This is a genomic window from Nocardiopsis sp. N85, assembly GCF_028882275.1.
Taxonomy (GTDB): Bacteria; Actinomycetota; Actinomycetes; order Streptosporangiales; family Streptosporangiaceae; genus Nocardiopsis; species Nocardiopsis lambiniae.
The window spans coordinates 1-57227 of sequence record NZ_JARBUT010000013.1; the positions used below are offsets into that span (position 1 = coordinate 1).

The following is a 57227-nucleotide window of genomic DNA, read 5'->3' on the forward strand; positions in this document are numbered from 1 at the left end:
CCCGGACCTCGAAGGTCCGCTCGTGCTCTTCCGTGGAAGACGTTTGCGTTTCCGCTTTGTTGTGTCCTCACTTTATCAGCGTTTCCGTGTCCCGCCAAATCGGCGTTTTCCGGAACCTTCTGAAGTGTGAAGGGTTTTGCTCCTTTTCGGAGCGACCCGACCGAGTTTACATGGTCGAAGCGGTGCTTCGAACCGGTGAACTTCGGAAGGGAGGTGGCCGCTGATCCCGGTCCGGTTCCGAGTCGGTCCCTCTGCGGGGCCCGCTCGCCGTCCCGTGGCGACTCGGAGAACATTACCCCCCTGCCGGGGCTCCGGCAAACCAGTGCGCCTGTGTCGCCACTCACAGATCGCCGCCCATGCCCCGCCTTCCCCGTTCGGCCCTCCCGAGGGCCCGCTCGTCCCTGGGCCGCCGCTTCCGTGGCCACCCGCGCCACGAGGGAACCCCGTGTCGGACCGCCACCTCACGCGCTCCATGGCCGGGACACGGTGCAAGGAATGGACGCCCCTCTTCTTTCTCCTCGTCGCCGCACGTCAAAGCATGTTCGGGATCATTCACCCGGAATCCGGGAAAGTTCTGGGGGTCGCTCGTGGAATCCCTTTCATCCCATCTCCACGAGATGCGGCGGTACCGGAGGCGGCTCCGAGAGGGACCCGTCACCAGGGTTCCGCGGCGAGTGCCCGTGTCCGGGGAGCGGCGGACGGGGCGTGTGGCCGCACGTGTTCGCGTCCGCGACCGCGTGCGGGCCCGGCCGTACACGAGCCCTACCTCCCCGACGGGGCTCCCGCCTTCCGAGAGCCGCACCGGCTGGACGTGCCCGGAGCCGTTCTTCATCGCCGGGGGCCTCGCCACGTCGTGCACGGTCTCCGGTCGGGTCTCCGCCGAGCGCACGGTGAGGGTTCCGTCCGCTGCGTCGACCCGGCCGGACCGGATCGGCGAGGCCGTTCCCCTCGCGGTCTTCTTCATGCGCGGAACGGAGATCGTCGGCCCGTGCGGGCGGGGTTCGCCGCCCCGTCCAGTGATCGACGCCGATGTCCCGCCCGTCCCGATCACCGTGACGGGCCGACGATCACCCCGGCCCCGTCGCCGCCGGGAGGAGGCGACGGGGACCGTTCGGGTTCTCCGAGGGGACCGGTCGGGTCCCCTCGACGGGACCCGTCACATGTCGTCGTCCATGGACTCCTCGGACATGTCGTCCTCCATCGAGTCCTCCTCCATGGAGTCCTCTTCCATGGAGTCCTCTTCCATGGAGTCCTCGGACTCCCCCATCTCCTCGTCCATGGGCTCCTCGGACATGTCGTCCTCCATGGGCTCCTCGGACATCTCCTCCGAGTCCACCGTCCCCTCTCCCGGGCCGGCCGTGTTCTCACAGGCGGCCAGGCCGAGAACGGCGGTGAGGCTGATCGCCCCGGCGGCGAGCAGTCTGCGGCTCCGGTGCAAGGTCATGGACATGACTTCTCCTTCTCGTTCTCTCTCCGGCCCGCGGTTCGGGCCGGGTGTTCCCGGGGACGGTCAGGCCACGGTGACGGTCACGTGGTGGTGGCCCGTCGCACCATCGGGTGCGGGCTCCGCCCGGTCGGGGGTCTGTGTGCGTCCTTCGCGGTCGGTGGCGCGGACGGTGAGGAGGTGCTCTCCCGGTTCCGCGTCCCACTCCAGGACCCATTGACGCCAGGTGTCCGCGCTCCCCTCCGCGGCGAGTTCGGCGTCGGTCCAAGGGCCGTCGTCGATCCGGACCTCCACCCGGTCGACGCCGGTGTGCTGTGCCCAGGCCACGCCCGCGACCACGACCCGTCCCGGTTCGAGGTCGGCCCCCTCGCGCGGGGTGTCGATGCGCGACTGGGTCTTGACCGGGCCGCGTGCCGCCCATCCCCGGGGGACCCAGTAGGCGTCGAAGGCGTCGAAGGTGGTCAGCTCGATGTCGACGATCCACTTGCAGGCCGACACGTAGCCGTAGAGGCCGGGTACCACCATGCGGACGGGGAACCCGTGGTCGTGGGGGAGGGGTCGGCCGTTCATCCCGACGGCGAGGAGGGCGTCCCGGCCGTCCATGACGTCGGCGACCGGTGTGCCGATGGTCATTCCGTCGTCGGAGCGGGACACCAGTTGGTCGGCGGGACCGCCCTCGGCGGGCGAGCGCACCCCGGCCTCGGCGAGCAGGGAGGCGAGGGGGACCCCGACCCAGCGGGCGTTACCGAGGTAGTCGCCGCCCACCGGGTTGGACACGCAGGTGAGGGTGATGTCGCGTTCGCTCAGTTCGGGGTGGCGGAGCAGGTCGTCGTAGGTGAGGACCAGCTCGCGGCGCACGCCCGTGCCGTGGATGCGCAAGGACCATGTGGAGGCGTCGATGCGGGGGACGGAGAGGGCCGTGTCGATGCGGTAGAAATCGGTGTTGGGGGTGAAGTACGGGGACAGACCGTCGAGTTCCAGGTCGACCCCGTCGGGGAGCGTCGCGGCCCGGTTCACGGGGACGGGCAGGCGGACGTCCGCGGGGGAGAGCCCGCCACCGGTCGGGGCGGCGGACAGCAGCCGGGCCCCGGTGCCGATGCCGGCGGAGGCGGCGGCGACCGTCCCGGCCAAGAGCACGAAACGTCGTCGGTCGAAGCCGTCGGCGGGGGTGTCCGGTTCAGCGCCCCGGACCCGTGGGAACCGGATCGACAGGACGAGGACTCCGATGAAGGCCACGGCACCCGCCAGCGTGGGCAGGGCGTCGAGCGGGCCGGCGTCGGGGCGGGTGAGGGCGGCGGTGAGGCCGATGGTGATGAACAGTGCCGTGCCCACCGCGCCGAAAAGACGGCCGCGAGTGGCGGCGACACCGATGAGGGCGGCGGCACCGGCCAAGAGGATCGCGATGCCGCCGATCAGCACGATCTTGTCGGCCGTACCGAAGACGTCGACGGCGAACTGTTTGAGCGGCAGGGGGGTCAGGTCGATGACGCCCGCCCCGACGGCCTGGACCGGTGTGGCGGTGGGACGGGCGAGAAGTGCTCCGACGACCTCGGCCGCGCCCAGGGCGGCGGCCGCGGACACGAGTCCGGCGATGGCGGCGGGGCCCGTGGGGATGCGTCGTGGTGTGTCGGTCATGCCCTTCGTTCGGTGCCGGGCCCGGTAGGGCGACCGCACATTAGATAACGAGTAGGTCACGAAGTCGATGTGAAGGTCTCCTCGGGCCCCTCTGAACCGAATCCCGAAGGAGTCGAGGTGGGAAGGCCGGTGGTCCGGTGAGGTGGGTGAGGGCGCAGGTCGCCGGGTCCGGGGGTTTCCCGGACCGGGAGGAGACGCGCGAGAACGGTGGGGACTTCGCGGAGGCGGACCCGTTGGACGGGTTGCTGCGCGACGTCGCCGTCGGTGACCTGTCGGCCTTCGAGGCGGTCTACCGGGAGTTGTCGGGGGCGGTGTTCGGGGTGGCGCGGCGGGTGCTGGTGGATACGGCCCAGGCCGAGGAGGTCTGTCAGGAGGTGTTCCTGGAGGTCTGGCGGACGAGTGCGCGCCATGATCCCTCCCGGGGGAGCGTGTCCGCGTGGGTGACGACCATCGCCCATCGCCGGGCGGTGGACCGGGTCCGCTCCGAGCAGGCGGCGTCGAACCGGTTGTCCGCCCTCGGTCGGTTGGAGTCCGAGGCGACACCGCACGACACGGTCCCCGAACAGGTGGAGCACCGCTTGGAGCGGGAGAAGGTGCGCCGTTGCCTGCGGCGGCTGACCGAGCAGCAGAGAGAGGTCGTTCGGCTCACCTACTACACCGGGTACACGCAGCGGCAGGCCGCGGACCTGTTGCGGGTGCCGTTGACCACGGTCAAGGGCAGACTGCGCGATGGGCTGATCAAGTTGAGGGATTGCCTGGGGGTGATGGTGTGAGAGGGCCCGGAGAACACGGCCTGACCGCGGGCTACGCCGTCGACGCCCTGGAACCCGACGAGGTACGGGCGGCGGAGCGGCATCTCGCGGAGTGCGAGGACTGTCGGCGGGACCTCGCGGAGTTCCGGGAGACGACCGTGCGGTTGGCGCGGGGGGAGGCCACCGAGCCGAGGGAACAGGTCTGGGAATCGATCCTGGTCGAGGCCCGCGGAACACGACAGTTGCCGCCGGTGCGGTCCCGGCCGGCGGGTCGGTCTCCGCGTTCCCCCTCGGCGGGCCGGTGGTTGCCGTGGAGCCTGGCGGCGGTTCTCGCACTGTTCTCCGTCGTGCTGACGGGCACCCTGGTGTCCGTCCAGGAGCGACTGGCCGTCCAGGAGGCGCAGAACGCGGAGATGGAGACCCTGCTGGCGGCGGCGGACACCGACAGGTTGGACGCCTCCGTGGGGGAGGGGCGGGCGACCCTCTTCGCCTCCTATGACGAGGACGCGGCGATCCTGCTGGTGGAGGGTCTGCCCGAGGCTCCCGCGGACATGACCTATCGCATGTGGTGGGTGGACGGGAACGAGGTTAGGCCGGCCGGGATGCTCAAGCCCTCGGGCGAGGGCCGCTACATGGGCATGGCCGGGGAGATGGGCTCTCCCGAACAGTTGTGGATCTCCCTGGAGCCGCTGGGGGAGGCGGCGGAGCCGAGCGGGGAGGAGTACGTCATCGACATGTGAGGGTCCGGTGCGCGGTCGTCTCACACGTGTCGAGGAGTCGACAACGCGTCGAAGTGACAATGACCGGCGGGTAACCGCTCACCCCGGTTCCAAGAAACGACGGCGGTCGGTCGCCTACGGTCGCAGTACTTCCGGGTGGTCACGTGGCGAAGGCCGTCCGGTGAGGCGCGGAAGGCTTCGCCCGTCCCCGTACTCCTCGGAGACAGCATGGCTACCGATGGTCCGTCCCGTGTCCGGCACACATTGGAGGTGGCCCGGGTCCTGGTGCGCGCCGGTGTCCTCGCACCGGGTCGCCCCGACCGGATCGCCCGGCAACTCCGCGCCCTGCGCACCTGGGGCGCGACGATCGCCGGTGGTTACGCGGCCGCCCAGGAGCGGGTGCCGAACGATGTGGCGGTGGTCGACGAGCGGGGGGAGTCCACCTTCGCGGAGATGAACCTGCGCGGCCGGGTGCTGGCCAGGACCCTGCGCGGGTCGGGCGTCGGTCCCGGTGTCAAGGTGGGTCTGCTGTGTCGCAACCACAGCGGGTTCGTGCAGACGATGATCGCGTGCGGTCGGCTGGGCGCGGACACGGTGCTGCTGAACACGGGTCTGTCCGCGCCCCAGTTGGCCGACGTGACGGCGGCGAACGGCATCTCGCTGCTGGTGGCGGACGAGGAGTTCGCCGATCTGTGTGCGGGGGTCCCGGCGGGCATCCCCCGGTTGAGGGCGTGGGGCGACCCCTCCGACCTGTCGTGGGGGAGCGTGTCCCCGGGGCCGGAGTCGGAGGACCCGGCGCCGCCGGAGCGGCCGGGCCGGTTGATCGTCCTGACGTCGGGGACGACGGGCACGCCCAAGGGCGCGCGGCGGCCCACGCCGAGGGGTCCGCAGGACGCCGCGTCGGTGTTGTCGCGGATCCCCCTGCGCTCCTCGGATCGGATCCTGGTGTCGGCGCCGGTGTTCCACACCTGGGGGCTGGCGGGTGTGCAGCTGGGCATGTCCATGCGGGCGACGTTGGTGATGCGGCGGGTGTTCGAGCCGGAGGACGTGCTGCGGACCGTGCAGGAGCAGCGGTGCACCGCGCTGTTCGCGGTGCCGGTGATGCTGCGGCGGATCATGGATCTGCCCAGGTCGACGCGGGACTCCTATGACACGTCGTCGTTGCGGATCGTGGCGTGCAGCGGTTCGGCGATGAGTCCGAAACTGATCACCGACTTCATGGACGGGTTCGGGGACGTGCTCTACAACCTGTACGGGTCCACGGAGGTGTCGTGGGCGACCATCGCGACACCGGAGGACATGCGCAGGTCGCCGACGACGGCGGGGCGACCGCCCCTGGGGACACGGGTGGCGGTGGTGGACGCCGAGGGGGTGGAGTTGCCGCCCGGAAACGAGGGGTCGATCTTCGTCGGCAACGAGATGTTGTTCGACGGGTACACGAACGGCCGGGGCAAGCGGATCGCCAACGGCCTCATGGAGACGGGGGACCGGGGGCACCTCGACGCGGACGGGCTCTTGCACGTGGCGGGCCGGGACGACGACATGATCGTGTCCGGCGGGGAGAACGTGTTCCCCAGGCCGGTGGAGGAGGCGATCATCGCGCTCCCGGGAGTGCGCGAGGTCGTGGTGGCGGGGGTGCCGGACGAGGAGTTCGGTCAGCGCTTCGCGGCGTTCGTGGTGCCGCGTCAGGGTGCGTCGTTGGACCCGAACGAGATCCGGATGCGGGTGCGCGAGGCGTTGGGCCGGTTCTCGGTGCCGAGGGACGTGGTCTTCCTGGAGGAGCTGCCGCGCAACGCCACCGGGAAGGTGGTCAAGCGCGGGCTTCCGTTCGACGCTCCGCGTCGGTGACGGGAGGTGGGGGCGCCGTCACCGCTCGGGCGGTGACGGCGCCCCGTTCCGCACGGAGGGGGTCCTTTTCCCCGTGAAATGACTGGAATTCCGACCCTTGAGGAATTGAGTCTCTTTTTGCCTTGCGTGCAAGACAATTGTGTGCTTTGACATCGGGTACGGGGTTACTACCATGTTGCCGATGCCCGACCGATTCCCAGCCCCCACGGGCGATTTCTCCCTTCCTGCCGTCGATGAGCAGATGTGCTTCGCTCTCTACGCGGCGTCCCGTGCCATCACGAACCTGTACCGGCCGCTCCTCGATCCCCTGGGGCTCACCTATCCCCAATATCTCGTGATGATGTTGTTGTGGGAGCGGGGCGAGTGCTCGGTCAAAGAGGTGTGCTCCGCGCTCCAGTTGGACTACGGCACGCTGACGCCCCTGTTGAAGCGGTTGGAGGCGCGCGACCTGCTCCACCGGAAGCGGGATACGCGCGACGAACGATCCGTGCTGATCACGCCGACCGAGGCGGGGGCGGCCCTGCGGGAGCTGGTCGAGGGCGTCCCGGAGGCGATCCGGGAGGTCATCGACCTCCCGGAGGAGGAGTTCGAGGCGGCCAGGCTGGCCCTGCGGCGGTTGACCGCGAGCGTGCTGGACGGGAAGGCCCGGGTGCCGGAGCGGATCGCGGCGCTGACCGCGAACGGCGCGGTGCCGCCGCGGGGCGGGCCGGGGCCGGAGGTCGAGGACCAGAGGGGTTCATCTCCGTCGTCGTGTCCGTGACGGGCACGGTGGCGGGTGGGCCGGGCGCCGCGGGGGTCGTGCCCGGCCCCGGGGGCGGGCGGGTCGGGGGTTCCCGGCCCGCCCGCTCCCGTTCCGTCGGCGGTCAGCAGGCGCCGGGGGTGTGGTTCCAGTACCCGGGTGAGGTCTCGGTGATCGAGGTCGTCACGAAGACGTTCCACAGGCCGAGCGGGTCGTCGGAGCCGACCGCGTGGGTCTGGCCGAGACGATGGACGGCGCGGCCCGCTCCGACATGGGCGTGATTGGTGGCGCGCACGCACTCGCCGGGCCCCTCGGTGGGCTCCTCCGTCGGGGCCCCGGTGGGCTCGTCCGTGGGCTGCGGGTCGGGGTCGCCGCCCTCGCCGCCCAGTCCCCAGAAGTCGACGGTGTACCCGGTGGAGCAGATCGCCGTGAGGAAGTAGGCGCCCGCCGCGCCACAGCCGGCGGCCGGGTCGACGGGGGTACCGTGTCCCATTCCGGAGACCGTGTAGTGGGCGACCTTCGCGGTGGTGGCGCCGGTTCCGCCGTGATAGGCGGCGGTGGTGGACCCCGGCAGGGACTCGGTGGCGGTGGGGGTGGCGGAGATCCCGTGCGCGTTCGTCCACTGGCGGACGCTCCCCGTGCCGTTGGCGGGGACGACGGTGGTGTCGGAGGCGCCGTGCCAGACGGCGACGCGGGGCCAGGGTCCGGACCAGCCGGGGTTCTTGGCCCGCACCTTGTCTCCCCACTGCTGCGGGGTCCGGTTCTTGCCGGGGTTCATGCAGGTGAAGGCGTCCACCATGCTCGTGGCGCAGCCGGTGGGGACGCCCGCGACGATGGCGCCGCCGGCGAACAGGTCGGGGTAGGCCGACAGCACCTCGCTCACCATGGCGCCACCGGCGGACAGCCCGGAGGCGTACACGCGGTCGGCGTCGAGACCGTGGGTGCTCACCGCGTACTCGACCATGGAGCGGACCGATCGGGCCTCGCCGGAGTCGCGGCGCACGTCGGCGGCCTCGAACCAGTTGAAGCAGCGGGTGGCGTTGTTGGCGGTCCTCTGTTCGGCGTAGACCAGGGCGAATCCGCCCGCGTCGGCGGCCCCCGCCCAGCCGGAGTGTCCGTGATAGGCGGTGGCGTCCTGGGCGCAGCCGTGGAAGAGCACCACCAGGGGCGCGCCGGCGGGCAACCCGTCGGGGACGTAGGTGTACATCGACAGGTTGCCGGGGTTGGTCCCGAACGAGGCGACGGGGGCGAGGGTGGCGGCGTGGGCGCGTGGTGCCGGAGCGGCCAGGAGTGCGGCGGCCAGGGCGGCGACGGTGGCCAGGGCGATGATGAGGGGGACCCGTGTTCGGGGCGGGGCGGCGGAGTCCATGGGGGTTGCCTCCAGGCGATCCAGGTGAGCGGGGGGTTCGGCCGAGCCGTTGCCAGGACGGTAACGTCGATGTGACGCACACGACATGTAGTCGAGACCCCGATCACACACCTCCGTCCCGTGCGAACCCCACAGGGGCGGCGCGGACATGGTCGAGATCCACATGCCCGAGCCCAACGGTGTGTCCGTGCGTCCTATCCCCCGTTCGCGCGGGCGGGCCTACGTTGCTGCCATGACGACGCACGAGTTCCCGGCGGGTACGGCGCACCACGCCCCCCGGCCCCCCTCCCCCCGCCTCGGCGAACACACCACCCGGGTCGACCTGACCGGCAGGAGCGCCTTCGTCTCCGGTGCCGCGAGCGGTATCGGCCGGGCCTGCGCCCTGCGGTTGGCCGACGCCGGTGCCGCCGTTCGCCTGGTCGACGTGGACGCCGTGGCCCTCGCGGAACTCGCCGACCAGGGGGTGGGCGAGGCCGTCGTGCTGGATCTGACCGATCTGGACGCCGCTGAGGAGGCGGCCCGGGGCGCCGACATCGTCGTGAACAACGCGGGAGTGCAGACGGTCGCGCCCGTGCAGGACTTCCCTCCCGAGCGTTTCTCCCTCATCCTTCGTCTCATGGTCGAGTCGCCGTTCCGGGTGGTGCGCGGCGCCCTGCCCCACATGTACGAACGGGGATGGGGGCGGGTCGTCAACATCTCCTCCGTGCACGGGCTGCGCGCCTCGGCCTACAAGTCGGCGTACGTGACGGCCAAGCACGGGCTGGAGGGGTTCTCGAAGGTGGTGGCCCTGGAGGGCGCCGCACACGGGGTCACCTCCAACTGTGTGAACCCCGGCTATGTGCGCACGGCCCTGGTGGAGAAGCAGATCGCCGACCAGGCGGCGGCGCACGGCATCCCCGAGGAGCGGGTGGTGTCGGAGGTGCTGCTGGCGCGGACCCCGCTGAAGCGTTTGATCGAACCCGAGGAGGTGGCCGAACTGGTCGCCTACCTGTGCGGTGACGACGCGTCGTTCGTCAACGGCGCGTCGTTGCCTATGGACGGAGCATGGAGCGCGAGCTGAACACGACCCCTTCCCGCCCCGAGGACGACCCCACGGGCGTCGCCGGTCAGGCCCTGTTCCTGGACCTGTTGCTGCGCGACGCCCCGGCGGTGGAGTACGAACGCCCGGTGTTGCGGGCGCGGGCCGAGGGCGCGGACCCGGAGACGGTGGCCGCGTTGGAGGCGGCCAAGCTGACGGCGTTGCGGGTGAGGTCGGTGATGCGCGACCGCAGGCGCCGGGAGTCGGAGTTGAGCGCGCTCTTCGAGACCGCCAACGATCTGGCGGGGATGCGCAGCCTGGACCGCGTGCTGCGGGCGATCGTGGAACGGGCGCGCAACCTGTTGGGTACCGACGTCGCCTACCTGACGTTGAGCGATCCGGAGGCGGGCGGCACCGTGATGCGGGTGACGTCGGGATCGGTGTCGGCGTCGTTCCAGCAGTTGCGGTTGGGGCCGGGCAAGGGCCTGGGCGGGCTGGTGGCCAAGACGGCGTTGCCGTACGTCACCTCGAACTACTTCGCCGATCCCCGGTTCGCGCACGCGGAGAACATCGATCACGCGGTGCGCGAGGAGGGCCTGGTGGCCATCCTGGGCGTGCCGTTGAAGATGAACGGCCGTGACGTGGGGGTGCTGTTCGCGGCGAACCGGCGCGAGCGTCCCTTCGCGCATTCGGAGGTGGCGTTGTTGTCGTCGCTCGCGACGCACGCGGCGATCGCGATCGACAGCGCCAACCTCATCGACGACACCCGGCGGGCCCTGGACGAGCTGCACACGGTCAACGAGCGGTTGCAGCGGCACACGGCCTCGGTGGAGCGCTCGGCGGCGGCCCACGACCGCTTGACGGATCTGGTGCTGCGCGGCGGCGGGGTGCGGGAGGTCGCGGCGGCGGTCGCCGAGGTGCTGGGCGGTTCGGTCACGGTGCACGACGTGACCACCGACGTGACGATCACGGCGACGCCCGAGGGGGCGGTGACCGGACGGGCGCATCCGCGGGATCGGGACGAGGCGGTCGAGGAGGCGGTGGGGGAGGCGCTGACGAGCGGCCGCGCGGCGCGCGCGGGGGACGCCTGGGTGGCGTCCGCGGCGGCCGGGAGCGAGCCGCTCGGAACGCTGGTGCTGCGCGGCGTGGAACTCGACGAGACCGATCAGCGGGTGCTGGAGCGGGCGGCGATGGTGACCGCCCTGCTGCTGTTGATCCGGCGGTCGGTGAGCGAGACCGAGCACCGGGTGCGCGGTGACCTGCTCAACGAGCTGTTGGAGACGCCGGCCCGCGAGCCGGGTTCCCTGCGGGAGCGGGCGGCGTTGCTGCACGCCGATCTGGACGCCCCGCACGTGCTGGTGGTGGCCGAGGCGCCGGGCGCCGACCCGGGCCGGTTGCGGTCGGCGGCCACGCACGTGGCGGAGACGACGGGCGGGTTGGCGGGGAGCCGGGCGGGCCGGCTGGTGCTGGCGTTGCCGGGGACCGATCCGAAGCGGGTGGGGCGGCGGGTGGCCGAGGAACTGGCCCTGGCCGCCGGGGGCGTGCCGGTGACGGTGGGTCTGGCCGGACCGACGGGTGGACCGGAGCAGTTCCGGTCGGCTTTCTCGGAGGGGACCCGGTGCGTGCAGACGTTGCGGGCGCTGGGGCGGGAGGGCGACCTGGCGACGGCCGAGGACCTGGGGTTCTCGGGGTTGCTGCTGGGCCGGGACCGGGACGTCCCGGGGTTCGTGCGGGTCGCCCTGGGTCCGTTGCTGGAGTACGACGAACGGCGCGGAACGCTGCTGGTGGAGACGCTGCGCGCCTATTTCGCGGCCGGGGGCAACCTGTCCAGGGCCCGGACGGCGCTGCACATCCACGTGAACACGGTGGCGCAGCGCCTGGAGCGGATCGGTCAGCTCATCGGGGAGGACTGGCAGCGCCCCGACCGCGCGCTGGAGCTACAGCTGGCCCTGCACCTGCACGGTCTCCTGGACAAGGGTGTGGATCTGCTCGGCGACCAGCACGGCGGTTGAGGAGAACAGCGGCGTGTAGTGGTTGTCGTCGGGGAGTTCGAGGGCGGACACGGAGGCGGGCAGGCCGGCGAGGCGTTCGGGCGTGTACAGTCCGGGCGCCTCGTCCATGAGTCCGCGCGCCGCCCACAGCAGGAGGGCGGGGACCGGCAGGCGGTGGACGGCCCCGAGGGTCTCCTCGTCGGCGAGGACCTGTGCGCCGTCGACGCGCACCGCCGCCTCGTCACAGGAGGAGCGCAGGCCGGGGGCCTCGCCCGTGAGGTCGCGCATGACGTGGCCGTCGGCCCAGGCGTTCCACCGGCCGGCGAACGCGGGGTGGCGTCGCCAGAAGGCGCGGTAGTCGTCGGGGGAGTCGAAGGTCATCCGCAGGCGGGCCATGGCGGGGCCGAGCACGGTGTCGATGTCGGTGCCGGGAGGGACCGGCAGTCCGTGTCCGCCGTCGACGAGCAGCAGCCCGGCGATCCGGTCGGGGTGGCGGACGGCGGCCAGGCAGGAGACGAAGGCGCCCATGGAGTGGCCGACCAGGACGGTGCGCTCCACTCCGAGGTGGTCCAGGACGGCGATGAGGTCGTCGACGTGGACGGCCAGTCCGTGCGGTCCGGGCAGGCCGCCGCTGGCCCCGCGTCCGCGCAGGTCGGGGGCGTGCAGGGCGGGACCGCCGCGGACCGCGAGCGCGGCCGCGACGCGGGCGAAGGAGTGGCCGTTGGCGGTGATGCCGTGGACGGCCAGCACGGGGGCGCCGGGGCCGTCACCCCACCGGGTGACGGCCAGACCGCCCCCGGCGACGGGGACGGTGTACTCGTCCGCGTCGACCGGGGTGATGTCGTTCATGTGGATTCCGCTCTCACTCTCGTGTGGCCCGCCGGTCGCGCAGTGCCGACCGGACGCGCTCGGGCAGGGCCACCAGACCGCCGGGGAAGAAGAAGACCATGAGGACGAACAACGTGCCGAGGATGAACAGGGGCTGGGACAGGGGGGCGGCGATCCAGTCGGGCAGGGCGGAGAAGGAGTCGCCGCCCAGTTGGCGCAGCCGGTGTTCGGCGTAGGTGTACAGGCCCGCGCCGAGCAGGGCGCCCCAGCGGCTGCCCGCACCGCCCAGGGCCACCATCACCAGCAGGGTGAGGGTGAACTCGGCGGTGGTGATGGTGGGGGTGACGCCACCGGTGACCAGAAGGTAGACGACTCCGCCGAGGGAGGCCAGGCCGCCGCCGACGGTGAACGCCGCCAGTTTGTAGGGGTAGGGGTCGACGCCGAGCACCGCGACGCGCTGCTCGTTGGCGCGGATGCCCTGCCACACCCGGCCGACGGGGGAGGCGGACAGCCACCACACGACGACGGTGGCGAACGCGGCGTAGGCGACGGCCACCCAGTACAGGTTGACGGTGTTCATCACGCCCACGAGCGTGTCGGGGACCATGGCGGTGTTGAGGGACAGGCCCTCCTCCCCGCCGGTCGCCCTCCCCGGGTCGCGGGCGACCAGGATGGATCCGGTCTGGGCGAAGGCGAGGGTGACCATGGCCATCGCGATGCCGTTGACGCGCAGTGCCACCGCGCCCAGGAGCAGCGACAGCAGGGTCCCGGCGAGGACGGAGACCAGGGCCGCCCACACCAGGGGCAGTTCCAGGATCCGCATGAGGAGGGCGGCGACGTAGGCGCCGCACGCGAAGTACAGGGCGTGCCCGAAGGACAGCAGGCCCACCCGCCCGTACAGCAGGTCGTAGCTGGTGGCCAGGCCGCCGAACACCAGGCAGAACGCCAGGAGGTGGAGGGTGGCCGGGCTGTTGAGGGCGCCGTGGAACAGGCCCGGGACGGTGATGGTGGAGAAGGGCAGGGTGAGCAGGATCGCCAGGACGGCGACCGGGCCCGCCCAGCGGGGAAGGCGGCGGGGGCGCGGGGTGCGCCCACCGGCGGCGGCCTCGGTGGTGGGTGCCTGGGGTTCGGTCTCGGTGATCATGCGACCCTCTCCGCGGACTTCTTGGCGGCCAGTCCGCCCTGCCGGGTGAGCAGTACGACGGCGAGGACGATGACCACCGCGATGTCGCCGAGCCCGGCGACGGTGTAGTAGTTGGCGAACTGCTGGACGAGGGCGACCGTGACGGAGGCGATCGCGCAGCCGGTGAGCGAGGTGGTGCCGCCGATGACCACCACGATGAACGCGAAGATCAGCAGCGACATCCCCTGGGTGGGGGTGACCACGCCGTAGTAGAGGCCGCCGAGCGCGCCCGCCAGGGCCGCCGCGGCTCCGCCGATGGCGAACACCAGGGTGAAGGACCTGCGGACGTCGATGCCCAGGGCGGTGACCATGGCCCGGTCCTGGACGCCGGCGCGGACGATGAGCCCGTACCGGGTGCGGGAGTTGAACAGCCACAGGGCGGTGAACAGCGCGACCGCCACGAGGATGAGCAGGACCCGGTCCTTGGGGATGTGCGCGCCGAGCAGGTCGACGGTGCCGCGCACCGCCCGGGGCTTGGGGAAGGTCAGCGGGTCGGCGCCCCAGATCGCCTGGAGGAGCGCCGGGACCGCCAGGCTGAGGCCGACGGTGGCGAGGATCTGCTCGCGGTGCCTGCCGTAGAGCGGGCGGATGACGCACAGTTCGACGAGGGTGGCGGCCAGGGTGCCCGCGGCGACGCCGAACGTCAGGGCCAGCAGGAAGCCGGGCCCGTCGGGTCCGGCTCCGGGTAGGAAGCCCGCCGCCCACCAGGTGCCGTAGGCGCCGATCGCGAGGAAGGCCCCGTGCGCGAAGTTGAGCACGTCCATGAGGCCGAAGATCAGCGACAGGCCGGAGGCGATGAGGAAGTAGAGGGCGCCCAGGCCGAGCCCGGTGACGATGAGGAGGACCACGGTGCTCACGCGGTCGACCTCCCTTTGGTGTCGGCGGCGGGGGCGGGCGCCGCGCGGGCGACGCCGAGGAGTTCGCGGACGCGGTCGGCGTCGTCGAGGAGTGCGGGGGCGGGTCCGGTGTGGACGACCCGACCGGCGTCCAGGACGACGGCGTCGCCGGCGACCCGGCGGACCAGGGACAGGTTCTGTTCGACGAGCAGGACCGGCACCTCTTCGGCGGCGCGGGCGACGGCGTCGGCGACCTCGCGGACGATCCGCGGGGCCAGGCCCTTGGTGGGTTCGTCGACGATGAGGAGTCGGTTGTCGTTGAGCAGGGCGCGGCCGATGGCGAGCATCTGCTGTTGGCCGCCGGACAGGGTGCCGGCGGGCTGGGCGCGGCGCCGGTCCAGCTCGGGGAAGAGCTCGTGGATCAGGTCGTAGCGGTGGGGCCCGGGTCTGCGCTCCGCGATGCGCAGGTTCTCGGCGACGGTGAGGGCGGAGAAGATCCCGCGTTCCTCGGGGACGTAGCCGATGCCCCTGGTGACGATGGCGTGGGTGGGTTCGGCGGTGATGTCGGCACCGTCGAAGACGACCCTGCCGGTGCGGGGCACGAGACCGAGGAGGGCCTTGACCGTGGTGGTCTTGCCGACGCCGTTGCGGCCCAGCAGGGAGGTGACACCGCGTTCGGGCATCGTGAAGGTGACGCCCTGGAGGATGTGGGAGCCCTCGATCCACACGTTGAGGTCGGCCGCCTCCAGGAGCGGCCCGCCGCCGGTCACGCCCCGTCCCCGAGGTAGGCGGCCTGCACGTCGGGGTCGGCCATGGCCGAGTCGGGGTCGGTGAAGGCGAGCAGGGCGCCGTGGTGCATCACGGCCAACCGGTCTGCCATGTCGAGGAGCACCTCCATGTGGTGTTCGACCATGAGGACCGTGCATCCCTGTTCGCGGTGCACGTCCCGGATGACGGTGCTGAGTTCGCCGATCTCGCCGGCGCCGACGCCGGCCATGGGCTCGTCCAGAAGGATGAGCCGAGGGCGGCGGGCCAGCAGGAGGGCGAGTTCGAGCTTGCGCTTGTCGCCGTGGGAGAGGTCGCCGGCCATGGCGTCGGCGCGGTGGGAGAGACGGACCAGTTCCAGCGCGGCGGCGGCCTCGGGGCCGCCGTCGGCGCCGGCGCGCTTCCAGAACCGGCGGGACTCGCCGGTGCGGGCCTGGACCGCCAGGCCGACGTTGGCGCCGACGGTGAGGTCGGCGAAGACGCTGGAGGTCTGGAAGGTGCGGCCCATGCCCAGGCGGGCCCGCTTGTGGGGGGCGTGGCGGGTGATGTCGACGCCGCCGAGGGTGACGGCGCCCGCGGTGGGCCGGGTGAGGCCGGAGACCAGGTTGAACAGGGAGGTCTTGCCGGCGCCGTTGGGTCCGATGAGGGCGACGAACTCGCCCTCGGTGACGTGCATGGTGACGTCGTCGACGATGACGGCGCCGCCGACCGACCAGCTCAGGTGATCGAGGGCCAACGAGGTGACGGGCGGGGTGTCCCGGGCGGAGACGGCGGGAGAGGCCGCGCCCGTTGCGTTGTCGGTGGTCATCCCTGCTCCGCGGCGACGGGCTCGACGTCGGCGGCGGGGATCTCCGCGACCAGCTTCGGCTCGGCGTCGGCGCCCTCGCCGACCAGCTCCACCTGGTACATGGGCTGGATGAGGGCGTGGTCCTCGGCGCGGATGGTGAGTTCGCCCTTGACGCCGTCGAAGGTCCAGCCCTCCAGCGCGGCGACGCGGTCGGCGGTGGTGTCGCCCTCGGTGGCGGCGTGCACGATCATCTGGGCGGCGGTGAAACCGTCGGGGGTGAAGAGGTCGACGCCGCCGCCGGCCGCCTCGACCTTCTCGCGCATGATCCGGGCGACTTCGGTGTCGGAGGCGCCGTCGAAGTAGTGGGACAGGAACGAGATGCCCTCGCCCGCCTCGCCGAAGATCGGGTAGGAGGCCTTGATGTCGAGTCCGGTGACGACCTCGGTGGAGTCGAGGATGCCCTGCTGGTCGAGGGACTGCCACATGGCGGAGGCGGTCTCGCCGGCCCAGGCGACGAACACCAGGTCGGGGTCGGCCCGCCCGACCTGCTCGGCGAAGGGGGTGAGGTCGGTGGTGTCCGGCGGGGCCAGGACGCCGTCCACCTCGGCGCCCTCGTCGCCCAGGACCGCGGTGACGGCGTCGACGTTGTCCTGGCCGAAGGCGTTCTGCTGCGCGAACACGACGACCTTGGAGCCCTCGGGGTCGTCCATGAAGGTGCCCGCGGTGAGGATGTCCTGGTAGGTCTGGCGGCCGGAGCGGAAGGTGTTGCCGTTGATGCCGGTGATGGCGTCGGTGGCGGCGGGACCGGAGATGAAGAGGACGTCGTCCTGTTCGGCGAGGGGGGCGACCTGGACGGCGATACCGGAGGCGGTGGAACCGGCGATGATGTCGTGGCCGGTGCCGATGAGTTCGCGGGCCGCGGAGACCGCGGCCGTGGGGTCGCCGCCGTCGTCCATGTACTCGACCTCGACGGGGCGGCCGTCGATCTCCAGGGTGCCGCCCGTGGCGTGGTCGAGGCCGGCCTCGAAGCCCTGCTTGTACTGCTCGCCGTAGGTGGCCAGGGGGCCGGTGGCGGAGTAGACGATGCCGATCCTGAGGGGACCGTCCTCGCCCCCGCCCGCGGCCTCGCCGGGGCTGCCGCAGGCGGTGAGGGCGAGGACGACCGCGCACGAGGCGGCGGTCATGGGGGTCTTGCGCATTTCTCTTCCTCCAGTCGGCACCGCCCGTTGGTCGCCATGGCCCGTGCTCGGGGGGATAGGGGTGCCAACCCGAAGGTAGAGCCGGGGTGATCCGTTTCACATGTACCCGTGACATACATTCGGCCGCGAACCGATGTAGGGGGAAGCCACACGGGTTCGGTGGCGAGCGGGTGGGGCCCGCGCCCGGCGGCCCCGCCACCCGTGCGCGGTGTTCGTGCGCGCGACCCCGACGGGTGACGCGGGGCGCGCCGATCTCCTCGGTTCGGTGGCGAGCGGGCGGGGCGCAGCGGCGGACCCCCGCCCGCGCCCCGGAGCGATCGCAGGGGGAGTGCGCGGCCATCGGCGACATTGACCTCAACTTCTGTTGAGGAACCATGCTGGGTCCGACGGGCCGGACGATCCGGCCGCGTGACCGAGAGGGGAACGACCATGGGACGACCCGTGCTGGTGACAGGGGCGACGGGCAACACCGGACGGCATGTGGTGGCCGGGTTGCTGACCGAGGGCGTGCCCGTGCGCGCCCTGGTGCGCCGTGAGGACCACGGCCTGCCGGACGGGGTGGACGTGGTGATCGGGGACGTCACCGATCCGGGGTCGGTGGCGGACGCGGCTCGGGGCGCCCGCGCCGCCTACCTGGTGTGGCCCCGCTTGACCGCCGACGGAGCGGGTCCGGTGGTGGAGGCCCTGGGCCGGCACGTGGACCGGATCGTGCACCTGTCCGCCGATGGCGCCGACGCGGACGACCCGGAGGACCGGGGTGTGTGGGGCGCCGTCGAGGACGCCGTTCGCGAATCCGGGGCCGAGGGGACGTTCCTCCGGGTGACCGGCCTGGCGACGAACACACTGATCTGGCGGGACCGGGTGCGCACCGGTGTGGTCCGGGCGGTGCACGGGGAGGCCCGTCGTTCCCTGGTGCACGAACGCGACGTGGCCGCCGTGGCGGTACGGGCGCTGGTCGACGACGGACACGCGGGGCGCGCCCACCTGATGACCGGCCCCGCGTCGGTGAGCCAGACCGATCAGGTGCGGATCCTCGGCGAGGCGATCGGTGTCGACGCGCGCTGGGAGGAGCAGCCGGAGGAGGAGGCGCGGGAGGAGCTCACCGCCGTGTTCGGCGATCCGGGGTTCGCGCACGCGGCCGTGGCGCACTGGGCGGAGATGATCGAGCGGCCCGAGGCGGTCTCGCGGGACGTCGAGCGGGTGCTCGGACGCCCCGCGCTGACCTTCGAGGAGTGGGCGCGCGACCACGCCGACGACTTCCGGTAGCGCGCGCCCCGGCGGGTGATCAGCAGCGGCCGAGGTCGGACCACGGCCCCCAGACCGCGTCGGGGTCGGGCGGGCTGTCCCGGTTCCACCAACGGGCCTCGTATTCGCGCCCCCGGTGGCTCACGCGGTCCCCGGCGTCATAGGTGGTGCCGGGGCCCCAGGACGGAGCGGAACAGGAATCCCCTTGTCCGCCACCGCCGCCACCGGAACCTCCCCCGCCGTGGCCGTCGTCGCGGCCGTCGTCCCGATCGTCATCGCCGGACTCGTCGACCTGTTCGTCGGACGGGGTCTCCGAGGGGGACTCGGAGGGTTCCTCTTCCTCTTCCTCTTCCTCCTCCTCTTCCTCTTCCTCCGCCTCGGGGTCGGGGCCGAGCGAGAGGGTCACCGTGACCCGACCCTCTTCGGGCAGGATCGACCCGGGTTCGGGGTCCTGGCCGCTGACATCGCCGTCTTGGACGGTCTCGTGGTACTCCTCGACGGTCACCGGGGTGAGCCCGACCTCGACGAGGGTGTCGGCGGCCTCGTCGCCGGTCATGCCGTCCAGGGAGGGGACGATGATCCCCTCGCTGACGTGGACGACGACCTCCTCCTCGCGGTCGCCCTCGGCCCCCGGCTCGGGTTCGGTGGCCAGGACCGTGCCGGGCAACCGCTCGGACGAATGCTCCTGCACGACCTCGATGCGGGTGAACCCGGCCTCGCGCAGGGTGTCGCGGGCCTCGTTCTCGTTACCGTCGATCACGTCCGGGACCGGGGCGAACCTGGGGCCGATGGACAGCGACAGCAGGACCTCGTCGCCGGAGGAGACGACGCTGCCCGGACCGGGATCGCTCCCGGCGATCCCACCGGGGTCGATGGTGTCGTGGTAGTCGTCCCGGTAGCCGATCGCCAGGTTCAGGCCGAGGGCCTCCAAGCGCGCCTCGGCCTCGTCGGCGGTGACGCCCGTGACGTCGGGCAGGGTCGCCTCCGCCTCGGCCGGGACCAGCGCCCACCCGGCCGCGAACAGGGCGACGACCAGCACCCCGGCGCCGACCAGGACCGGGACGCGCCGCCAGAAGGGGACCCGGTCGGGTGCGATGACGGCGACGGTGCCCGCGGACGGGACCGCGAGGGCGTTCGACACGGCGATCGGGATGGGTCGGGTGTCGTCGGCCCCGGACCGGGCCGACGAGCGGTCCAGGGCCCGCAGCACCTGTTCGACCAGGGTGAGGTACTGGCCGGCGTCGCGGGGGCGGTAGCGGGGGTTGGGGTCGGTCGCGTTGGCGACCAGCATGTCCAGGTCGGGGGTCAGGGCTTCGACCACCGCCGAAGGGCGCAGCGGGCGCGCGTCGTCGTAGGCGACGCGTTCGCCGGTGATGAGCATGTACAGGAGCAGGCCCACCGCGCGCACGTCGGTCCGGGTGTCGGGGCCCTCGTCCTCGGCGTCGTCGAAGAGCAGCGGGAAACCGGTGAGGCGGGCGCCGCCCTGGCCGTCGACGACGACCCGTTCGGGGATGAGTCCGCCGTGGACGAGTCCCTGGGCGTGGGCGGCGTCGAGCGCGGCCAGCACGGAGGCCACGATCTTCAACGCGGCGTGGGGGGCGTAGCGCAGACCGCCGCCGCCCAGGGCGTGCCCGAGGGTCTCACCCGGGAGGTACTCGTTGACCGCGTAGACGCGGTCGCCGTCGCGGCCGTGACCGAGGAAACGGGCCAGGTCGGGGTGGGAGACGGCGCCCAGGTTCTGGGCACGCCCCTCGAAGGCGTGCACCGCGGCCTGGTCCCCGACCAGCCATGAGTGCATGACGGTGACCACGACGGTGTGCTCGGTGGCGCGATCGTGGGCCAGGTAGGCGCTCCCCGAGGCGTCACTGCGAAGGCGTTCACCGAGGACGTAGCGTTCGTCCAGAACGATGCCGGAGTGGGGATCGGGGGTGGGGGTCTCCATGAGTCGGAATTGTACGGGCCGAAACCCGGGTTTTCTGTCTTCAATGGGGCCGAATGAGGCCGGCGAACCGCGGTTCCCATGGGTTCCGAAGCGGTAATGTCGGCCCCGTTCCCCCTTCTTTCCCCGGGTATTGCGAGGCCGCCGTGCGAACCCCACCGACCGGAAGCATCGAGGATCGCGCCGTGGGCGCCCTGGTGGGCGCCGCGTGCGGGGACGCGCTGGGCGTGCCCTACGAGTTCGGACCGCCCCTGCCGGAGCGACGGGTACCGGAGATGATCGGCGGCGGGCTGGGCCCGTACGCGCCGGGGGAGTACTCCGACGACACCCAGATGGCCGTGTGCATCGCCCACGCCGTGCGCGACCACGACGATCCGCTGTCGGCCGAGGCGTTGCGACGGACCGCCGACGGTTTCCTGGAGTGGGCGAACGGCGGGGCCTCCGACATCGGCAACCAGACCCGCGACGTGATGCGGGGCGCCGGGCACGCCTTCCGGCGGCCGGAGGTCGCCGAGGTGATGACGGCCTACTCCGCCGGCCTGTTCGCGCAGGGGGTGCCGAGCGCGGGCAACGGGTCCCTGATGCGCACCGGACCGTTGGCGCTGGCCTACCCGCACGACCCCGAGGGGCTGGCCCGGGCCGCCGACGCCTACAGCCGCTTGACGCACGCGGATCCGCTGGCGTCGGAGGCCTGCGTGCTGTGGTGCGAGGGGGTGCGCCGGGCCGTGCTGGACGGGACCCTGGACGGGGTCCGCGACGGGCTGGAACTGTTGCCCGCCGACGCCCGGGGACGGTGGAAGACCTGGCTGGACGAGGCGGAGGGGGCGCCGCCGCGCACGTTCGAGAACAACGGGTTCGTGGTGAGCGCGCTCCAGGCGGCGTGGTCGGCGGTCACCCGGCACCCGGAGGGGTTCGTGGCCGCCGTACACGCCGCCGTGCGCGCGGGCAACGACACCGACACGGTGGCGGCGATCGCGGGGGCCCTGGCGGGCGCCCGCTGGGGGGTGTCGGGGATCCCCGCGGGGCACCTGGAGGCGGTGCACGGGTGGCCGGGATACCGGGCGGACGATCTGGCCGGACTGGCCCTGGACATCGTGCGACGGCACTCGGTTCCCTAGGTCGGACGGCGAAGAGCAGAGAAGAGGAGCGTGTCGATGTCCGTAACGTTGAACTGGGCGAACGCCGACGAGCAGCCGCGGTTGATGGCCGATCCGGTCCGCGAGGCGGTCCGAGGACTGTCGGAGGTCCGGGTCGCGCCGATCGATCCGGAGCTGGCCGACACCGCGGCGTTCTGCGCCCACTACGGGATGACGCTGGAGACCAGCGCGAACTGCGTGGTGGTGGCCGCCAAGCGGGGCGGTGAGGTGACCTACGCGGCGTGCATGGTCCTGGCCACCGACCGGGCGGACGTCAACGGTGTGGTGCGTCGCCACCTGGGGGCGCGCAAGACGTCGTTCGCGGCCATGGCCGAGGCGACCGGGTCGACGGGGATGGAGTACGGGGGGATCACCCCGTTCGGGCTGCCGGAGGGGTGGCCGATCCTGGTGGACGAGGCGGTGGCGGCCACCCCGAACGTGGTGGTGGGCAGCGGTCTGCGCCGGTCGAAGCTGTGGGTGCCGGGCAAGCTGGTGGCGTCCCTGCCGGGCGCGGAGGTCATCGCCCTGGCCCAGCGCTGACCCCGCGCCGGATCCGGACCGGGAGAGCGGTCAGGCCTTGTCGGTCTTGCGTCGCTTGGGCGTGGCCTTGGCACCGAACCGGGGGTCGACCAGGATCGAGCCGAACGCGATGACGACGCCCGTCGTCATCAGCGCCCAAGCCCAGGGGACGTGCTGGGAGCGGATCTCGGTGCACCCGTCGTCCTCGTTGGGGTACCGGGCGAAGGAGGACGCGCAGTCGATGCCCCGGTGGTTGACGGGGACCGAGCCGAGGGCGAGTCCGCCCAAGGCGAGCGCGAGTCCGATGACCACGAGGATCTTCGTCACGTGGGCCATGGTCTCTCCCGGAGATGCGGTCGGCTTGGGAGGCACACGGTAACAACAGGCCCGCTCGTCCCGGCAGGGGAGGGGCGTTGTCTCGTCCACAGGCTGTGGACGAGACCACGCCATGCGCGACCACCCGGGCCGGGGCCGGTCCTCGACCTCCGCCGCCCGGGCCGACTCCACCGGCACCGCGTAGTGGTCGACCCTCGGGGGTCGCACCCCTTCGGGCTGCTCCGTATCCGATTCCACCGTGACGATCCCGTGGTGGAGCGGTATGCCCGTGTCGGCGTCGTGGCACAGGGCGAGGAACCGCGCGCACTCCCCCGGGGTCTGCGCCGTCACCGGTGCGCACCGGTCTCCCTTCGTGTCCCCTCGCCTCCCTTCCGCTCTTCCGCCGCGTGTCCCTGGTTCGTCCCGCCCCTCCTCGATGTGTCGACAAGGTGCCCTCTCCACATGTCCACATGTCCACATGGTGGGAAAACGCAGGTGGACACGGGTTCCGAGCCTCGCGCACTATTTACTGAACGATCGGTCTGTAATACTGTGCGGGAAGACCCACAGCCCGAGGAGAGGACCGTCAGGTGTCCGAAGTACTGGAGAGCTACGCACTGGGATCGTGGTTCACCCCCACCGACGAGGGCGAGCCCCTCGCCGACGCGAACACCGGCGAGACCGTCGCCCGCCTGTCGCAGAACGGCCCCGACATCTCCGCCATGGTCGAGTACGCCCGCGGCGTCGGCGGCCCGGCGATCCGCGCGCTCACCTTCCACCAGCGCGCGAACCTGCTCAAGGCCCTCGCGCAGCACCTCATGGGCCACAAGGACGAGTTCTACGCCCTCTCGTACCGGACCGGCGCGACCAAGCGCGACAGCGCCGTCGACATCGACGGCGGCTTCGGCACCCTTTTCGGCTTCTCCAGCAAGGGCCGCCGCGAACTCCCCAACTCAACGGTCATCCTCGACGGTCCCCTGGAGCGGCTGAGCCGCGAGGGCACCTTCGTGGGTCAGCACGTGTACACCTCCCGCCCCGGCGTGGCGGTGCAGATCAACGCGTTCAACTTCCCCGTGTGGGGCATGCTCGAAAAGCTCGCCCCCGCCTTCATCGCCGGCCTGCCGAGCATCGTCAAGCCCGCGGCCCAGACCGCCTACCTGACCGAGGCCGTGGTCCGCCGGATCATCGAGTCGGGGATCCTCCCCGAGGGCTCCCTCCAGCTCCTCGTCGCCGGTCATCGCGGCCTGCTCGACGACCTCGGCGCCCAGGACATCGTGGGATTCACCGGTTCGGCCGCCACCGGCGCGATCCTGCGCAACCACCCGAACGTGGTGAGCGGCGGCGCGCAACTGAACGTCGAGGCCGACTCCCTCAACTGCTCGATCCTGGGCCCCGACGTCACCGTCGAGGACCCGGAGTTCGATCTGTACGTCAAGCAGGTCGTCACGGAGATGACCGTCAAGGCGGGCCAGAAGTGCACCGCCATCCGCCGCGTCATCGTCCCCGAGACCATGGCCGACGCCGTGATCGAGGCGATCACCGGCCGCCTGGCCAAGGTCGTGGTGGGTGCCGCCGATCACCCCGAGACCCGCATGGGCGCCCTGGTCTCCCTCGCCCAGCGCGACGAGGTCCGCAAGGCGGTCAAGGCCCTGCGCACCTCCGGTGAACTCGTCTACGGCGACCCCGAGCACGTCGAGGTCGTGGGCGCCGACGCCGGGTCCGGCGCGTTCATGTCGCCGATCCTGCTGCGCGCCGAGCCGGGCGCGCGGGAGCCGCACGAGGTGGAGGCGTTCGGTCCGGTCAGCACCGTCATCACCTACGGCTCGGTGTCCGAGGCGATCGAACTGGCCGCGCGCGGTCGGGGATCCCTGGTGGGCTCCCTGGTCACGAACGACGCCGACGTCGCCCGCGAGGTCGTGCTGGGCGTCGCCCCGTGGCACGGCCGCGTCCTGGTCCTGAACCGGGACGACGCCAAGGAGTCCACCGGCCACGGTTCGCCGCTGCCCGTCCTGGTGCACGGCGGTCCGGGGCGCGCCGGCGGCGGCGAGGAGATGGGCGGTGTGCGCGGCGTCAAGCACCACATGCAGCGCACCGCGGTCCAGGCCTCGCCGGACATGCTCACCGCGATCACCGGCCACTGGACCACGGGGTCGAAGCGGAACACGGACGACGTCCACCCCTTCCGCAAGAACCTCGCCGAGCTTCGGATCGGCGACACCATCGAGTCGGCCGAGCGCGTCGTGACCCGCGCCGACATCGACCACTTCGCCGAGTTCACCGGTGACACCTTCTACGCCCACACCGACGAGGAGGCCGCGGCCGCCAACCCGCTGTTCGGCGGGATCGTGGCGCACGGCTACCTGGTGGTGTCGTTGGCCGCGGGCCTGTTCGTCGACCCGGCACCGGGCCCGGTGCTGGCCAACTTCGGTGTCGACCACCTGCGCTTCCTCACCCCGGTGAAGGAGGACGCGGTCATCAAGGTGACGCTGACCGCCAAGCAGATCACCCCGCGCACCAACGCCGAGTACGGCGAGGTGCGCTGGGACGCCGTGGTCACCGACCAGGACGGCGAGGCCGTCGCCACCTACGACGTCCTCACCCTGGTCGCCAAGGGCGACGAGCGGGCATAGCCGCCCCGTCGACGCACCGGCGCCCCTCGGCCTCACGCCGAGGGGCGCCCGTCGTGTTCAGGGCCGGGAGGCCGGGAGTGCGCCCGGGGGCGGCCGCCCCGACCGCTCCCGGGAGGCGTCTTGTGCCGTGGTGGTCATGGCGTCATGCTCGAACCCTCACACGTATGTGAGGGCCAACGAGATGTCACGTGAGGTGGGACACATGCGGATCGGAGAGCTCTCCGAGCTGACCGACACCCCGCGCCGATCGCTGCGCTACTACGAGGAGCGGGGCCTCATCCTGCCCGCTCGCGGGCAGAACGGCTACCGGGACTACGACGAGGCCACGGTGGACCGGGTCCTCCAGATCCGGGGGCTGCTCGACGCCGGACTGCCCACACGGATCATCGAACAGATCCTGCCGTGTCTGGACAAGCCCCGGTCGATCCACTTCCCCGACGCCACCCCGGAGATGATCGCGACCCTGCGCGGGGAGATCGACCGTATGGACCGGCGCATCCGCTGCCTGGAGCAGAACCGCCGGGCCGTGGCCGAGTACCTGGAGGAGGTCCTCGTCCACGAGTCCCGGGCGGCCCCGGCCGTCTGAGGCCCGCGCGCACGAGGGCGCCCCGGAGGGTGCCGACTCCCTCCGGGGCGCTGTTCCGGATCCCCGCCTACAGGCGGGCGATGGCCCCGGCGGGGTCCTCGATGGCGTCGGCGACGATCCGCATGAACCCGGCCGCCGCTCCGCCGTCGCACACCCGGTGGTCGAAGGCGAACGACAACTGGGTGATCTTGCGGACGGTCAGCTCACCGTCGACCACCCAGGGACGGTCGATGATCCGGCCGATGCCGAGGATGGCCACCTGCGGGTGGTTGATGATCGCGGCGCTGCCGTCGACCCGCAGGGAACCGTAGTTGTTGAGGGTGAACGTGCCGCCGGTCATCTCGACCGGGGTCGCCTTACCCGCGCGGGCGGCGGCGGTGAGCCGCTTGACCTCGGTGTCCAGCTCGGCGGTGGTGAGCCGGTGCGCGCCCAGGACGGCCGGGGCGACCAGGCCCCGGTCGGTCTGCACGGCCAGGCCCAGATTGATCCCGTCGTACTGGACGAGTTCGCCGCGTTCGGCGTCCACCAGACCGTTGAGCTCGGGGAAGGCGCGCAACCCCGCCACGGTGAACCGGGCGACGTAGGACAGCAGTCCCGGCCCCTCGGGGCGGGCGGCGCGCAGGCGGACGAGTTCGGTGGCGTCGACGTCCACCCACACGGTGGCCTCGGGGATCTCACTGCGGCTGCGCGAGAGGGCGGCGGCGACGCTCTTGCGGAACCCGCTCATCGGCACACGGGCGGACTCGGCCAGCCCGGTGCGCGGGTCGACCGCGCCGGCGGCGATCGGTGCCGGGACGGCGGGCACCTCGGTCTCGGGCGCCGCGGACGGAGCCGGGGCCTTGTCCGCCTCGATGGCGGCGACCACGTCACGGCGGGTGATGAGCCCGCCCGGACCGCTGCCCCGAAGGTCGGCGACGCGCAGTCCCGCCTGGCGGGCCATCTGACGGACCAGCGGAGAGGTCACCAGCGGCACCCGACGCACGGGCGCGTCCGGGACCGCAGGGGAGACCGGGGCGGGGGCGGGGCGGGCGCCCTTGCGACGGCGGCGCCGACCGCCGTCACCCGTCTCCGGGGTGCCGTAGCCGATGAGGACGTTGCCCGATCCGGTGCCCGCGCGCTCCTCCTCCCGGTAGCGTTCGCCGTCCGCCGACGCCGGGGCGGCGGGCGTCACCGACTCCACGACGGCGTCGTCGGCGACGCTGATCAGCGGACCGCCGACGGCGAGCACCTCTCCCTCGGCACCGTGCAGTTCGTGGACCACGCCGGCGTAGGGGGTGGGCACCTCCACGATCGACTTCGCGGTCTCCACCTCGGCGACCGGCTGGTCGACGGTCACGGTGTCGCCGACGGCGACCAGCCACTTGACCACCTCGGCCTCGGTGAGGCCCTCGCCCAGGTCGGGCAGTTCGAAGACGTGGATCGTCACTGGTCGTCCTCCCACTGAAGGTCGTCCACCGCGTCGAGGACCCGGTCGACGCTCGGCAGCTGGTGGCGCTCCAGCTTCGGCGGCGGGAACGGGATGTCGAACCCGGTGACCCGGCGGACCGGGGCCGCCAGGGAGTGGAAGCAGCGCTCGGTGACCCGGGCGGCGATCTCCGAGGCCACGCTCGCGAACCCGGAGGCCTCGGCGATCACGACGGCCCGGCCGGTGGAACGCACCGCCGCGCACACGGTCTCGTCGTCGAACGGCACGAGGGAGCGCACGTCCACGACCTGGAGGCTGCGGCCCTCCTGCGCGGCGGCCTCGGCGGCCTCCAGCGCGGTGGGCACGGAGGGCCCGTAGGCGATGAGGGTGGCGTCGGTGCCGGGACGGCACACCACGGCGGTGCCGATGCCCGGACGCGACGCGGCGGGGTCGAACTCCTCCTTGGCCCAGTAGAGCTTCTTGGGCTCCATGAACACGACGGGGTCGTCGGAGGCGATGGCGTCGCGCAGCAGGTGGTAGGCGTCGACCGGGGTGGCGGGGGTGACGACCTTCAGGCCGGGGGTGTGGGCGTAGTACGCCTCGGAGGAGTCACAGTGGTGCTCGACGCCGCCGATGCCGCCCGCGTAGGGGACGCGGATGACGATGGGCATCGCGACCCGGCCCCTGGTGCGGTTCCGGAGCTTGGCGACGTGACTGACGATCTGCTCGAACGCCGGGTAGGCGAAGGCGTCGAACTGCATCTCGATGACGGGGCGCATCCCGTTCATCGCCATGCCGACGGCCAGACCGGCGATGCCGGCCTCGGCGAGCGGCGTGTCGAAACAGCGGTCCTCGCCGAATTCGGCGGTGAGGCCGTCGGTGATGCGGAAGACACCGCCGAGGGGGCCGACGTCCTCACCGAAGACGTACACGGTGTCGTCCTCGGCCATGGCGTCGCGCAGCGCCCGGTTGAGCGCCTGGGCCATGGTGAGTTTGGTGGTATCGGTCGCCATGGGTCAGTCGCTCTCTCTGCTCAGCTCGTCGGCCAGGAAGGCGGCCTGCTCCTTCAGCTGCGGGGTCGGCTCGGCGTACACGTGGGCGAACAGCTCGGAGGGGTGGGGGTCCGTGTCGCGGGAGATGCCCTCGCGCATGGCGGCGGCGACGGCCTCGGCCCGCTCGGTGATCTCCGTCTGACGGGCCTTGGTGAGCACGCGCTTGCGCTTGAGGAGGGCCTCCATGCGGGCGAGCGGGTCGCGCGCGACCCACGGGTCGACCTCGTCGGGGCTGCGGTAGCGGGTGTCGTCGTCGGCGTTGGTGTGCGCCTGCATCCGGTAGGTGTGCGCCTCGACCAGTTGGGGGCCCTCCCCGGCGCGGGCGGCGGCGACGGCCCGGCCGAGGACGGCCAGGACGGCGGCGGTGTCGTTGCCGTCGACGCGTTCGCCGTTGACGCCGTAGCCGACGCCCTTGTGGGCGAGGGAGGGGGCGGCGGTCTGGCGGGCCAGGGGGACCGAGATGGCGTACTCGTTGTTCTGGACGAAGAACACGACGGGCGCCTTGAAGACGGCGGCGAAGTTGAGCGCCTCGTGGAAGTCGCCCTCGCTGGTGGCGCCGTCGCCGCACATGGCCATGACCACGGTGTCCTCGCCGCGCAGGCGGGCGGCGTGGGCGACGCCGACGGCGTGCGGCAGCTGGGTGGCGAGCGGGGTGGCCTGCGGGGCGACCTTGTGCCCGTAGGGGTCGTAACCGGCGTGCCAGTCGCCCTTGAGGAGGGTGAGGACCTCGACGGGGTCGACGCCGCGGGTGACCACGGAGACGCTGTCCCGGTAGGTGGGGAACAGCCAGTCGTTCTCGCCGAGGACGAGCGCGGCCCCGACCTGGCAGGCCTCCTGGCCGTGCGAGGAGGGGTAGACGGCCAGCCGGCCCTGGCGCACGAGGGCGCCGGCCTGGTCGTTGACGCGACGGCCGATCACCAGGGCGGTGTAGGCGGCGAGAAGACGTTCGTTGTCGGGGAGGGGAAGAGCCGGGTCGGCGACCGGCCTCCCCGACTCGTCGAGCAGCTGCACCGGCTGCTCGGAGGGGAGCAGGTCCCGGTCGTCGGCCATGCCTCTGCCTCCATAGGTCGGATGTGTCGAAGATGACGTGTACAGACATATGGTGAGGTTTGTGGCCATATGTTCGCCACAGGCGCGCCGAAATCAAGAAAACGTCGTTGAAGAGCCGGCTTTTCGTGGCCGATCGTCTGGATATGTGACCCGGAACACCACCCCGTGTGGACAGGTGGTCGACACCCTCCGTGACCCTTCGGCGTCACTCCCGACCTGCCCGAACGCCGAGCCCTCGAAGCACCGTGATCGACCCCGCCCCAACATGCGCCGGGTCCGTTGCCGGGAGTGGCACGAGGGGGACGAGGCGCCGCGCGGACCGGAGGGCGCGGAGCGCCCCCGGTGGGCCGGCGCGAAGCCCGAAAGCGCACGCCGGTGCGGATCGGGCCCCGGTCCGCACCGGCGTCCGGTCAGGCCGGTGTGATGCCCTCGACGATCCGCAGGACCTCCTCGGGGTCGCCCTCCGCCGTCATGTCGTCGCTCGCCCACTGCTCCTCCCAGTAGTCGTCGTCGACGTAGGAGAGGTGGACGATCACGCCGGGCTCCGGGGAGAAGAGCGCGACGGAGCCGTTGTAGTGGCCGTCGCCGTCCGGCAGCTCCCGGACACCGCCGTCGGAGAACTCCTCCTCCAATCGGATGTCGGTGGCCTCCAGGTAGGCCTCGACATCGGTGAAGTCGTCCCGCCTCAGCACGGAGACGTACAACGAGGAGACGGCGACGGCCTCGCGCTCGGCCAGGACCACGCCGTAGTCGTCGACCAGGTGATGCACCTCGATGCTGTCGGCCAGCCACGCGCGTTCGACCTCGTGGATGTCGGGGGCGACAAAGCCGTTCTCGGCGAGCCAGACCGTGTGGTCCAGGTCGTAGGGGGTGCCCTCGACGTCGTCGGGCAGGTGACCGATCTCGTAGCCGTTCAGGTCCCCCTCGGCCGGGTGGTGGCCCTGCGCCTCCAGGAACGGTGCGGCCTCTTCCAGCGACATGTGCTCGGAGGGGGCCTCGCCGTTCGGCCCGAGCGGGGGGAGGCCGGTCTCGGTGGGGGCGGCCGCTCCGACGGGGGAGGCCTCGGATCCGTTCTGGCAGGCCGTGGTGGCGAGGGCCAGAAGGCCGAGGACACCGAATGCGAGTGAGCGCGTTCTCTTCGTCATGCGCTCATCCTGGCCGGGGCCGAAGGCCGGCGGATGAGTACCGACACTCATCTCGGCCGCGGTACCGGTTCGGACGGCGCCACCGGTCGATCACGGCGGTGTGCCGCCCTCCGCGCCGTCGGGCGGGTGATCGTTCTCGCCGTCGTTCGGGTCCCCTCGGCCGGGTGGTGGCCCCGCGCACGCGGGCACGGCGCGGCCTTCCCGGGGCCGGCGCTCGGAGGCCCCCGCCGTTCGGCCCGAGCGGTCCTCCGGGCCGGCACCGTCACGGGGCGTCCGGGCGCAACCGCTCCACCAGCCACGGCGGCGTGTTCGTGAAGTCCCGGGGGAAGTAGCGGGCGTCGAGGGCGTGATCGAACGCGCGCGGCGGCATGGAGAAGGCGGGTTCGCCGTCCCGGTCGTAGGCGACGCGCCACCCGGAGGTGCGACCCACGACGACGTCCACCGTGAACCAGGCGCCCCGCCCTTCGACGTAGGTGGCCGAGCGCAGCGCCTCCATGGCGGCGCGTACGCCTTCGGGCAGGGGGAGGTCGTGGTCGCCGTCGGCGCGGGTGGCGACGAGTTCACCGCCCGCGTATCCCACCAGGGCCCGGTAGGTCAGCCGCAACCGGGACCAGTCCAGGTTCCGGGCCGGGAAGCGCATCCGGTCGGCGATCTCGTCGATGAGGGCGACCCTGCGCTCCAGGGTGATCCGCAGTGGCGGCACGCTCGGTCGCCCGGGCGGGCCCGGCCGGGGCGGGGCGTACGCGGTACGTTCGGACAGCAGCCCCGCCCAGTCGGGCCGCCAGGCGGGGGGGCGGCGCCGCATCTCCTCCCGGAGCACGGCCGTGTCCTCGGGACCGCCGGTGGGATGGGCGAAACCGAGTTCGCGGATCCCCTCGTCGACGGGGCCCGGCAGCCAGGCGGGCCAGTGGTCGTAGGCGCGTTCCAGGACGACGTCGTCACGGGTGATGTTGAGGCGGGCGAAGAGCCAGCGGCCGCGTTCGGGGTCCTCCTCGTCCACGCGCAGGCCCTCCAGGATCGCGTGCGCGCCGGGACCGGTGGCGATCGGGACCAGGTCGTCGTGGACCAGGCCGTGGGGGTGGGGCGCGCGGTAGACGAGGACCCGCCGGTCGGCCTCGCCGAGCAGGTGCTCCCGGGCCAGTGCGGAGACCTCGGCGAGGGCCTTCTCGGCACGGCCGCGCGGGGTGGCGGTGGCGGCCAGTGCGGTGACGGGGTCCCCGCGTCCGGGTAGTTCCCCGGCCGCGCGCATGGCGTCGCCGATGAGCAGGGACAGGCTGCGGCGGCCGATGACGGGGTGGTCTCCGCCCACCGGTCGGGAGCGGCCGGACGGGAGCGTCTCGGGCTCCTGCTCACCCGTGAGCCCGAGACGGCGGGCGATGGCCATGCCCGCCGCGACGTCGACGTCGGGGCGGGCGGAGTACCCGAGGACCACTGCGAGGATCCCGGTGTCCAGGGAGCGCTGCTCCGCCTGGGCCGCGAGGTCGGCGACGGTCGTACGGGCGGACCCGACGTCGTCCGCGTTCAGGGCGGTGAGGGCCACCCATTCGGTGAAGCGGTCCAGGTCGGCGCACCAGCCGACGGTGGCGGCCAGGCCGTCGTCCTCCCAGTCGTCGGGGTAGTCGGCACGGGACCACCCGTCGTCCCACCAGTAGACGAAGTCCGGCCGGGGGAGTTCGGCGAGCCACTCCCGGGGGAGCCCGTCGGGCGCTCCGCCGAAGGGGTCGATCGGCCGGTCCCGCCCCTGGGCGGCCGCACTGTCCCGGTCCTCGCCGATGAGGAGGAACCGGCCGTCGGACACGCGGGCCAGGCAGAAGCGGGAACCCAGGATCAGGGAGAAGTGGACCGCGCCGCGCTCGGGCACGCAGTGGGGCAGTCCGAGGCCGGCGCAGATCGCCGCGTACGCACCGGCCCGGGACCAGAGGATCTCGGGATGGGGCAGGTCGGAGGGCGATCCTGGCAGGTGGAACACCGTGGTGCCTTTCCAGAGGGAGCGGTCTCCGGAATCATGCCCCACGACGCGCGGGCCGACCCCGCATTCCGAGCCCGTGTCCCGATCGGGGTTTCACGTGAAACATCGATCGGGCGACGTGGCGTGGTGTCGACATGCCCGTTCACCGACAGGTGGATCAGTCGGCGAACGCCGGACGGTCGATGAGTCGGGACAACTCCACCCGGGAGCGGATGCCGAGCTTGGAGTAGATGTTGCGCAGGTGGTGATCGACGGTGCGGGTACTGAGGAACATCCGCGCCGCGACCTCCCGGTTGGTGGCCCCGTCCGCGACGTGACGGGCGATGCGCAGCTGTTGCGGGCTCAGGTCGGACAGGCGCGTCTCCACACCGCTCACGGCCCCGCCCGCCGCGCGCAGTTCGGCGGCGGCCTGAGCGGCCCAGGGCGCGGCGCCCAGGCGCTCGAAGATCTCCCGGGCCTCGGTGAGGTGCTCACGGGCCGACCCCGGGTGGCGCGACCGGCGCAGCCGGGTGCCCAGGAGCAGCCGGGTGCGGGCCTGCTCGAAGTCGCAGTAGCCGGAGGTGTGCAGTTCCAGGGCCCGGAACAGGTCCTCCTGGGCCCGGTCTCCGTCGGCGAGCAGTCCCCGGCAACGCGCCACGAGGGCGCGGGCGGTGTCGTTGTCGGTGGCCTCCGCCCAGGCGTGGAGTGTGGCGACACCGGCGTCGACACGCGCGTCCAGGCCGCCGCGCACGGCGGCCTCCACCAGGTGCGGGGTGAGGAGCAGCCGCACCGCCGCGTGGCTCCGTCCGGGGCCGGAGCGGGTCAGGGCGCGCAGCCGCACGGCGGCCTCACGGGCCCGGCCGGCACCCAGGTCGAGCAGGGCCAGCGCCCAGGACGCCAGTGCCGCGGGCAGGCCGACGTCGTGCGCCTCGGCGGTGGCCAGGGCGGCTCCCGCCAGCCCCCGACAGGTCTCCTCCTCTCCCCGGATGGCCGCGACGAACGCCAACGCCGCCCGGTGGTGGCCGGCGCAGTTCTCCTGCCCGGTGGCCAGGGCGGTGCGCAACCCCTCGGTGGCGCTCTCCTCCGCCAGGGACAGGCGGCCGAACCAGAGTTCGGCGTAGGTGAGGAACTCCAGGGCCTGGGGGACGAGGGCGGCGGCCCCGGTGCGGCGGGCGATGAGGACGGCCCGGCCGGCGAGGGCCCTGGTCCGGATGTGATCGCCGCACAGCAGCCCGGAGATGACGCCGAGGACGAGCACGTCGGGTTCGCCCAGGTGGTCGGCCGCGACCTGGACCCGGCGCAGGGCGTCGACCCCTTGGGCGTGGCGTCCTCGGAAGATCGCGGACTTGCCCGCCATGTAGTCGAGGAGGACGCGGTCACGAGGGGAGTCGGCCCGCTCCGCGAGGGCTCGGGCGCGGGCCGCCGTGGCGAAGTAGCGGTCGTGGTCGCCGGCCAGGCAGCCGGCCTCCCCGGCGTGGTGGAAGAGTTCGAGGGCGCGTGAGGGGTCGTGGTCGGCCAGGCGTTCGGCGGCGGCGGAGAGACGGTGGAAGGCGTCGATGGCCACGCCGGCGCGCAGGTCCATCTGGGCGGCGAAGGGGTCGGCGACGTCGCCCGCCCGGTGGGCGTCCCGTCGGGCCCGCCGGTGGTCGCCGGCGAGCCAGGCGTGCCGGGCGGCCATCAGGAAACGGTCCTCGCGGATCTTCGCGCCGATCCGGTCCTCGGCGGTCGCGGGACCGCGGCCTTCGCGGACGGTGCCGTCGGTCGTGGGGCTCCTCCCGCCGATCGCTGGACTCCGGCCCTCGCGGACGGTGCCGCCGGTCGTGGTGACGGGTTCGGCGGCGCGCCCGGAGGGCCGTGCGGCCACGGACCCGGCCTCGCGCACGGTTCCGGCGGACCGGGATCCGCTCGGCGCAGCGGTGGTGGGGGTGAGCTCGGCGGCGCGCTCCCACAGGAGTGCGGCGGTGGCGTGCTCGGTGGTGTTCCGGGCGATCGCGGTGAGTTCGGCGGCCAGGACGGGGTCGGTGCCCGCGACGGCCGCGGCCCGGTGCCGGGCGGCGACGGCCGGGAGGTCGGCGTACAGGTCGGCCAGGGCCCGGTGGGCGGCGTGGCGTTCGCCGAGGGGGGAGCGGTGATAGCAGGCGGTGCGGACCAGGGGGTGCGCCGGCACGGGGCGTCCGGCCTCGTGGCGGACCAGTCCGGCGGCCACCGCGGGTTCGAGGTCCCCGGGCTCCAGGCCGGCGCCTTCGGCCCGGTCGTGATGCTCGGCGGTCTCGTCGAGGACCATGAGGAGCAGTCGGTGCCGGGTGTCGGCGGGCAGGGAGCGCAGGAGTCGCGCGCAGGTGTCGGTGAGGGGCCCGTGGGAACGGGGCGGCTCGCCCAAGGGCGCGTCACCGCACGCCTGTCCCGGGGTGAGCGCGTCGGCGAGTTCTCCGGCGGCCCGGGGGTTGCCCCGGGCGGCGGCGACCAGGTCGGCGCGGACCCCGGCGGCGAGCGGGTGCGGGGCCCGCTCGTCGAGGAGGCCGGAGAGGACCCGGTCGGGCAGGGGGGACAGGGCCAGTCGGACGGGGCCGGCCAGATCGCCGAGGACGTCGGCGTCGGCGGTGAGCAGGGTCGCGACGCCTTCCACGGAGAACCGGCGGGCGGCGAACGCGACGGCCTGCCGGGAGGACCTGTCCATGAGGTGGAGGTCGTCGACGCACACCAGCAGGGGGTGTTCGGCGGCGGCCTCGGTGAGCAGGGCCAGCGCGGCGGCCGCCAGCGGGAAGGGCCGGTCGTCCCGTCCCAGGCACAGGGCCTCGTCCAAGACCTCGCGTTGGGCGGCGGGCAGCCGTGGCAGATAGGGGAGCACGGTGCGCAGGAGTTGGTGCAGACCGGCGTGGGCCAGGTCGCTCTCCTCCGGAACCGCTCGGGCGTAGAGGACGGTGAGGTCGGCGGCCTCGGTGACGGCGTGGGCCAGCAGGGTGCTCTTCCCCGAGCCGGGCCCACCGGTCACGAGGAGGGCGTCACTGCGCCCGGACCGGGCCGCGTGGAGCAGACGGCGCACGGCGGCGAGTTCGCGCTCACGTCCGGACGGGGCGGTGACAGTGGGGGGCACTCTGGTCACGCATAAAAAGTTACCCACGAGTTAAGAAGAAGTAAAGGGACCGGCGATTCAGCCGATGCGCGCACAGTGACCCGTGCCACACACTCGCTCCAGATCCCCCCGCAGATCCGGAGCCCCCATGAAGCGTCTGATCGCCGTCCTGAGCGGCCTCGTCCTGGCCGTCGTCCTCTCCTTCGCCCAGGCCGCGCCCGCCGCGGCAGCCCCCCAGACCCCCGTGATCTTCATCCACGGTTTCGCCGGCAAGGGTGAGCAGTGGTCGACCATGCGCGGCAGCCTGGTCTCCTCCGGCTACCCGCAGGACCGACTGCACGTCTTCTCCTACGACTGGGCCCGTTCCAACAAGACCATCGCCGGGCAGCTCGCCTCCTACGTGGACGGGGTCCGCGCCCAGCACGGGGTCGACAAGGTCCACCTGGTCTCCCACTCCATGGGCGGCCTGTCCTCCCGCTGGTACATCAAGAACCTGGGCGGCGCGCAGAAGGTCGACCGGTGGATCTCCATCGGCGGTCCCAACAACGGGACGAACGTCGCCGGCCTGTGCCCGTCGCTCATCACCCCGTGCAAGGAGATGCGGCACGGGTCGTCGTTCCTGAACGAGCTCAACTCCGGGAACCCCACCCCGGGCCCGACGGTCTACACGACCTTCCGGTCGCCGTGCGACGTCGTCATCTCCCCGACGTCCAGCACCTCCCTGTCCGGCGCGAACAACATCCGGACCGGCTGCCTGGAGCACATCTCGATGATGTGGAGCTCCGAGGTCATCTCGGGCGTGCGCGGCACCATCACCTGACCCCCTCCCCATCCCCCGCTCGGGCGGGTCGGCGCTCCTCCCTCGCCGACCCGCCCCTTCCGCGTTCCCGGGATCAGGTGTGCTCGTCCTCGGGGACGTCCGAGGAGATCGACAGGTCGCGGAACACGGCCCGGAACCCCTCCCGCTCGGGCGAGCAGCACATGACACCGGCCAGGCAGGTCTCGCCCAGCGGCAGATGGGCCAGGCGCAGCAGCCGCCAGGTGCCCCACCCGTCCAGGTACTGGACGTTGACGGCCTCACCGGTGCGGATGACGCGGATCGTCAGATCGGGGAACGCGCCGCCGCGCCGGGGGAGGGAGACCACGGACCAGTCGGAGTGGCCCCGGGTCACCACGGAGCTGACGTTGAGCCCGCCGCCGACGAACTCGGTCCCCGTCTTGATCCAGTTCTCCTCGTCGGCCCGCAGCATGAGCCCGGCCTGGTCGTACTGCTTCCCGTAGTCGCCGTTGAAGGTCGCCTGGAGGACGAAGTCGCCGCTGACCTCCGTGTACAGGAAGTGACCGTCGTCATGGACGAACCCGTAGTGGGTGTGCCGCCAGAAGTCCTTGCCGTCGGCGGTGACCACGGTGAGGGATCCGTCGTCCTCCACCCGCCAGGACGGGGGTTCGTTCAGCCAGGTCATGTCGGTGAACACGGTGTCACCTCTCGTTCGCGGAGCCGCTGGGGGTCGGGCCATGAGAGCGCTCCCACGGCCGTCGACACGACCCTATGTCGACAAGGCGGCGGGGCGACAGGGCGACAGGGCGGTACGGCGACGAGTCGCCGTACCGCCCTCGGTGGGAACGGGGGTCAGGAGGCCTTGCGGGCCTCGCCGACGCCCTCGGCGTGCAGGTCCACGCCCATGTTCTCCTTGACCAGGGAGACGCCGATGAACGAGATCACCGCGGCGCCCACGATGTAGGCGCCGATCGTCCAGGACATGCCGGTGTTCTCCAGCAGGAGCTGGGCGATCATCGGGGCGAAGGCACCGCCGAGGATCGCGCCCAGGGCGTAGCCGATGGAGACGCCGGAGTAGCGGATCTCGGCCGGGAACATCTCCGCGTACAGCGCCGACTGGGGGCCGTAGCTCAGCCCCAGGGTCAGGCAGAAGACGAAGACGCCCGCGAAGTAGAACAGGATGTTGGCGGTGTCGATCATGAGCCACATCGGCACGGCCCACACGGCGAGCAGGACGAAGCCGATCTGGAAGGTGCGCACCCGGCCCCAGCGGTCGCTGACCCAGCCGCCGTACAGGGTCGAGATGAGCCAGCCGAAGGAGGCCAGGGTGGTGGCCAGGAGGACCGGGCCGCGCTCCATTCCCAGGGCGGTCGAGGCGTAGGTGGCGACGAAGGCGATGACGAGGTAGCCGGCCGCGTTGTTGGCGAGGAAGATCAGCGCGGCGAGCACGACCTCCTTGGTGTTGTTGCGGAACAGCGAGCCCAGCGGGGCGGAGGACTCGGCGCGGCGCTCCTGCATCTGCTTGAAGACCGGGGACTCCTCCACGGACTTGCGGATGAGGTGGCCGACGATGATCAGCAGGAAGGACAGCAGGAACGGGATGCGCCAGCCCCATTCGAGGAAGGCGTCCGGGCCGATGACGGTGGTGATGAGCCACACGACGAAGGTCGCGAGGATCATGCCGCAGGGCACGCCGATCTGCGGGTAGGCGCCGAAGAAACCGCGCTTGTCCACCGGCGCGTGCTCCACCGACATGAGGGCGGCGCCGCCCCACTCACCGCCCGCGGAGAAGCCCTGGAGGATGCGCAGGATGATGAGGAGGACCGGGGCGGCCACGCCGATCTGGGCGTAGGTGGGCAGCAGACCGATCAGGCAGGTCGCGACGCCCATCAGGACGAGGGTGGCGACCAGGACCTTCTTACGGCCGATCTTGTCGCCGAGGTGCCCGGCGACGATCGCGCCGAGGGGGCGGAAGAGGAACGAGATGCCGATGGTCGCGAAGGACAGCACCTGGGCCAGGCCGGGGTTGGACTCGGCCATGGGCGCGAGGAACAGGGGCGCGAGGACCAGACCCGCGGCCTGCGCGTAGATGAAGAAGTCGTACCACTCGATGGTGGTGCCGACCATGGTCCCGGCGAGGACCTTGCGCCGTTCCTTGGTGTCCAGGGGGGCGGACCCCGAGGCCGTGGCGTCGGATGTTGCCATTGCTGCTCCGTAATGTCTGCCGACCGGGGAGTCGGTCACGTCAGGGCCCGTGCCCCGCGCCCGAAGGACGCGAATCGGCACAGGACGGATGCGCCGACAGAGAGGTCACGAGCCCCAGGACACTATGCCATGTGATCTACGGCATTTTGAATACCTGTGCAGACTTATCCCTGATCAGACCACATGAACTGACCGAACGGTCGGTGAGTATACGAACACCGTCAGGCAGGCGTCGCAGGTGCGGCGGCTCGTGGGGCGGCCCGGCCGACGGCACGGAAGGAAGGGCCGAGGACGCGGAGGAGGGCCCGAGGGGCGGAGCGGCGGCGAGGGCTCCGCGGGGGCCGGGCCGGCGGGCGCGGCCTTGGGGCCGTCGCTCCCGCCGAGAAGGCGTCCCCGCCGGGTGCCCGGGGAAGGTCGACGCGTCACCACGGCGACACATCGCCACGGCGACGTGTCGACAGATCGACCGGCCGACCGGCGATGGGGGAGACTGGACCGGTGAGCACCGAGAACAGCCGCCCCGAGCCGCCCGCGTCGAGCACCTCCATCATCGTGTTGACGTTGGCCCGCCAGGTGGAGAGCGAACTCGGCGCCGCCCTGGCCCCGCTCGACCTGACGGTCGCCCGTCTCGGCCTGCTCGGTCACATCTCCGGGGTGCCCGGCATCTCCTTCAGTGAACTGGCGCGGATGTCGGGGATCACCGTGCAGAGCGCGCACACCGCCGTGAAGGCCCTGGTGGCCGCGGGTTGGGTGCGCGACCTGACCGCCCGCCCGGGGGCGGCCTCGACCATCGAGATCACCCCGGAGGGGAAGCGACTCCTGGAGCGGGCCGGACGGGAGATCGCCCGGATCGACGAGCGGCTGTTCGGCCCGGAGGCGGACCCGATCCGGCACCAGGTCGGCACGGCGATCCGCGCGGCCTTCTCCGGGATCACCCGGAGCTGAGACCCACCCCACCTTCAGCATGGCTGAAGCATGCCCTAAGCTTCAGCCTTGCTGAAGGTCACTCAGGCATTCGAGGAGCCGTCCATGGAAGATCTCCTTCTCTCGATCCACGTACTCGCCGGCATCGTGTTCGTCGGCGGCTCGGCCGTCGCCACCAGCCTCTTCCCCCGCTACGCGCCGATCGCCGTTCCCGCCGGGACGCCCATCGGACCGCTCGGGGCGGAGCCAGCCGACGAGCGGAACCGGAGCACGGCGCTCGTCCTGCACCGCATCACCCGGGTCTACGCGCTCATCGGCATCACGGTGCCCGTGGTGGGGATCGCCCTGGCCCTCGTCCAAGGACGAATGAGCGAAACGTGGGTCACCGTGGCGATGATCCTCACCGCCGCCGCCGGCGTCCTGCTGCCCTGGCAGATCCACCCCCGCCAGCGCGAGGCCCTGCGCGAACCCGGCGAGAAGGCCGCCCTGAGCCGGCTGTCCATGTACAGCGGCTTCTACAACCTGCTGTGGGCGGCGGTCGTCGTGCTCATGATCGTGCGCCCGGGTTCCGCGGACTGACGACGCGAGAACGTGGGCGGACGAGGGCCGGTGCGGTCCTCGGCTCGGGGCTCTCCGACGGTCACATCGCGGGGAGCACGCGGGGGACATCGTGGCGGTGCGGAACTCCAGGGGCGTTACCGGGGTCGTGGGTGAACGGCCCGAGGGGCGGGGCACCGCGTCGGCCTCCGACCGCCGTACGGTCGGGGCACGGGGACACGGCCGGGGTTCGGCGGACGGATGTACACCATCGAGCACCACGATGACGACCCCTGCGTGGACGCGTTCCGGCGTGCGGAGGTGACCGGGCCGGGGACCCACCTCGACCCGGCCACCGAGCATGGGATCGCTGCGCGATCCTCGGACCAGTGCGGACACCCTGGACCAATCCCATTGCCGACCGAGGAGAGGCGCTGTTAGCGTCGACGGAATGATTCCCATCACCGAGAACGAGATCCGCGACTCGTTCGTCAACTGTTCCAAGGGCGAGGCCAAGCGGCTGACGATCCCCAAGCTGGACGCCCGACCGTGGGAGAACCTGGACTTCTTCGGGTGGCGGGACCCGACCGCCCACGAACGCGCCTATCTGATCGCCGAGCGCGGCGACGGACTGGTGGGGGTGGCGCTCCGGCTGAGCGTGGCGGCCAACGGGACCCGGCGCAGTCTTTGTTCGGTGTGCGTGACCAGTCGCCAGGGTCCGGGAGTGGGGCTCATGGTGGCTCCGCGCGTGGGGAAGGCGGGGCGCGAGGGGAACACGATCGGTCTGCGCATGTGCTCGGACTTCGCGTGTTCGCTGTACGCTCGCGGGCTCAAGCAGCCGGAACCGGGCGGGCGATTCGAGGAGACGCTGACGGTCGAAGAGAAGGTCGATCGGATCGTGGAGAACCTGGGGACCTTCCTGGACCGGCTGACGAAGTAGTCGTGTCCGCAAGGCGAGAAGTGGGCGTGTCGATTGGTCGGCGCGTCCACTTTTTTAGCATTTGTCCTCAAATACAACGGAAGAATAAAAAGGGCTTATCGGACAGCCCGCGCACGGCGTGAACCGAGGGAACCCGATCGCGTGAAACCTCCCTCGACGACTTCGGAGAAAAGCTTCCCTTCTCGAACCCGTGTGCCCTAATCTGGCCAACGACAAATCAACAAGTGACCCCGCGACGCTTGCTAGCGCCCGGGGTCGTGGCCAGCAACTTCCCAGTTAACGATCGGATTGCCAGCGTGCGCCAGTCTAGTGCCGCGCTCCTCAGGGCTGTCTTCGCCCTGTTCGGAGCGTTGCTGTCCCCTTCCCGCGGCCGTCACACCCGCCGCCGTTCCACCCGGGTCCGCCGCTACGCCCAGAACCCCCGACCCGCGACCCGGCCCTCACCCCCGGCCGCCCCGCACCTGTCGGAATCACGCCTGCACCCGCCCCGCGAGGTCTTCCCGGCCGAGGAGCTGCCGCTCGTGCGGCCCTACTACACCGCCCACGAACAGGCCCGCGTCCAGGCCCGTGTCCAGGCCGAGGCGACCGCACGCCTGCACCGGTGGAGCGCACCCCGCACCCCCAAGGCCCACGCCCCCGAGGGGCGCCCGGCCGCACCCCACACCCCCGAGACGCGCCCGGCCGGACCGCTCGCCTCCGCGCCGCGTCCGCCCGAGCCGAGGCTCCCCGAGGGGGATCTGCTCGCGCCCACCCCGCCCCCGGTCACCTTCGAGGACCTGGCCGCACTCACCCGCGTGTGGATCGCCCAGCAGGAAAGCAAGGCGGCGGTGGTCGTATGAGGCCCACCCGGACCTGGACCCACCGCCTCTACCCCGGCGAGCTGCGCGAGCTGTCCCGGGTGCGCCGCGAGCTGACCGCCGACCTGACAGGGTTCGACCCCGGCGTGGCCGACACGCTGGTGCTGTGCGGCAGCGAACTGTTCGCCAACTGCGTCAGGTACACCGCCTCAGGCACCGACCACGACGGAGCGGTCATCCGTACCCTGTGGCTGGTCGGGGACCGCTCCCTCACCCTGGGGTTCACCGACGACGGCCTCGGCGGCACCGTGCCCCGCATCCCCACGACACGCACCCCCGACGAGTGGGAGCGGGCCGAAGGCCAACGCGGACTGCTGATGGTGCAGGAGTCGTCCACAGCCTGGGGATACTCACCCGTCTGCCCCTTCGGAGACCTGGGCACCCACACCTGGGCCACCTTCACCCTCACCACCCGGTCGTAGGCCTGCGGCCCGACCGCCTGGGAAGCGTACCTTCGGAGTCACACGAGAACGGGCCCGCCCTCTGAGAGGTGCGGGCCCGTCCGTAGCGGGTCACATCACGGGTTCAGCTCAACCACGGTCCTCTTCGACCCGACGACGACGCCCGAGGATCATGGCTCCGAGACCGGCCAAGGCGGTCAACAGACCCCCCACCGCCGGAATGGCGATCGAGGCCCCCGTCTGCGCGAGCACGGGGTGCTCGGGCTTCGGGTGCTCGGGCTTCGGGTGCTCCGGCTTCGGGTGCTCCGGCTTCGGGTGCTCCGGCTTCGGGTGCTCCGGCTTCGGGTGCTCGGGCTTGCAAGGCTTACCGGGCTTCCACGGTCCCTCTTCCCCGGGCTTGCAAGGCTTGCCCGGCTTCCCGGGCTTGCCAGGCTCCCCCGGCTTACCAGGCTTACCCGGCTCCCCGGGCTTACCCGGCTTGCCCGGCTTACCAGGCTCCCCGGGCTTACCAGGCTCCCCCGGCTTACCAGGCTTACCGGGCTCCCCGGGCTTACCAGGCTCCCCCGGCTTACCAGGCTTGCCCGGCTTCCCCGGTTCCCCGGGCTTACCGGGTTCCCCGGGCTTGCCGGGTTCCCCGGGCTTGCCGGGCTTGCCGGGCTTACCGGGTTCCCCGGGCTTACCAGGCTCCCCGGGCTCCCCGGGCTTACCCGGCTTGCCAGGCTCCCCCGGCTTACCCGGCTTGGGCTTCTCGGGCTTCGGCTTCTCGGGCTTCGGCTTCTCGGGCTTCGGCTTCTCGGGCTTGGGCTTCTCGGGCTTCGGGTGCTCCTCGGGCGGATACGGGTATACGGGCTTTCCCGACTTCAGCACCGTCTCCACACCGAGGTCCTGGCCGGCAAGCGGGTCCTGGCCGAGCAGGGCGTTGTCCACCGCCTGCTCGATGTCCAGCACCGCTCGGCCCGGTTCCGGGGCCGACGCGGCCACCGTCCCCTGGTGCTCCCGGCCGACCTCATCGGCGAACGCGGGGCTCATGCCCCACAGCAGGGGAGCGATGAACACGGCACCGGTGGACGCGGCGGCCACACGGAACAGATTGCGGGCACTGATGGCTTTGGAAGCCTTGGCAGCATGATTCGGGCAGTGATCCATGCTCGAATGGTCCGCAATTAATCACGCAGAGTCACTTCTCACTACTGTGTGAATTGGCAAAAGAATGGCAAAAATAATATACGCGGGAATGACTCTCACGAAGGATGTCTTCGAAAACGGCATGCCACCGGCGCGGAGAGGCGAATCCGCATAAGGGTGAGACTCTTTGTCGACTTCTCCATCAGCTCGGCTATACGGGTGCCGGTCGACACGCCGGAGAAAAGGACGGGCATCACCCGGCCCACGCCGAAAGCGATACCGGGATCAGGTGGCGTTCCACGCGTCCGATGTGGAACGCGGCCGACGACACCCGGCGCCACCCGGCCCCGATGATCGACGAGGCCCTGACGGAGACCGTGGAACGCCCCCGGCGGATCCGGACGACCCCCGGGGCCGGATCACCACCGCGACACGGAACACCTCGACCGCGCATCCGCGGTCGCATCCACGGATCGGGGCGTCCGCGTGCGGACACGACCGCGGGACGCGGCGGGATCGCCCCCCTTCCCGCGTGCACGACGGGGATTCCCGAGGGGTGCTCGACACCGGACCCGGAGGAAACACCGGCACCGATTCCGGAGCGAGCCCGGGGCCGACACCCCGACGTGACCCTCGCCTCATCGTCATTGACATCAACATTAGTTGAGCTTTTAGCCTCCTCGTATCACCCCCGGAAACGAGGAGGCCCTCGTGGCCACGAACTCCCCACCCCGCGCAGGTCGCCGAGAATGGATCGGCCTCGCCGTCCTGGCGTTGCCCACCCTGCTGCTCGCCATGGACATGACCGTCCTTCACCTGGCCATCCCCTCCCTGACCGCGGACCTGAGACCGACCACCTCCCAGATGCTGTGGATCCTGGACATCTACGGCTTCCTCATCGCCGGGTTCCTCCTCACCATGGGCACTCTGGGCGACCGCATCGGACGACGCAGACTCCTCCTCATCGGGGGTGCCGCCTTCGGGGCCACGTCCGTCCTGGCCGCGTTCTCCACCAGCGCGGAGATGCTGATCCTCGCCCGGGCGCTGCTCGGCATCGCCGGCGCGACGCTGATGCCGTCCACCCTCTCCCTCATCCGGACGATGTTCCACGATCCGGCACAGCGCACGGTGGCCGTCAGCGTCTGGATGACCTGCTTCGCCGTCGGGGGCGCCCTGGGTCCCCTCCTCGGCGGGCTCATGCTGGGCCGTTTCGAGTGGGGCTCGGTCTTCCTGCTCGGTGTTCCGGTGATGTCGCTGCTGCTGGTCCTGGGCCCCTTCCTGCTGCCCGAGCACAAGAACGCCGACGCCGGACGCCTGGACCTCATCAGTGCCGCCCTCTCGCTCACCGCGATCCTGTCGGTCGTCTACGGCCTCAAGGTGCTGGTCGAGGACGGGCCGGGCACCGCGCCGCTCGCCTTCCTGGCCCTCGGTCTGCTCACCGGCCTGGTCTTCGTGCGCCGCCAGCGCACCATCGCCCACCCGCTCGTCGACCTCACCCTGTTCCGCAACCGGACCTTCAGCACGGCCGCCGCATTGTTGACCGTGGGCGTGATGGTCATGGCGGGATCCCAGCTGTTCACGCTGCAATACCTCCAGCTCGTGGAGGGACTCTCACCCCTCCAGGCCGGACTGTGGTCCCTGCCCAACGCCGCGGGGCTGATGGTCGGGGCGATGAGCGCCCCCGCCCTGGCCGCCAGGACCCGCCCCGGAACGGTCATCGCGGGTGGACTGGCCCTGACCGCGGTGGCCCTGGCCTCCCTGACGCTCGTCGGCGCCACCGACGGCCTACTGATCCTGGTGGCCTCCTCCACCCTGATGGGGGTGGGCCTGGGGCCGATGGCGGCCCTGGGCACCGACCTCATCGTGGGCTCGGCACCGGTGGAGCGCTCGGGGACGGCCTCGGCCCTCTCCGAGACCGCGACCGAACTCGGCGCCGGCCTGGGCATCGCGATCCTGGGGAGCATCGGTTTCGGCGTCTACCGCAGCCGCGTCTCCGAGTCCGCGCCCGAGGGCGTGGACGTCCACACCGCCCGCGAGTCCCTGGGCGCCGCGGTGGACCTGGCCCGGGGCCTGGGAGATCCGCTCGGAACGGAACTGCTCACCGCCGCCAGGGAGGCCTTCGTGAGCGGGTTGCACGTCACCGCCACCGTGGCTGGTGTGGCCGCCCTGGTCATGGCGGTCCTGGCCGCCCTGCTGCTCAAGCGGACCCCGGAGGCGGAGAAGGGCGACGGGGCACCGGCCGACCGGAGCGCGGAACCGACCACGGACGGGTCCGTCCGGGAGACCGCGCCGACCGACACCTGAGTACGGACCCCGGCTCCGCTCCCCGGCACCGTAGGGGAGCGGGGCCGGGACCGGCTCCACCCACCCCACCGCACGCACGACCACACGAACGAGGGGTACCCCACATGCGGCAGCACCAGAGCGTACGGGTCGAGGTCGTCCTCGACGTCATCTGCGCGGCCTCCTACATCGCCTTCGTGCGCCTGCGCCGGGCGATGGACCGGGCTCGGGCCGGCGGCACCGAGGTGCACTCCGTCATCCGGCCCTTCCAACTCGCCCCCGGCGTCGACTTCCACGGCGAACCGCTCCTGGACTTCCTCACCCGCCGATTCGGGGAGCACGTCCGGCCCGAGTTGGATCAGGCCGCCGCGGACGCCCTCCGGGACGGGGTGGTCCTCGACTACGGGCGGGCGGTGGCGGCCGGCACCTTCGAGGCCCACCGCCTGATCGCCTCGGCCGACGCCCGAGGACGGGGAGAGGCCATGACCGAACGCCTGTTCCGCGCACACTTCACCGATGGGCTCGACATCTCCGATGAGGGGGTCCTACGGGAACTGGCCGCCGAAGTCGGGGTCCCCGCCAACGACGCCTCCGAGGAGGGGCTGCGCCTGGAGCTCGCCTGGGTCCGGGAGCGGGGTGTGCGAGCGGTGCCCGTGTTCACCTTCGGGGACGGCGCTCCGATGGTGGGGGTCCGGGACGAGTCCGTCTACGACGGGGCCCTGGCGGGGGAGGCGTCCCGCGTCGGCGGGCCGAGCGGCGCGTCAGGGGCCTGAACCGCGGTTCCGTCCGCCCCGCCTTCGTTCCCCCGGGACGGCCCCGGCCGGGCCGGGGCCGTCCCCTTGTCGAAAGGTCGACATGACGGTACGTCCATGTGTCGCCGAGCGGACGTGTCGACGGCTTGACCTTGTGGTTACCGCAGAGCCCACACTGGGCGCATGCTGTCGATCAAGGATTTCAGCGAGATGTGCCGCCTCTCGCCGCAGACGCTCCGCTTCTACCACGCCGAAGGGCTGTTGATCCCGGCCGAGGTCGATGAGCGGACCGGGTATCGGGGTTACACCTTCGACCAGATCGAGACGGCGATGTTCGTCATGGCGCTGCGGGGGACCGGCATGAGCGTCAAGCTCGTGCGGCGGGCGCTGGACGCACCCGACACCGCCGCCGAGCTGCTCCGGGAACACGTCGAGGAACTCCGGCTACGGCGGGAGGCCGAGGACGAGGCCATCACCACGGCCCGTGAACTCCTGAGCACCCGCCCCGAGGTGCGGCGGGTCCGGACCCCGGAACACCTCGTGGTGGCCGCGATCGCCCCCGACCTCTCGGAACGGGCCCCGGGGACGGACGAGGTCTGGGGCGCGACCATCGCCTCCATCACCGCGACCGCACGTGAACTGACCCACCTGGTCGAATCGCGCGGGGGTCGGGTGACCGGCCCCCCGTGGGCCTCCATGGCGACGGAGACCGAGGAACAGAGACGACGTCTCCACACCGAGGAGGGACCCCCGTGGCTGGTCCAGGTGCCCGTCGAGGCGAGCGCCGCAGCGCTCGCCGCCCTGGACGGGTCGGCGGAGACGAGGACCTCCGCGGCCGGTGAGGAACTGTCGGTCTTCCTCCCCGGCGCGCAGTCCATGGCCAAGTACGGCACCGCCCTGTCCCTGATGACCGCGCACTCCGTGGAGGACATGTTCATCGACGTCTCCACGATGCGCCTGGTCTTCCACGAGAACGGGATCGAGACCGCCGCCCGCCTGCGCCCTCTCGCCGAAGGCCCGGATCAGGAAGTCCCGGCCTGAGGTCCCACGCCCCTGGGGTCACCACGGGGAGCGCTCCGAGGCGCGCGGCCCCGCCTGGTCCGGTCGGTCAGGTCCGGGCGGGCGAGAGTCCGTGACACGTGGCCGCGCACGGCCGTCTCCGCCAGGAGGCGGTGCGCGGCGATGTCCGCGTCGGTCATCCCCCTCGGCCGGGACACCCCGGGATGTCCCGGTCCCGGGCACCCGGCCTCGCGGCATCCTCCCGAGCCCGCGCCGCCGCCCCGGAGAGTCCGGCGGACCCGCCCGCGTCCTCGCGGTCGTACGGCGCCGTCCCGGCGTCCCGTCAGCGCGTCCACATGACCGTATGACCGCATGTCGGCATGGCCCCATGTCCGCATGTCGACTCAGGGTCGGGCCACGCCCGTGCGGTAGGCCCACACGACCGTCTGCAACCGGTCCCGGGTGCCGATCTTGGCCATGGCCCGCCCCAGGTGGGACTTGACCGTGCTGGTCTCGATGAACAGCGACTCGGCGATCTCCGCGTTCGACATCCCCCTCGCCAGCAGGCGCACGATGTCGGCCTCGCGGGCGGTGAGCAGGTCCAGCGCGTCGGTGTCGGACCCGCTCGGCGGCCGACGACGGGCGAACTCGGTCATGACCCGGCGGGTCACCGACCGGTCCACCAGGCCCTGCCCCCGGGCCAGCCGACGCACCGCGTCGACCAGGTCGTCCGGGTCGGTGTCCTTGAGCACGAACCCGCCGGCTCCCGCCTCCAACGCCCCGAACACGTACTCGTCCAGGTCGAACGTGGTGATGACGAGGATCTCGGGGGGCTTCCCCACCGCCCGGTCGAGGATCTCCCGGGTGGCCGAGAGCCCGTCCCCGCCGGGCATCCGCACGTCCATGCAGACGACGTCCGGCTTCAGCCGGGCCGCCGCCTCCACCGCCGCGGGTCCGTCGGCGCACTCGCCGACCACCTCGATGTCGTCGGCCAGGCCCAGGATGACCCGGAACCCCGCCCGGACGATGGCCTGGTCGTCCACCAGCAGCACCCTGATCACCGTTCGTCCTCCCGGTCCACCCGCAGCTCCCACCGCACCAGCCACCCACCGTTCTCCGTGGGCCCGACGTCCAGTGTCGCGCCCACGACCTGTGCCCGTTCGCGCATGCCCAGCACGCCCAGCCCCCGATGCTCCCGTTCGGTCACCCGGGAGCCGCCCGCGCCGTTCTCGACCTCCAGCACGAAACGGTCCGTCCCGTACCGCAACGACAAGCGCACCCGGGCCCCGGCCGCGTGGTCGCGGGCGTTGGACAGCGACTCCTGCACCACCCGGTAGGCGGTGACGTCGGCGATCGGCGCCAACTCATAGGGGTCTCCCTCGCGCACGACGTCGATGTCGGCGCCCAGCTCCCGTTCGGCCGTCACGAGCCGATCGAGGGTCGCCAGTCCCGGCACCGGGGCGCCCCGGGCCCCCGGTTCGCCCCGGTGGCGCAACCCGCCGCTCTCCTCCTCCGGGTCGCGCAGGGCCCCGACCACCGCCCGCAGACCGGTGAGGGTCTCCTTGCCCTGCGATCGCACCCAGGCCATCGCCTGCCGGGCCGCGTCGTCGTCGCGCCCGACCAGGCGCTCGGCGGCCCCCGCCTGCACCACCATGCCGGACAGGTGGTGCGCGGCGATGTCGTGCAACTCCCGGGCCATCCGGGAACGCTCGGCGCGGATGGCCCCCTCCGCGCGTTCGCGCTGGGCACGGATCTCCTCGGCGGTACGCAGCCTCAACAGGGCGCCATAGCGACGCCGCGTCCCCACGTAGGCGCCGATCAGCGCGGGGAGCAGGTAGGTGGGGACCCCGGTGGCCAGCAGCGCCGACCGCGACACCAGCCCGCTCTCCACCGACAGCGGAAGATCCAACGGAGGGGCCAGGGCCCCCATGGCCAGGCCCCCGGCCACACCGTGCAGCAGGATGCCGGCCACGAGGGCCACCGTGAGCCGGAGCGGGGCCAGTCGGAGGCCGCAGGTGTAGGCGGCGATGAACACGGCGAGACCCTGGATTCCGACCTCGGGGGGCAGGAGGGCCACGATCAGCACCTGGAACGCCGTGGTCACCAGCAGGCATCCGACCGGGTACCGGCGGCGCACGCACAGCGCCAAGGACTGCGCGATCATCGCAAAGGTGAGGGCGATCCCCGAGCCCGGGGGGAGTCCCGTCCCCTCCAGCCACTCCAGTGACAGCAGCAACAGCCAGGTCAGTCCGGCCGAGACCACCCCCACCGTCACGCCCAGGGCGGTATCGCGGGCGAGTTCCCCGCGCAGTCCCACCCGGTTCAACGCCGTGTCGATCCGGGTCGTCACCGCGGCGAACGGGGAGCCCGGCACCATCCTCGCCGCGAGGTCGTCATCGTTCATCGCCGGGTCTCCCGTCCGTTCGGTCATGGACATGATCTCCGGGTTCAGTACGAGACGTCGAACGCGAGCAGCCCGAAGGTCACCGCGAACCACTGCACGCCGAGCAGGGCCACCAGGACCAGCGCGCCACCGAGGTACCGCTTCCAGCCGGCGCGGCGGCGGACGTCGTGGACCACGACCCAGGCGGCGGGGAGGATCGCGAGGACCCCGAGCAGTTGCAGCCCCTGGACCGCGCGCAGGACGGCTTCGGGCACGTCCCGCAACCCCATGAGGGCGGTGACCACCACGGCCCATCCGATGAGGGCCGCCAGGGCGCCGACCACACCGATCCGTGTGAGCACCCGGGCGGTGCGACCGGCCCGGTCACGGGCGGGTCGGGAGGCCAGGCGCCGTGTGATCGCGCCGATCGGCCAGGACAGCACCGCGAGGAGCAGGACCAGCACGCTGGACAACAGGACCGGCGGGGCCAGGGACGTCTCGGGGTCGGCGCGCAGCAGTGTGAACGCCGACGCGAACCCGATGGCCTCGACGCGGTCGCCGTCCGTCCGCATGGCGAGCAGGCGCTGTCCGCCGACCTCGCGCCACACCCACGGTTCGATCTCCTCGTAGACCGTGGGCGTCATGGTCTCCGGTCCGGGGGTGACCAGGATGGTGCCGTCGTCGCGGGCCTCCACCCGGGTCGGTCCCAGGACGTTGATCACCGAGAGGAAGGTGCTGTGCATGGTCCGGGAGGCCGTGTAGGTGCCCTCCGCCATCGCCGCGTGCTCCACGGCCGTGTCCGTCCCGGCCGTGGCGGGGCGCTCGCCCGGCAGGTAGCGGTCGGCGAACCCGTTGACGACCGCCTCGCGCAGGCGCAGGCTGTCGATCCCCTCACGACCGCCGCCGTTGAAGGACACGAAGATCCCGGTGCCGTGGTCGGGGTGGATGGACATGTGGGAGTGGAAGTAGAGGGTGTCGCCGCCGTGGCCGATGACGCGCTGCCCGTTGCGGTCCTCCTCGAAGAACCCCAGTGCCATCCGCTGTCCCTCGGCGAGGGCGCCCAGGGAATCGGCGTCCAAGGCCGGGGAGTGCATGAGGTCGAGGGTCTCGGGGGCCAGCGGTGCCGTCTCCGCGTCGACCTCGCCCAGGTGAGCGAGCATGAAACGGGCCATGTCCGGGGCGGACGTGGTCAGCGCGCCCGCCGGGGCGTCGTCGATGACCTCGAAGGATCCGGCCGGCGAGGTGTCGTTCATGTAGCCGTTCGCCAGGCGTTCGCCCAGGTCCTCGGGGAGGGGCTGGGCGAAGGTGGAGGAGTCCATGCCGAGCGGTTCGAGGACGGTCTCGTCCACGTACTCGTCGAACGGGGTTCCCGAGACCCGCTCGACGATGTACCCGGCGACGGAGTTGCCGTAGTTGGAGTAGGCGGGGACCGTGCCCGGCGGGTACACCTGCTCGGGCGGGTCCTCGACCAGGTAGGAGCGCAGGTCGGGGACGGCGTCCTCGGGCAGGAACATCCCCTCGATGCGCTCCTCGAAGCCGGGGGTGTGGGTCAGCAGGTGCCGTAGGGTGACGGGTTCGTCGAACTCGGTCTCCAGGGTGAAGTCGAGGTACTCGTTCACATCGGTGTCCAGGTCCAGGCGGTCCTCCTCCACCAGCCGCATCACGGCGGTCGCGGTGAAGAGCTTGGACACCGAGCCCACCCGGAACAGCGTGTCCTCGGCGTCGACCGGCACCGGACCGCCCCCGTCGGAGCCGGTGTCGGCGTACCCGTAGCCCCGGGCGGTGAGGAGTTCCCCGTCGGCGACGACGGAGACGACGGCGCCGGGGATGCCGGTGTCGGCGAGGGCCGCGGGGAGCAGGCCGTCGAGCCAGGCGTCGACGTCCCGCTGGGTGAGCTCGGCCGCGGTGGGCGTCGGGATCGGGGGCGCGGGGGTGCCCTGGGCCGCCGGTGCGGCGCAGCCGGTGGCGAGTACGGCGAGGACGCCCATCGAGGCGGCCAGGGTCACCGTGGTACGGCGCCGGTGCGGCGGTGCGGTGGTCTTCGCGGGGATCACGGTCCCCTCCTTCCGGTGGTGTGATCCCAGCGTCGCGAAACCGACCCCTCCGGCACATCGGGCGCGGATCGGCATTCGGCTTACGACCTTCGGTGGAGGCGGCCCCATCGTCGGGTGGATACGACGCCTTGTCGACTCATCGTCCCGTCGACACGGCGACCCACCCCCCGGTCCGCCCCGGGGTGGGATGGGCCGGGCCTCACCGGAGCAGGCCCCGGGCCAGGAGGCGATCGCGCCCCCGGCGATGCTCAGCGACGGGTCGGGGACCAGCGCCGCCTCGGTGACCTCGTACTCGACGCACTCCCCCCGGCACACGGGACGGGCCCCCGCCGGGGTGTTGGGGGAGGAGGAGTCGGAGTCCGGCCGGTCGGCGCCGGACGGGTGCCGGCCCGGGAGAAGAGCATGCGCGGCGCGTTGGAGATCATCGTCAGCGCGCCCACCGTGGACCGCCCCGAGGGCACGGAGCGGGTCTGGGTCACGGGGCCACCGCCGGCGGCGGTCCGGCGATGTCGTCGACGTCCGGCGCGGGCGGCCGCTGCGACAGGCGGCGCGCGTACGGCGCCACCGACTCCAGGTGGCGGTGCCGGGCCTCGGCGAAGAGGGTGTCGAGCGCGAGCGAGGACTTGCCGGACCCGGAGATCCCGGTGAACGCGACCCGGGCGTCGCGGGACGGGGGCACGTCCGCGGCGCGCAGGTCGTACACCCGCGCGCCGCGGACCCGGATGTGGGCGTCGGTGTTCTCCATGGTCATGCCCCTACCCTGCCGGACACCACGAAGAGACCGCCGCCGGTCACGGAGGACCCCGGAGGGTCAGCCGGTGTAGTTGGGGTCCTCCTCGATGGGGGAGGCGGGGCCGGCCCAGATCGGCGATCCGTCCGGGTTGAGGCCGGAGGTGTCCCACTCGCTCGGGTCGTCGGCCTCCTGCCTCGGGTCATCGGGGTCCTGGCCGGGAGAGGGGACCACGGGGTCCGCGGGGTCCTGACCGGGAGAGGGGGTAGCGGTCGGGGCCGCGGAGACGTCTTCGGAGGGCATCTCGTCCTCGGCGAACGCCGGGGTGGCCCCGAAGAACATCGCGGCCATCGCCGCGGTGATGAGGAGCGTGGACTTCACGCGCATGATCGACCTTTCGTCGTGTGTTCTGAGGCTCTGTGCGGATGGGCGGCGCGTGCGCCGCGCCGGGTGTGTCACCCGGTGATCTCGACCGGGGTTCCGAGCGGAAGTCGCTCGGCCATCCAGGTGATGTCCTCGTTGGACACCCGGATGCAGCCGTGGCTGACCTCGCCGCCCAGCCCCGACTCGTCGTCGGTGCCGTGCACCGCGAGTTGGCCGGGGCCGCCCGCGAAGGTCTCCAACGTCTCGGAGTGACCGCTGAGGCCGAAGGCGTAGACGCCGTAGGCGCCGTCGGGGTCCGAGGGCTGGAGCAGTTCGGTGAAGTAGTACTCACCGGGCGGCGTCGGGGTCTCGCTCGTGCCGATACCGATCGGCCCGGTGCGGACCTCCTCCTCTCCTTCGAGGACGGCGAAGGAGAACTCCGCCATGTCGATCTCCACGCGGTACGCGGTGACGGTGAGTTCGACGTCGTCGGCCTCGATCCAGCCGGTGCCGCCGTTGGGCCGCACCGGCAGGAGCACCTCCAGCCAGTCGCCCTGGACCTGCTGGACGAGGAACGTGCGGTCAGCGCCGAGATCGTTCGGGCTGGCCAGGGTGTGCAGCACCGTGTCCCCGCCCGGTTCGGCGAGGACGTCGATCCCGTCCCCGAGGACCGTGGCGATCCGCGCGCCCTTGGTCGCGGTCTCCCCGGTTCCTGTCGTTCCGGGGTCGGCGCCCCCCTCCTCGGAGGGGGACGAACAGGCTGCGACCGCGGTCAAGGCCACCACGGTGACCAGGGCGGGGAGGGCCCCGAGGGTTCGTCGGGGCATCAGGGATCGGCGCATGGGAGTCCATCCGGTCGAGAGGGTCCGGCGGGTCTCTCCACGCCGGACGCCATGAAGAGTGTCCGAAGAATGTGAAGAACCCGTGTGGCCGTCGTGTGCGTTCCGTGTGGTGACCTGCGGGGACCTCGACGCCGTTCGTCCCCGGGTCGCACTCCGGCCGTACGATCGTCGGTGTCGAGGCCCTGGAAGCCCGGGAACGGAGGTCCGTCCGCGTGTGCGCGCATGTCCTGGTGGCCGAGGACGACATGAACCAGGCCGAGCTGATCCGGCGCTATCTGGAACACGAGGGGCACACGGTCCGCGTCGTCCACAACGGACGCGCCGTGGTGGAGGAGCACCACCGCGACCGCCCCGACCTGATCGTGATGGACGTGATGATGCCGGTCATGAGCGGGTTGGAGGCGTGCCGCGTGCTGCGCGCCGAATCCGACGTGGCGGTGCTGCTGCTCACCGCCCGCTCCACCGAGGAGGACCTGCTGACCGGCCTGGACCTGGGCGCGGACGACTACGTCACCAAGCCCTACAGTCCGCGCGAGCTGATGGCGCGGGTGCGCACGCTGCTGCGCCGTTCGCGCGCGTCCGTCGGACCCGAGGAGCAGGTGCTGAGCGCGGGCCCGATCTCGGTCGACCCGGCGCGGCACACGGTCCTGGTCGACGGAGCGCGGGTGGAGTGCACCCCCGTGGAGTTCCAACTGCTCCGGGCACTGGCGACCAGGCCGGGCCGCGTGTTGAGCCGGACCCAGTTGCTGGAGCGCATCCACGGCATCAGCGGGTACATCACCGAGCGCACCATCGATGTCCATGTGAAGAACCTGCGCAGGAAGATCGAACCCGATCCGCGCCGACCGGCCCACCTGGTCACCGTCTACGGGGTCGGATACAAGCTCGTCGGGTCGGGCCGTGCCGGCTGAACGCGGGCCCGGGGAACGGCTCGACCGCGCGCGCGGGGGCTCGCTGCGGCACGGTCTGCTGTTCCGGCTGCTGTCCGGGTCGATCCTGGTGGCGGTCTGTTCGATCACCGCGACGGCCTGGCTGGCGGTGCAGCGGACGTCGGAGTCGATCACCGTCCAGCAGGGGGAGACCCTGGCGGTGGACACCCACATCCACGACACCCTGCTCGGCTACGCCGCGACCCACCGGGGGTACTCGGGGGTGGGTGAGACCGTCCGCGACCTCGCGGAGGAGACGGGGCGCCGGATCGTCCTGACCACCGAGGGCCGGGCGGTGATCGCCGACTCCGCCGAGGGCTCCCCACCGTTGCCGAGCCGGATCTCGTCCGTGGTCGACCCGTTGGCGGTGGACGTGACCCTCGCCGCGGAGGACGGGGACCGCATCGACCCTCGTGCGGTGGGCCCGTTCGCCCTGACCGACCACGAGCGCATGGTGCTGCGCGCGAAGGCGGAGGAGGGGGTCGCGTGCCTGGACACGATGTACATGATCCAGGCGGAGGTGGTGACCGCGCCGACCGGCCGGCCGGCCGTGGACACGCCCCGGGGGGAGATCGGAGAGTCGGCCTGGATCGACTGCGGTCTCGACGCGCTGGACGTTCCCTCCGGCTCCGAGGAGGATGCGCTGAAGGAGCTGAACGCGAGCGTCACCGACTGCGGCGACCCCTCCGGGACGAGCCGCTTCGAGTACGCGATCGACGGGGCCGCCGGCGCACTCGTGATCAGGCCCGCCTTCGGGGGGGATCCCGCCTCACCGGCCGGGGACGAGGCCAGGGCGCCCGCGGACCCCGCCGATCCCGACGCGCCGGCCGAACCGACTCCGGGTGACGGGCGGGGAGCGGGTACGGACGCCGAGCCCGGTGGGGACGAACCGTCCCCACCGGAGGAGTGGGAGGGCTGGAACGCACCGTCCGAACCCACCGCCGGCGCTCCTTCCGAGGAGGTACCGGAGGCGTTCGTGCCGGACATCCACGAGGACGTCTTCCCCAGCGAGGCCCCCCGATCCGGCCTCGACCCCTCCGGCGCCTTCAGCGTGCGGATCCCCCCCGAGACCGCCGCCTGCTTCGACACCGCCCGACGCGAACAGCTCGACCCCCATGTGGCGCCCGCCGCGCTGTTGTTCATCGACGACCTGTCCGAGGGTCCGGAGTCGGGGCTGTCGTTGTCGCGCGAGGGCGTGCTGCGCGTCGGCGGCATGGCGCTGCTGGTCCTGGTCCTGACCGTCGTGGTGAGCGCGACCCTGGCGACCCGGCTGCTGCGTCCCGTCCACGCGCTCACCACGGCGGTGCGCCGGATGCGCGCGGGCGAGGAACCGACCCGCGTCGAGGTCCGCGACTCCGGTGAGATCGGCCGGCTCGCGGAGGCGTTCAACGAGATGACCGAGCACCTGGAGCGGGCCGAGGAACAGCGCAGGGCGATGGTCAGCGACGTCTCGCACGAGTTGCGGACACCGTTGAGCAACCTGCGCGGCTGGTTGGAGGCCGTGCAGGACGGGGTGGTGGACCCCGAACCCGAGCACCTGGAGATGCTGGTGGGGGAGACCCTGCTGCTCCAGGCCGTCATCGACGACCTCCAGGATCTGGCCCTGGCCGACGCGGGGCGGCTGCGGCTGTCCCCGGAGCCGGTGGCGATCGGTCCGCTCATCGATCAGGTCGTCACGGGCCACGGGCTGCGCGCGGAGGAGGCCGGGGTGCGCCTGGTCGACGAGAGCGAGGACATGACCCTGGTCGCCGACCGGACCCGGCTGCTCCAGGCACTGGGGAACCTCGTCGGCAACGCGGTGCGGCACACCCCGGAGTCCGGCACCGTCACGATCCGGACCCGCCGCTCGGACGGGGAGGCCGTCATCGAGGTGACCGACACCGGTGTGGGCATCGCCGAGGCGGATCTGCCGTACGTCTTCGAACGGTTCTGGCGGGCCGACAAGTCCCGCAACCGGCGTACCGGCGGCAGCGGGCTGGGCCTGGCCATCGTGCGCGGGTTGGTGGAGCTGCACGGCGGCCGGGTGTCGGTGCGCAGCACCGTGGGCAAGGGCACGACCTTCACGATCCGGCTGCCTTCGGCCGGTCCCCCGGAGCGGGGACCGGCCGGGGAGCGCTAGATCAGGCCGCGCCGGTTCAGCAGCGGCTCCAGGCGCGGTTCGCGGCCCAGGAACTCCCGGGTGGCGGCCATCGGGTCGACGCTGCCGCCGACCGACAGCACCAGTCGGCGGAACCGGTCGCCGTTCTCCCGGGTGAGGCCGCCGTTCTCGGTGAACCACTCCACGCTGTCGGCGTCGAGCACCTCGCTCCAGACGTACGAGTAGTAGCCGGCGTGGTAGTCGCCGGCGAAGCAGTGCTGGAAGTAGGCGGTCCGGTAGCGGGGGCGCACCTGGCGCAGGTCCAGGCCCCACCTCTTCAGTGCCTCCGTCTCGAAGGTGGCCGGGTCCACCTCCTCGCCGGGGGCGATCCGGTGCCAGGACCAGTCGAGGAGCGCGGCCGCCAGGTACTCGACCGTCGCGAAACCCTGGTCATAGCGTTCGGCCGCGACCATCTTCTCGATGAGCTCGGTGGGCACCGGCTCACCGGTCTCGTGATGGCGGGCGTAGTTCGCCAGGACCTCCGGATCGTTCGCCCACATCTCGTTGACCTGGGAGGGGAACTCCACGAAGTCGCGCGGCACCTCGGTGCCCTCCAGACGGGGGAAGCGCACCGACGAGAGCAGACCGTGCAGCGCGTGCCCGAACTCGTGGAAGGCCGCGTTGAGCTCGTCCGGGGTGAGCAGGGTCGGCCCGGAGACCGGCTTGGTGATGTTGAGGTTGTTGACGACCACCGGTCTCTGCCCCAACAGCTCGGACTGCTCGACCAGGTTGTGCATCCACGCACCGCCGCCCTTGGTGGGCCGGGCGTAGGGGTCGAGCAGGAACAGGCCGAGCCCCGAGCCGTCGGCGTCGAACACCTCCCACACGCGGA

At 72.0% G+C, this 57227-nt stretch carries 48 protein-coding genes and 1 pseudogene (1 of these 49 running past the window's edge); 22 read left to right on the forward strand and 27 right to left on the reverse strand.

Annotated elements, in window-relative coordinates; all coding sequences use genetic code 11:
* Window positions 1-1156: 1156 nt before the first annotated feature.
* The gene (locus tag PWG71_RS18385; RefSeq protein ID WP_274811061.1) at window positions 1157-1450 is read right to left on the reverse strand and encodes a hypothetical protein; all 294 of its coding nucleotides are present in this window, start codon (window positions 1448-1450) and stop codon (window positions 1157-1159) included.
* A gap of 60 nt (window positions 1451-1510) precedes the next feature.
* Entirely contained in the window at window positions 1511-3079 is a 1569-nt protein-coding gene (locus PWG71_RS18390; RefSeq protein WP_274811062.1) for a molybdopterin-dependent oxidoreductase, read from the reverse strand.
* Between the two features lie 146 nt (window positions 3080-3225).
* On the opposite strand from PWG71_RS18390, the gene sigK reads away from it, so the two are divergent.
* From sigK to PWG71_RS18410, 4 genes and pseudogenes are all read left to right on the forward strand, one after another.
* Window positions 3226-3852, forward strand: coding sequence for an ECF RNA polymerase sigma factor SigK (gene sigK, locus PWG71_RS18395; protein WP_274811063.1), 627 nt, complete (start codon window positions 3226-3228; stop codon window positions 3850-3852).
* The gene (locus PWG71_RS18400) at window positions 3849-4571 is read left to right on the forward strand and encodes an anti-sigma factor (RefSeq protein ID WP_274811064.1); all 723 of its coding nucleotides are present in this window, start codon (window positions 3849-3851) and stop codon (window positions 4569-4571) included. The genes sigK and PWG71_RS18400 overlap by 4 nt, the downstream gene beginning before the upstream one ends.
* 207 nt (window positions 4572-4778) lie before the next feature.
* A complete protein-coding gene (locus tag PWG71_RS18405; protein ID WP_274811065.1) occupies window positions 4779-6398 on the forward strand; it encodes an AMP-binding protein in 1620 nt (539 codons plus the stop codon).
* A 181-nt stretch (window positions 6399-6579) separates the two neighbouring features.
* Window positions 6580-7056, forward strand: a pseudogene (locus PWG71_RS18410) (MarR family winged helix-turn-helix transcriptional regulator); the annotation flags it as partial.
* 205 nt (window positions 7057-7261) lie between these two features.
* On the opposite strand, the gene PWG71_RS18415 reads toward PWG71_RS18410, so the two are convergent.
* On the reverse strand, window positions 7262-8506 hold the full coding sequence (locus PWG71_RS18415; protein WP_274811066.1) for an extracellular catalytic domain type 1 short-chain-length polyhydroxyalkanoate depolymerase: 1245 nt from the start codon (window positions 8504-8506) through the stop codon (window positions 7262-7264).
* A 232-nt stretch (window positions 8507-8738) separates the two neighbouring features.
* Between PWG71_RS18415 and PWG71_RS18420 the strand changes: the two genes are divergently transcribed.
* Complete coding sequence (locus tag PWG71_RS18420) at window positions 8739-9566, forward strand: 3-hydroxybutyrate dehydrogenase (RefSeq protein ID WP_274811067.1); 828 nt, start codon at window positions 8739-8741, stop codon at window positions 9564-9566.
* Window positions 9551-11536, forward strand: a complete 1986-nt coding sequence (locus tag PWG71_RS18425; protein WP_274811068.1) for a helix-turn-helix domain-containing protein — start codon at window positions 9551-9553, stop codon at window positions 11534-11536. The genes PWG71_RS18420 and PWG71_RS18425 overlap by 16 nt, the downstream gene beginning before the upstream one ends.
* Here PWG71_RS18425 and PWG71_RS18430 read toward each other — a convergent pair.
* From PWG71_RS18430 to PWG71_RS18455, 6 genes are read right to left on the reverse strand one after another with little or no spacing between them, the layout of a single operon-like run.
* Window positions 11462-12364, reverse strand: a complete 903-nt coding sequence (locus tag PWG71_RS18430; protein WP_274811069.1) for an alpha/beta hydrolase — start codon at window positions 12362-12364, stop codon at window positions 11462-11464. The genes PWG71_RS18425 and PWG71_RS18430 overlap by 75 nt on opposite strands.
* A 13-nt stretch (window positions 12365-12377) precedes the next feature.
* Window positions 12378-13487: a branched-chain amino acid ABC transporter permease gene (locus PWG71_RS18435; RefSeq protein ID WP_274811070.1), complete on the reverse strand. Its 1110-nt coding sequence runs from the start codon at window positions 13485-13487 to the stop codon at window positions 12378-12380.
* On the reverse strand, window positions 13484-14383 hold the full coding sequence (locus PWG71_RS18440; RefSeq protein ID WP_274811071.1) for a branched-chain amino acid ABC transporter permease: 900 nt from the start codon (window positions 14381-14383) through the stop codon (window positions 13484-13486). Before PWG71_RS18440 ends, PWG71_RS18435 begins: the two co-directional genes overlap by 4 nt.
* Window positions 14380-15132 (reverse strand): ABC transporter ATP-binding protein, encoded by a 753-nt coding sequence (locus PWG71_RS18445; protein ID WP_274811072.1) that lies wholly within the window; start codon window positions 15130-15132, stop codon window positions 14380-14382. The genes PWG71_RS18440 and PWG71_RS18445 overlap by 4 nt, the downstream gene beginning before the upstream one ends.
* Window positions 15129-15935, reverse strand: coding sequence for an ABC transporter ATP-binding protein (locus PWG71_RS18450; protein ID WP_274811073.1), 807 nt, complete (start codon window positions 15933-15935; stop codon window positions 15129-15131). Before PWG71_RS18450 ends, PWG71_RS18445 begins: the two co-directional genes overlap by 4 nt.
* Window positions 15932-17113, reverse strand: coding sequence for a substrate-binding domain-containing protein (locus PWG71_RS18455; RefSeq protein WP_274811074.1), 1182 nt, complete (start codon window positions 17111-17113; stop codon window positions 15932-15934). The genes PWG71_RS18450 and PWG71_RS18455 overlap by 4 nt, the downstream gene beginning before the upstream one ends.
* Before the next feature lie 429 nt (window positions 17114-17542).
* Between PWG71_RS18455 and PWG71_RS18460 the strand changes: the two genes are divergently transcribed.
* The gene (locus PWG71_RS18460; RefSeq protein ID WP_274811075.1) at window positions 17543-18379 is read left to right on the forward strand and encodes an SDR family oxidoreductase; all 837 of its coding nucleotides are present in this window, start codon (window positions 17543-17545) and stop codon (window positions 18377-18379) included.
* Window positions 18380-18398: 19 nt separating this feature from the next.
* On the opposite strand, the gene PWG71_RS18465 is transcribed toward PWG71_RS18460, so the two are convergent.
* The gene (locus tag PWG71_RS18465) at window positions 18399-20300 is read right to left on the reverse strand and encodes a PASTA domain-containing protein (protein ID WP_274811076.1); all 1902 of its coding nucleotides are present in this window, start codon (window positions 20298-20300) and stop codon (window positions 18399-18401) included.
* A 182-nt stretch (window positions 20301-20482) separates the two neighbouring features.
* On the opposite strand from PWG71_RS18465, the gene PWG71_RS18470 reads away from it, so the two are divergent.
* Together PWG71_RS18470 and PWG71_RS18475 are read left to right on the forward strand one after the other, a co-directional pair.
* Window positions 20483-21415: an ADP-ribosylglycohydrolase family protein gene (locus PWG71_RS18470; protein WP_274811077.1), complete on the forward strand. Its 933-nt coding sequence runs from the start codon at window positions 20483-20485 to the stop codon at window positions 21413-21415.
* 36 nt (window positions 21416-21451) lie between these two features.
* Window positions 21452-21973: a YbaK/EbsC family protein gene (locus PWG71_RS18475; protein WP_274811078.1), complete on the forward strand. Its 522-nt coding sequence runs from the start codon at window positions 21452-21454 to the stop codon at window positions 21971-21973.
* Window positions 21974-22003: 30 nt separating this feature from the next.
* Here the strand turns inward: PWG71_RS18475 and PWG71_RS18480 are convergent, their stop codons facing one another.
* Window positions 22004-22279 (reverse strand): hypothetical protein, encoded by a 276-nt coding sequence (locus PWG71_RS18480; protein ID WP_274811079.1) that lies wholly within the window; start codon window positions 22277-22279, stop codon window positions 22004-22006.
* A gap of 578 nt (window positions 22280-22857) precedes the next feature.
* On the opposite strand from PWG71_RS18480, the gene paaZ reads away from it, so the two are divergent.
* Complete coding sequence (gene paaZ / locus PWG71_RS18485; protein ID WP_274811080.1) at window positions 22858-24897, forward strand: phenylacetic acid degradation bifunctional protein PaaZ; 2040 nt, start codon at window positions 22858-22860, stop codon at window positions 24895-24897.
* A gap of 202 nt (window positions 24898-25099) precedes the next feature.
* Window positions 25100-25483 (forward strand): MerR family transcriptional regulator, encoded by a 384-nt coding sequence (locus tag PWG71_RS18490; RefSeq protein WP_274811081.1) that lies wholly within the window; start codon window positions 25100-25102, stop codon window positions 25481-25483.
* Window positions 25484-25550: 67 nt separating this feature from the next.
* Here the strand turns inward: PWG71_RS18490 and PWG71_RS18495 are convergent, their stop codons facing one another.
* The 6 genes from PWG71_RS18495 to PWG71_RS18520 form a co-directional block, all read right to left on the reverse strand.
* Window positions 25551-26909, reverse strand: coding sequence for a dihydrolipoamide acetyltransferase family protein (locus PWG71_RS18495; protein WP_274811082.1), 1359 nt, complete (start codon window positions 26907-26909; stop codon window positions 25551-25553).
* A complete protein-coding gene (locus PWG71_RS18500) occupies window positions 26906-27901 on the reverse strand; it encodes an alpha-ketoacid dehydrogenase subunit beta (protein ID WP_274811083.1) in 996 nt (331 codons plus the stop codon). Before PWG71_RS18500 ends, PWG71_RS18495 begins: the two co-directional genes overlap by 4 nt.
* Window positions 27902-27904: 3 nt before the next feature.
* A complete protein-coding gene (pdhA, locus tag PWG71_RS18505) occupies window positions 27905-28990 on the reverse strand; it encodes a pyruvate dehydrogenase (acetyl-transferring) E1 component subunit alpha (protein ID WP_274811084.1) in 1086 nt (361 codons plus the stop codon).
* A 410-nt stretch (window positions 28991-29400) separates the two neighbouring features.
* Entirely contained in the window at window positions 29401-30135 is a 735-nt protein-coding gene (locus PWG71_RS18510; protein WP_274811085.1) for a hypothetical protein, read from the reverse strand.
* 262 nt (window positions 30136-30397) lie between these two features.
* The gene (locus tag PWG71_RS18515; protein WP_274811086.1) at window positions 30398-32104 is read right to left on the reverse strand and encodes a hypothetical protein; all 1707 of its coding nucleotides are present in this window, start codon (window positions 32102-32104) and stop codon (window positions 30398-30400) included.
* A gap of 157 nt (window positions 32105-32261) precedes the next feature.
* On the reverse strand, window positions 32262-35186 hold the full coding sequence (locus tag PWG71_RS18520; protein WP_274811087.1) for a helix-turn-helix transcriptional regulator: 2925 nt from the start codon (window positions 35184-35186) through the stop codon (window positions 32262-32264).
* Window positions 35187-35304: 118 nt separating this feature from the next.
* Here PWG71_RS18520 and PWG71_RS18525 point away from each other — a divergent pair, with 118 nt between their 5' ends.
* Window positions 35305-35976: an esterase/lipase family protein gene (locus tag PWG71_RS18525; RefSeq protein WP_274811088.1), complete on the forward strand. Its 672-nt coding sequence runs from the start codon at window positions 35305-35307 to the stop codon at window positions 35974-35976.
* A 73-nt stretch (window positions 35977-36049) separates the two neighbouring features.
* On the opposite strand, the gene PWG71_RS18530 is transcribed toward PWG71_RS18525, so the two are convergent.
* Both PWG71_RS18530 and PWG71_RS18535 read right to left on the reverse strand, forming a co-directional pair.
* Entirely contained in the window at window positions 36050-36631 is a 582-nt protein-coding gene (locus PWG71_RS18530) for a DUF1349 domain-containing protein (RefSeq protein WP_274811089.1), read from the reverse strand.
* Between the two features lie 155 nt (window positions 36632-36786).
* A complete protein-coding gene (locus PWG71_RS18535; RefSeq protein ID WP_274811090.1) occupies window positions 36787-38139 on the reverse strand; it encodes an MFS transporter in 1353 nt (450 codons plus the stop codon).
* Between the two features lie 498 nt (window positions 38140-38637).
* On the opposite strand from PWG71_RS18535, the gene PWG71_RS18540 reads away from it, so the two are divergent.
* The 5 genes from PWG71_RS18540 (at window position 38638) to PWG71_RS18560 (ending at window position 41819) form a co-directional block, all read left to right on the forward strand.
* The gene (locus PWG71_RS18540; RefSeq protein WP_274811091.1) at window positions 38638-39084 is read left to right on the forward strand and encodes a MarR family winged helix-turn-helix transcriptional regulator; all 447 of its coding nucleotides are present in this window, start codon (window positions 38638-38640) and stop codon (window positions 39082-39084) included.
* Window positions 39085-39168: 84 nt separating this feature from the next.
* The gene (locus tag PWG71_RS18545; protein ID WP_274811092.1) at window positions 39169-39642 is read left to right on the forward strand and encodes a hypothetical protein; all 474 of its coding nucleotides are present in this window, start codon (window positions 39169-39171) and stop codon (window positions 39640-39642) included.
* A 409-nt stretch (window positions 39643-40051) separates the two neighbouring features.
* Window positions 40052-40540: an FBP domain-containing protein gene (locus tag PWG71_RS18550; protein ID WP_274811093.1), complete on the forward strand. Its 489-nt coding sequence runs from the start codon at window positions 40052-40054 to the stop codon at window positions 40538-40540.
* Window positions 40541-40836: 296 nt separating this feature from the next.
* Window positions 40837-41379, forward strand: coding sequence for a hypothetical protein (locus PWG71_RS18555; RefSeq protein ID WP_274811094.1), 543 nt, complete (start codon window positions 40837-40839; stop codon window positions 41377-41379).
* Window positions 41376-41819, forward strand: a complete 444-nt coding sequence (locus PWG71_RS18560; protein ID WP_274811095.1) for an ATP-binding protein — start codon at window positions 41376-41378, stop codon at window positions 41817-41819. The genes PWG71_RS18555 and PWG71_RS18560 overlap by 4 nt, the downstream gene beginning before the upstream one ends.
* A 108-nt stretch (window positions 41820-41927) precedes the next feature.
* Here PWG71_RS18560 and PWG71_RS18565 read toward each other — a convergent pair whose 3' ends face one another.
* Window positions 41928-42944, reverse strand: coding sequence for an LPXTG cell wall anchor domain-containing protein (locus PWG71_RS18565; protein ID WP_274811096.1), 1017 nt, complete (start codon window positions 42942-42944; stop codon window positions 41928-41930).
* Window positions 42945-43634: 690 nt separating this feature from the next.
* On the opposite strand from PWG71_RS18565, the gene PWG71_RS18570 reads away from it, so the two are divergent.
* The 3 genes from PWG71_RS18570 (at window position 43635) to PWG71_RS18580 (ending at window position 46999) form a co-directional block, all read left to right on the forward strand.
* Window positions 43635-45227, forward strand: a complete 1593-nt coding sequence (locus tag PWG71_RS18570) for an MFS transporter (RefSeq protein ID WP_274811097.1) — start codon at window positions 43635-43637, stop codon at window positions 45225-45227.
* Window positions 45228-45331: 104 nt separating this feature from the next.
* Window positions 45332-45979, forward strand: coding sequence for a DsbA family protein (locus PWG71_RS18575; RefSeq protein WP_274811098.1), 648 nt, complete (start codon window positions 45332-45334; stop codon window positions 45977-45979).
* Window positions 45980-46141: 162 nt separating this feature from the next.
* The gene (locus PWG71_RS18580; RefSeq protein WP_274811099.1) at window positions 46142-46999 is read left to right on the forward strand and encodes a MerR family transcriptional regulator; all 858 of its coding nucleotides are present in this window, start codon (window positions 46142-46144) and stop codon (window positions 46997-46999) included.
* Window positions 47000-47361: 362 nt separating this feature from the next.
* Here the strand turns inward: PWG71_RS18580 and PWG71_RS18585 are convergent, their stop codons facing one another.
* From PWG71_RS18585 to PWG71_RS18610, 6 genes are all read right to left on the reverse strand, one after another.
* Complete coding sequence (locus PWG71_RS18585) at window positions 47362-48018, reverse strand: response regulator (RefSeq protein ID WP_274811100.1); 657 nt, start codon at window positions 48016-48018, stop codon at window positions 47362-47364.
* Window positions 48015-49361: a sensor histidine kinase gene (locus PWG71_RS18590; protein WP_274811101.1), complete on the reverse strand. Its 1347-nt coding sequence runs from the start codon at window positions 49359-49361 to the stop codon at window positions 48015-48017. Before PWG71_RS18590 ends, PWG71_RS18585 begins: the two co-directional genes overlap by 4 nt.
* 44 nt (window positions 49362-49405) lie before the next feature.
* Window positions 49406-51394: a serine hydrolase domain-containing protein gene (locus PWG71_RS18595; protein WP_342455990.1), complete on the reverse strand. Its 1989-nt coding sequence runs from the start codon at window positions 51392-51394 to the stop codon at window positions 49406-49408.
* Window positions 51395-51869: 475 nt separating this feature from the next.
* Window positions 51870-52145 carry a hypothetical protein gene (locus tag PWG71_RS18600; RefSeq protein WP_274811102.1) on the reverse strand — a complete coding sequence of 92 codons (276 nt, stop codon included), beginning with the start codon at window positions 52143-52145 and terminating at the stop codon, window positions 51870-51872.
* Window positions 52146-52205: 60 nt separating this feature from the next.
* Window positions 52206-52511: a hypothetical protein gene (locus PWG71_RS18605; protein WP_274811103.1), complete on the reverse strand. Its 306-nt coding sequence runs from the start codon at window positions 52509-52511 to the stop codon at window positions 52206-52208.
* A gap of 68 nt (window positions 52512-52579) precedes the next feature.
* Window positions 52580-53314: a L,D-transpeptidase gene (locus PWG71_RS18610; protein WP_274811104.1), complete on the reverse strand. Its 735-nt coding sequence runs from the start codon at window positions 53312-53314 to the stop codon at window positions 52580-52582.
* Window positions 53315-53541: 227 nt separating this feature from the next.
* On the opposite strand from PWG71_RS18610, the gene PWG71_RS18615 reads away from it, so the two are divergent.
* Entirely contained in the window at window positions 53542-54240 is a 699-nt protein-coding gene (locus tag PWG71_RS18615) for a response regulator transcription factor (protein ID WP_274811105.1), read from the forward strand.
* A complete protein-coding gene (locus tag PWG71_RS18620; protein WP_274811107.1) occupies window positions 54230-56377 on the forward strand; it encodes a sensor histidine kinase in 2148 nt (715 codons plus the stop codon). The genes PWG71_RS18615 and PWG71_RS18620 overlap by 11 nt, the downstream gene beginning before the upstream one ends.
* Here the strand turns inward: PWG71_RS18620 and PWG71_RS18625 are convergent.
* Window positions 56374-57227: the final stretch of a M3 family metallopeptidase gene (locus PWG71_RS18625; protein WP_274811109.1), read on the reverse strand. It continues 1111 nt past the right edge of the window; only the last 854 of its 1965 coding nucleotides appear in the window; its start codon lies beyond the right edge, outside the window; its stop codon occupies window positions 56374-56376. The genes PWG71_RS18620 and PWG71_RS18625 overlap by 4 nt on opposite strands.

Excerpts from the sequence above, each read along its gene's own strand:
- PWG71_RS18550 (WP_274811093.1), top strand. The coding sequence starts at position 40,052 with ATGATTCCCATCACCGAGAACGAGATCCGCGACTCGTTCGTCAACTGT.
- PWG71_RS18560 (WP_274811095.1), top strand. The coding sequence starts at position 41,376 with ATGAGGCCCACCCGGACCTGGACCCACCGCCTCTACCCCGGCGAGCTG.
- PWG71_RS18420 (WP_274811067.1), top strand. The coding sequence starts at position 8,739 with ATGACGACGCACGAGTTCCCGGCGGGTACGGCGCACCACGCCCCCCGG.
- PWG71_RS18575 (WP_274811098.1), top strand. The coding sequence starts at position 45,332 with ATGCGGCAGCACCAGAGCGTACGGGTCGAGGTCGTCCTCGACGTCATC.
- PWG71_RS18565 (WP_274811096.1), bottom strand. The coding sequence starts at position 42,944 with ATGGATCACTGCCCGAATCATGCTGCCAAGGCTTCCAAAGCCATCAGT.
- PWG71_RS18405 (WP_274811065.1), top strand. The coding sequence starts at position 4,779 with ATGGCTACCGATGGTCCGTCCCGTGTCCGGCACACATTGGAGGTGGCC.
- PWG71_RS18475 (WP_274811078.1), top strand. The coding sequence starts at position 21,452 with ATGTCCGTAACGTTGAACTGGGCGAACGCCGACGAGCAGCCGCGGTTG.
- PWG71_RS18415 (WP_274811066.1), bottom strand. The coding sequence starts at position 8,506 with ATGGACTCCGCCGCCCCGCCCCGAACACGGGTCCCCCTCATCATCGCC.
- PWG71_RS18610 (WP_274811104.1), bottom strand. The coding sequence starts at position 53,314 with ATGCCCCGACGAACCCTCGGGGCCCTCCCCGCCCTGGTCACCGTGGTG.
- PWG71_RS18435 (WP_274811070.1), bottom strand. The coding sequence starts at position 13,487 with ATGATCACCGAGACCGAACCCCAGGCACCCACCACCGAGGCCGCCGCC.
- PWG71_RS18600 (WP_274811102.1), bottom strand. The coding sequence starts at position 52,145 with ATGACCATGGAGAACACCGACGCCCACATCCGGGTCCGCGGCGCGCGG.
- PWG71_RS18385 (WP_274811061.1), bottom strand. The coding sequence starts at position 1,450 with ATGTCCATGACCTTGCACCGGAGCCGCAGACTGCTCGCCGCCGGGGCG.
- PWG71_RS18510 (WP_274811085.1), bottom strand. The coding sequence starts at position 30,135 with ATGACGAAGAGAACGCGCTCACTCGCATTCGGTGTCCTCGGCCTTCTG.
- PWG71_RS18490 (WP_274811081.1), top strand. The coding sequence starts at position 25,100 with ATGCGGATCGGAGAGCTCTCCGAGCTGACCGACACCCCGCGCCGATCG.
- PWG71_RS18535 (WP_274811090.1), bottom strand. The coding sequence starts at position 38,139 with ATGGCAACATCCGACGCCACGGCCTCGGGGTCCGCCCCCCTGGACACC.
- PWG71_RS18460 (WP_274811075.1), top strand. The coding sequence starts at position 17,543 with ATGGGACGACCCGTGCTGGTGACAGGGGCGACGGGCAACACCGGACGG.
- PWG71_RS18590 (WP_274811101.1), bottom strand. The coding sequence starts at position 49,361 with ATGAACGATGACGACCTCGCGGCGAGGATGGTGCCGGGCTCCCCGTTC.
- PWG71_RS18605 (WP_274811103.1), bottom strand. The coding sequence starts at position 52,511 with ATGCGCGTGAAGTCCACGCTCCTCATCACCGCGGCGATGGCCGCGATG.
- PWG71_RS18500 (WP_274811083.1), bottom strand. The coding sequence starts at position 27,901 with ATGGCGACCGATACCACCAAACTCACCATGGCCCAGGCGCTCAACCGG.
- PWG71_RS18545 (WP_274811092.1), top strand. The coding sequence starts at position 39,169 with ATGGAAGATCTCCTTCTCTCGATCCACGTACTCGCCGGCATCGTGTTC.
- PWG71_RS18450 (WP_274811073.1), bottom strand. The coding sequence starts at position 15,935 with ATGACCACCGACAACGCAACGGGCGCGGCCTCTCCCGCCGTCTCCGCC.
- PWG71_RS18425 (WP_274811068.1), top strand. The coding sequence starts at position 9,551 with ATGGAGCGCGAGCTGAACACGACCCCTTCCCGCCCCGAGGACGACCCC.
- pdhA (WP_274811084.1), bottom strand. The coding sequence starts at position 28,990 with ATGGCCGACGACCGGGACCTGCTCCCCTCCGAGCAGCCGGTGCAGCTG.
- PWG71_RS18455 (WP_274811074.1), bottom strand. The coding sequence starts at position 17,113 with ATGCGCAAGACCCCCATGACCGCCGCCTCGTGCGCGGTCGTCCTCGCC.
- PWG71_RS18525 (WP_274811088.1), top strand. The coding sequence starts at position 35,305 with ATGAAGCGTCTGATCGCCGTCCTGAGCGGCCTCGTCCTGGCCGTCGTC.
- PWG71_RS18465 (WP_274811076.1), bottom strand. The coding sequence starts at position 20,300 with ATGGAGACCCCCACCCCCGATCCCCACTCCGGCATCGTTCTGGACGAA.
- PWG71_RS18390 (WP_274811062.1), bottom strand. The coding sequence starts at position 3,079 with ATGACCGACACACCACGACGCATCCCCACGGGCCCCGCCGCCATCGCC.
- PWG71_RS18430 (WP_274811069.1), bottom strand. The coding sequence starts at position 12,364 with ATGAACGACATCACCCCGGTCGACGCGGACGAGTACACCGTCCCCGTC.
- PWG71_RS18580 (WP_274811099.1), top strand. The coding sequence starts at position 46,142 with ATGCTGTCGATCAAGGATTTCAGCGAGATGTGCCGCCTCTCGCCGCAG.